Source organism: uncultured Reyranella sp., assembly GCF_945957355.1.
Lineage (GTDB): Bacteria > Pseudomonadota > Alphaproteobacteria > Reyranellales > Reyranellaceae > Reyranella.
Window position 1 is genome coordinate 1 of sequence record NZ_CAMFKM010000017.1, and the last position, 55948, is coordinate 55948.

General features: G+C 66.2%; 54 protein-coding genes and 1 tRNA gene (1 of these 55 cut by a window edge). 29 read left to right on the forward strand and 26 right to left on the reverse strand.

Features of this window, described 5'->3' with window-relative positions; all coding sequences use genetic code 11:
• Window positions 1–391 precede the first annotated feature (391 nt).
• The 8 genes from Q0Q48_RS23040 to Q0Q48_RS23075 all read left to right on the forward strand — a co-directional run bounded on the left by Q0Q48_RS23040 (window position 392) and on the right by Q0Q48_RS23075 (window position 5794).
• Window positions 392–817 (forward strand): DUF1036 domain-containing protein, encoded by a 426-nt coding sequence (locus Q0Q48_RS23040; protein ID WP_295143236.1) that lies wholly within the window; start codon window positions 392–394, stop codon window positions 815–817.
• Between the two features lie 95 nt (window positions 818–912).
• Entirely contained in the window at window positions 913–1413 is a 501-nt protein-coding gene (locus Q0Q48_RS23045) for a hypothetical protein (RefSeq protein WP_295143239.1), read from the forward strand.
• Between the two features lie 60 nt (window positions 1414–1473).
• On the forward strand, window positions 1474–1863 hold the full coding sequence (locus tag Q0Q48_RS23050) for a PRC-barrel domain-containing protein (protein ID WP_295143241.1): 390 nt from the start codon (window positions 1474–1476) through the stop codon (window positions 1861–1863).
• 2 nt (window positions 1864–1865) lie between these two features.
• Window positions 1866–2414, forward strand: coding sequence for an MgtC/SapB family protein (locus Q0Q48_RS23055; protein WP_295143245.1), 549 nt, complete (start codon window positions 1866–1868; stop codon window positions 2412–2414).
• A 12-nt stretch (window positions 2415–2426) separates the two neighbouring features.
• Entirely contained in the window at window positions 2427–3245 is an 819-nt protein-coding gene (locus tag Q0Q48_RS23060) for a hypothetical protein (RefSeq protein WP_295143247.1), read from the forward strand.
• Between the two features lie 8 nt (window positions 3246–3253).
• Window positions 3254–3478 carry a hypothetical protein gene (locus Q0Q48_RS23065; RefSeq protein WP_295143250.1) on the forward strand — a complete coding sequence of 75 codons (225 nt, stop codon included), beginning with the start codon at window positions 3254–3256 and terminating at the stop codon, window positions 3476–3478.
• 61 nt (window positions 3479–3539) lie between these two features.
• Entirely contained in the window at window positions 3540–4583 is a 1044-nt protein-coding gene (locus tag Q0Q48_RS23070) for an AI-2E family transporter (RefSeq protein ID WP_295143253.1), read from the forward strand.
• Between the two features lie 107 nt (window positions 4584–4690).
• Window positions 4691–5794: an META domain-containing protein gene (locus tag Q0Q48_RS23075; RefSeq protein WP_295143257.1), complete on the forward strand. Its 1104-nt coding sequence runs from the start codon at window positions 4691–4693 to the stop codon at window positions 5792–5794.
• Here Q0Q48_RS23075 and Q0Q48_RS23080 read toward each other — a convergent pair.
• Complete coding sequence (locus Q0Q48_RS23080; RefSeq protein WP_295143259.1) at window positions 5791–7191, reverse strand: hypothetical protein; 1401 nt, start codon at window positions 7189–7191, stop codon at window positions 5791–5793. The two genes, Q0Q48_RS23075 and Q0Q48_RS23080, sit on opposite strands and share 4 nt — an antisense overlap.
• A 54-nt stretch (window positions 7192–7245) precedes the next feature.
• The gene (locus Q0Q48_RS23085; RefSeq protein ID WP_295143261.1) at window positions 7246–8052 is read right to left on the reverse strand and encodes a universal stress protein; all 807 of its coding nucleotides are present in this window, start codon (window positions 8050–8052) and stop codon (window positions 7246–7248) included.
• A gap of 186 nt (window positions 8053–8238) precedes the next feature.
• On the opposite strand from Q0Q48_RS23085, the gene Q0Q48_RS23090 reads away from it, so the two are divergent.
• Window positions 8239–8370, forward strand: coding sequence for a Flp family type IVb pilin (locus Q0Q48_RS23090; RefSeq protein WP_295143263.1), 132 nt, complete (start codon window positions 8239–8241; stop codon window positions 8368–8370).
• Between the two features lie 227 nt (window positions 8371–8597).
• On the opposite strand, the gene Q0Q48_RS23095 is transcribed toward Q0Q48_RS23090, so the two are convergent.
• Window positions 8598–9188, reverse strand: a complete 591-nt coding sequence (locus Q0Q48_RS23095) for a cysteine hydrolase family protein (protein WP_295143266.1) — start codon at window positions 9186–9188, stop codon at window positions 8598–8600.
• Between the two features lie 162 nt (window positions 9189–9350).
• On the opposite strand from Q0Q48_RS23095, the gene Q0Q48_RS23100 reads away from it, so the two are divergent.
• From Q0Q48_RS23100 to Q0Q48_RS23120, 5 genes are all read left to right on the forward strand, one after another.
• A complete protein-coding gene (locus tag Q0Q48_RS23100) occupies window positions 9351–10472 on the forward strand; it encodes an FAD-dependent oxidoreductase (RefSeq protein WP_295143269.1) in 1122 nt (373 codons plus the stop codon).
• A gap of 32 nt (window positions 10473–10504) precedes the next feature.
• Window positions 10505–12274, forward strand: coding sequence for an IlvD/Edd family dehydratase (locus Q0Q48_RS23105; protein WP_295143272.1), 1770 nt, complete (start codon window positions 10505–10507; stop codon window positions 12272–12274).
• Window positions 12271–13266, forward strand: coding sequence for a glycosyltransferase (locus Q0Q48_RS23110; RefSeq protein ID WP_295143274.1), 996 nt, complete (start codon window positions 12271–12273; stop codon window positions 13264–13266). The genes Q0Q48_RS23105 and Q0Q48_RS23110 overlap by 4 nt, the downstream gene beginning before the upstream one ends.
• A 76-nt stretch (window positions 13267–13342) precedes the next feature.
• A complete protein-coding gene (locus Q0Q48_RS23115) occupies window positions 13343–14710 on the forward strand; it encodes a tetratricopeptide repeat protein (protein WP_295143278.1) in 1368 nt (455 codons plus the stop codon).
• A gap of 19 nt (window positions 14711–14729) precedes the next feature.
• The gene (locus Q0Q48_RS23120) at window positions 14730–15956 is read left to right on the forward strand and encodes a FecR domain-containing protein (RefSeq protein ID WP_295143281.1); all 1227 of its coding nucleotides are present in this window, start codon (window positions 14730–14732) and stop codon (window positions 15954–15956) included.
• A gap of 10 nt (window positions 15957–15966) precedes the next feature.
• Here the strand turns inward: Q0Q48_RS23120 and mobB are convergent, their stop codons facing one another.
• The 8 genes from mobB to Q0Q48_RS23160 all read right to left on the reverse strand — a co-directional run bounded on the left by mobB (window position 15967) and on the right by Q0Q48_RS23160 (window position 19377).
• Window positions 15967–16455: a molybdopterin-guanine dinucleotide biosynthesis protein B gene (gene mobB / locus Q0Q48_RS23125; RefSeq protein WP_295143283.1), complete on the reverse strand. Its 489-nt coding sequence runs from the start codon at window positions 16453–16455 to the stop codon at window positions 15967–15969.
• Window positions 16452–17252, reverse strand: coding sequence for a formate dehydrogenase accessory sulfurtransferase FdhD (gene fdhD / locus Q0Q48_RS23130; protein ID WP_295143286.1), 801 nt, complete (start codon window positions 17250–17252; stop codon window positions 16452–16454). The genes mobB and fdhD overlap by 4 nt, the downstream gene beginning before the upstream one ends.
• Window positions 17249–17620, reverse strand: a complete 372-nt coding sequence (locus Q0Q48_RS23135; protein WP_295143289.1) for a hypothetical protein — start codon at window positions 17618–17620, stop codon at window positions 17249–17251. The genes fdhD and Q0Q48_RS23135 overlap by 4 nt, the downstream gene beginning before the upstream one ends.
• Window positions 17621–17626: 6 nt before the next feature.
• Window positions 17627–18124, reverse strand: a complete 498-nt coding sequence (locus Q0Q48_RS23140; protein WP_295143291.1) for a hypothetical protein — start codon at window positions 18122–18124, stop codon at window positions 17627–17629.
• Between the two features lie 52 nt (window positions 18125–18176).
• Window positions 18177–18689, reverse strand: coding sequence for a DUF992 domain-containing protein (locus tag Q0Q48_RS23145; RefSeq protein ID WP_295143294.1), 513 nt, complete (start codon window positions 18687–18689; stop codon window positions 18177–18179).
• Window positions 18690–18715: 26 nt separating this feature from the next.
• On the reverse strand, window positions 18716–18877 hold the full coding sequence (locus Q0Q48_RS23150) for a hypothetical protein (protein ID WP_295143297.1): 162 nt from the start codon (window positions 18875–18877) through the stop codon (window positions 18716–18718).
• A 42-nt stretch (window positions 18878–18919) separates the two neighbouring features.
• The gene (locus tag Q0Q48_RS23155) at window positions 18920–19249 is read right to left on the reverse strand and encodes a hypothetical protein (protein ID WP_295143299.1); all 330 of its coding nucleotides are present in this window, start codon (window positions 19247–19249) and stop codon (window positions 18920–18922) included.
• Window positions 19250–19281: 32 nt separating this feature from the next.
• Window positions 19282–19377: transfer RNA gene (locus tag Q0Q48_RS23160), tRNA-Sec, on the reverse strand.
• Between the two features lie 7 nt (window positions 19378–19384).
• Between Q0Q48_RS23160 and Q0Q48_RS23165 the strand changes: the two genes are divergently transcribed.
• Window positions 19385–19804, forward strand: coding sequence for a VOC family protein (locus Q0Q48_RS23165; RefSeq protein ID WP_295143301.1), 420 nt, complete (start codon window positions 19385–19387; stop codon window positions 19802–19804).
• Here Q0Q48_RS23165 and selB read toward each other — a convergent pair.
• From selB to Q0Q48_RS23215, 10 genes are all read right to left on the reverse strand, one after another.
• Entirely contained in the window at window positions 19794–21692 is a 1899-nt protein-coding gene (gene selB / locus Q0Q48_RS23170) for a selenocysteine-specific translation elongation factor (protein ID WP_295143304.1), read from the reverse strand. The genes Q0Q48_RS23165 and selB overlap by 11 nt on opposite strands.
• Window positions 21689–22462, reverse strand: coding sequence for a tetratricopeptide repeat protein (locus tag Q0Q48_RS23175; protein WP_295143307.1), 774 nt, complete (start codon window positions 22460–22462; stop codon window positions 21689–21691). The genes selB and Q0Q48_RS23175 overlap by 4 nt, the downstream gene beginning before the upstream one ends.
• Window positions 22446–23774 carry an L-seryl-tRNA(Sec) selenium transferase gene (gene selA / locus Q0Q48_RS23180; RefSeq protein ID WP_295143484.1) on the reverse strand — a complete coding sequence of 443 codons (1329 nt, stop codon included), beginning with the start codon at window positions 23772–23774 and terminating at the stop codon, window positions 22446–22448. Before selA ends, Q0Q48_RS23175 begins: the two co-directional genes overlap by 17 nt.
• Before the next feature lie 138 nt (window positions 23775–23912).
• On the reverse strand, window positions 23913–24881 hold the full coding sequence (gene fdhE / locus Q0Q48_RS23185) for a formate dehydrogenase accessory protein FdhE (RefSeq protein WP_295143310.1): 969 nt from the start codon (window positions 24879–24881) through the stop codon (window positions 23913–23915).
• A complete protein-coding gene (locus tag Q0Q48_RS23190) occupies window positions 24851–25480 on the reverse strand; it encodes a formate dehydrogenase subunit gamma (protein ID WP_295143313.1) in 630 nt (209 codons plus the stop codon). Before Q0Q48_RS23190 ends, fdhE begins: the two co-directional genes overlap by 31 nt.
• Window positions 25477–26382, reverse strand: coding sequence for a formate dehydrogenase subunit beta (gene fdxH, locus Q0Q48_RS23195; RefSeq protein WP_295143315.1), 906 nt, complete (start codon window positions 26380–26382; stop codon window positions 25477–25479). The genes Q0Q48_RS23190 and fdxH overlap by 4 nt, the downstream gene beginning before the upstream one ends.
• 14 nt (window positions 26383–26396) lie before the next feature.
• Window positions 26397–29489: a formate dehydrogenase-N subunit alpha gene (gene fdnG, locus Q0Q48_RS23200; protein WP_295143318.1), complete on the reverse strand. Its 3093-nt coding sequence runs from the start codon at window positions 29487–29489 to the stop codon at window positions 26397–26399.
• A 170-nt stretch (window positions 29490–29659) separates the two neighbouring features.
• Complete coding sequence (locus Q0Q48_RS23205) at window positions 29660–30901, reverse strand: hypothetical protein (protein WP_295143321.1); 1242 nt, start codon at window positions 30899–30901, stop codon at window positions 29660–29662.
• Between the two features lie 11 nt (window positions 30902–30912).
• Complete coding sequence (locus Q0Q48_RS23210; RefSeq protein WP_295143324.1) at window positions 30913–33210, reverse strand: xanthine dehydrogenase family protein molybdopterin-binding subunit; 2298 nt, start codon at window positions 33208–33210, stop codon at window positions 30913–30915.
• 93 nt (window positions 33211–33303) lie between these two features.
• Window positions 33304–34101 (reverse strand): 5-oxoprolinase subunit PxpA, encoded by a 798-nt coding sequence (locus tag Q0Q48_RS23215; protein ID WP_295143327.1) that lies wholly within the window; start codon window positions 34099–34101, stop codon window positions 33304–33306.
• Between the two features lie 38 nt (window positions 34102–34139).
• Between Q0Q48_RS23215 and pxpB the strand changes: the two genes are divergently transcribed.
• From pxpB to Q0Q48_RS23230, 3 genes are read left to right on the forward strand one after another with little or no spacing between them, the layout of a single operon-like run.
• Window positions 34140–34877: a 5-oxoprolinase subunit PxpB gene (gene pxpB, locus Q0Q48_RS23220; RefSeq protein ID WP_295143330.1), complete on the forward strand. Its 738-nt coding sequence runs from the start codon at window positions 34140–34142 to the stop codon at window positions 34875–34877.
• A complete protein-coding gene (locus tag Q0Q48_RS23225; RefSeq protein ID WP_295143333.1) occupies window positions 34874–35920 on the forward strand; it encodes a biotin-dependent carboxyltransferase family protein in 1047 nt (348 codons plus the stop codon). The genes pxpB and Q0Q48_RS23225 overlap by 4 nt, the downstream gene beginning before the upstream one ends.
• Before the next feature lie 21 nt (window positions 35921–35941).
• Window positions 35942–37492, forward strand: a complete 1551-nt coding sequence (locus Q0Q48_RS23230) for a carboxyl transferase domain-containing protein (RefSeq protein ID WP_295143336.1) — start codon at window positions 35942–35944, stop codon at window positions 37490–37492.
• Here Q0Q48_RS23230 and Q0Q48_RS23235 read toward each other — a convergent pair.
• Together Q0Q48_RS23235 and Q0Q48_RS23240 are read right to left on the reverse strand one after the other, a co-directional pair.
• The gene (locus Q0Q48_RS23235) at window positions 37489–38835 is read right to left on the reverse strand and encodes a hypothetical protein (protein WP_295143339.1); all 1347 of its coding nucleotides are present in this window, start codon (window positions 38833–38835) and stop codon (window positions 37489–37491) included. The two genes, Q0Q48_RS23230 and Q0Q48_RS23235, sit on opposite strands and share 4 nt — an antisense overlap.
• A gap of 11 nt (window positions 38836–38846) precedes the next feature.
• Window positions 38847–40196: a hypothetical protein gene (locus Q0Q48_RS23240; RefSeq protein ID WP_295143340.1), complete on the reverse strand. Its 1350-nt coding sequence runs from the start codon at window positions 40194–40196 to the stop codon at window positions 38847–38849.
• A 105-nt stretch (window positions 40197–40301) separates the two neighbouring features.
• On the opposite strand from Q0Q48_RS23240, the gene Q0Q48_RS23245 reads away from it, so the two are divergent.
• Window positions 40302–41111, forward strand: a complete 810-nt coding sequence (locus tag Q0Q48_RS23245) for a class I SAM-dependent methyltransferase (protein WP_295143343.1) — start codon at window positions 40302–40304, stop codon at window positions 41109–41111.
• On the opposite strand, the gene denD is transcribed toward Q0Q48_RS23245, so the two are convergent.
• Window positions 41108–42112, reverse strand: coding sequence for a D-erythronate dehydrogenase (gene denD, locus Q0Q48_RS23250; protein WP_295143346.1), 1005 nt, complete (start codon window positions 42110–42112; stop codon window positions 41108–41110). The genes Q0Q48_RS23245 and denD overlap by 4 nt on opposite strands.
• Window positions 42113–42189: 77 nt before the next feature.
• Here denD and Q0Q48_RS23255 point away from each other — a divergent pair, with 77 nt between their 5' ends.
• Together Q0Q48_RS23255 and Q0Q48_RS23260 are read left to right on the forward strand one after the other, a co-directional pair.
• On the forward strand, window positions 42190–43992 hold the full coding sequence (locus Q0Q48_RS23255; RefSeq protein WP_295143350.1) for a cation:proton antiporter: 1803 nt from the start codon (window positions 42190–42192) through the stop codon (window positions 43990–43992).
• On the forward strand, window positions 43989–44657 hold the full coding sequence (locus tag Q0Q48_RS23260; protein ID WP_295143353.1) for an endonuclease/exonuclease/phosphatase family protein: 669 nt from the start codon (window positions 43989–43991) through the stop codon (window positions 44655–44657). The genes Q0Q48_RS23255 and Q0Q48_RS23260 overlap by 4 nt, the downstream gene beginning before the upstream one ends.
• Here the strand turns inward: Q0Q48_RS23260 and Q0Q48_RS23265 are convergent.
• The gene (locus tag Q0Q48_RS23265; RefSeq protein WP_295143355.1) at window positions 44648–46057 is read right to left on the reverse strand and encodes a phospholipase D-like domain-containing protein; all 1410 of its coding nucleotides are present in this window, start codon (window positions 46055–46057) and stop codon (window positions 44648–44650) included. The two genes, Q0Q48_RS23260 and Q0Q48_RS23265, sit on opposite strands and share 10 nt — an antisense overlap.
• Window positions 46058–46176: 119 nt before the next feature.
• The gene (locus Q0Q48_RS23270) at window positions 46177–47169 is read right to left on the reverse strand and encodes an MDR family oxidoreductase (RefSeq protein WP_295143358.1); all 993 of its coding nucleotides are present in this window, start codon (window positions 47167–47169) and stop codon (window positions 46177–46179) included.
• 331 nt (window positions 47170–47500) lie between these two features.
• Here Q0Q48_RS23270 and Q0Q48_RS23275 point away from each other — a divergent pair, with 331 nt between their 5' ends.
• The 8 genes from Q0Q48_RS23275 to Q0Q48_RS23310 all read left to right on the forward strand — a co-directional run.
• Complete coding sequence (locus Q0Q48_RS23275) at window positions 47501–48532, forward strand: hypothetical protein (RefSeq protein WP_295143362.1); 1032 nt, start codon at window positions 47501–47503, stop codon at window positions 48530–48532.
• Window positions 48533–48620: 88 nt separating this feature from the next.
• On the forward strand, window positions 48621–49505 hold the full coding sequence (locus Q0Q48_RS23280; RefSeq protein WP_295143365.1) for a folate-binding protein: 885 nt from the start codon (window positions 48621–48623) through the stop codon (window positions 49503–49505).
• Window positions 49506–49549: 44 nt separating this feature from the next.
• Complete coding sequence (locus Q0Q48_RS23285) at window positions 49550–51361, forward strand: gamma-glutamyltransferase family protein (RefSeq protein WP_295143368.1); 1812 nt, start codon at window positions 49550–49552, stop codon at window positions 51359–51361.
• 33 nt (window positions 51362–51394) lie between these two features.
• Window positions 51395–52378, forward strand: coding sequence for an ABC transporter ATP-binding protein (locus Q0Q48_RS23290; RefSeq protein WP_295143371.1), 984 nt, complete (start codon window positions 51395–51397; stop codon window positions 52376–52378).
• Entirely contained in the window at window positions 52375–53454 is a 1080-nt protein-coding gene (locus Q0Q48_RS23295) for an ABC transporter ATP-binding protein (protein ID WP_295143374.1), read from the forward strand. The genes Q0Q48_RS23290 and Q0Q48_RS23295 overlap by 4 nt, the downstream gene beginning before the upstream one ends.
• Window positions 53451–54968, forward strand: a complete 1518-nt coding sequence (locus Q0Q48_RS23300) for an ABC transporter substrate-binding protein (RefSeq protein WP_295143377.1) — start codon at window positions 53451–53453, stop codon at window positions 54966–54968. The genes Q0Q48_RS23295 and Q0Q48_RS23300 overlap by 4 nt, the downstream gene beginning before the upstream one ends.
• Window positions 54969–54977: 9 nt before the next feature.
• Window positions 54978–55919, forward strand: coding sequence for an ABC transporter permease (locus tag Q0Q48_RS23305; RefSeq protein WP_295143379.1), 942 nt, complete (start codon window positions 54978–54980; stop codon window positions 55917–55919).
• Window positions 55920–55924: 5 nt separating this feature from the next.
• Window positions 55925–55948: the start of an ABC transporter permease gene (locus Q0Q48_RS23310; protein WP_295143382.1), read on the forward strand. Its footprint extends 864 nt past the window's final position; only the first 24 of its 888 coding nucleotides appear in the window; it begins with the start codon at window positions 55925–55927; the stop codon falls past the right edge of the window.

The following is a 55948-nucleotide window of genomic DNA, read 5'->3' on the forward strand; positions in this document are numbered from 1 at the left end:
GCGCAGCCACCGGCAGCGCGACAATGGCGGCGGCCGCCAGAAGAGCCTTCTTCATCAGATATCTCCCTTACTTGCACAGCCCGTCACCATGAGGGCGGGCAAAAATTCGTCGTGACAGCGAGGAGAATGTACCCGAGCCTCCCCGGCACACGCCACAAAGGAAGGCACCCCGAACTCATTGTTGCCGCGACTGTGGCCCTCCAGCCACAGTCGCCGCCGTCCATGCCACTCTTTGAGAGTTTCAATGGAAAACCACTAAAAAACCCTCACAATTTCTTCTCACCAAGACACAATATTAGCCTCGGCTCCCCTCCTTCAGAAGCGATGAAGGACTGTCGTTGCATCGCCAATTGCAGCGTCGCAGGATTGATCTTTGGGCAAGGAAGGCGGGATGAAGCTCATATCCCTGATTTTGCTGCTGATCGTCGCCATGGTGGGTAGCGTCGCGGCACAGCAGCGCTCTCCGGCTGGTTTTCGGGCCTGCAATCTGACAGGACGCGAGATCGAGGTCGCGAAGGCCCTCGATACGGGCGTCAGCGACGGCAACGGCCGCATCGTAATTTCCGAAGGATGGTACAAACTTCCGCCCAATGCCTGCACCTTCCTGTGGGCCGGCCCGCTGCAATACGACCACTATCTGGTCTATGCGCAGGACAAATCGACGGGACGCGAGTGGTCGGGAACCGTACCGGTTTGTGTCAGCCCGCAGGCGTTCACCATCCGGGCGAACAATTGCGGAACCGCGTATCAGCGGCGCCTGTTCACCCAAGTCGGGACGCGAGGGCAGAACGGGTGGACTCATAATTTTACGCCGTAGAAAGGGGATACGAACCTCGAAACGTGCAGGTTTGTCGCAAAAAGGACTTGCCGGCGTCAGCAGCGCGTAAGCGCTTGTCCCGTATGGTTGATGCCGTGCTGAAGCTGAACATTCTCCATCTGATCGTCGCCTGCTGCGCTGGCGCCACCATATGGGCATTGCTGCGGGAGGCCCGGGGCCGCTCGCTGCGCCCCAGCCAGCTGTTCGGCGCCATCCCCTCCGCACTGGCCACCGCCCTGCTCTTGCTTGCGATGGGCGCCCCCGAGACCCGCGAGCCAGGCCTCTGGTTGGTGGGGCTCGTCATTGGCATCGTGTTGGGTGCCGCGCGCGGCTCGTTTCTGAAATTCCAGGTCGATCGAATGTATTCCCGCCTGCGGCTGCCCTCCGGCCGCGACGGGCTTTGGGCCGCATGTCTATTGGCCTTCTTCACCCTCGTGACGTTCGCAGCGGCAGCCGGCCCGCGGCTTTCCGCACTCGAAGCCGGAGCGGCAGTCCTGGTCGCAGCCTGCGCGGGTTACCTCGCCGGCCGTTCCACGGCGCTGTGGCGCCGCTCGCTGTCGGCACCTCATCAGACGCTGCACAACATCTTGTCGTAGGAGGGAACGCTCCCCAGGACGCCCCGTTGAGACAGCCCTTCCCTCAACGGAGTTCCTCCCATGCGTACCCTTCTCCTCACGGCCGCGATTGGTGCGGCCACGGCTTTCGCCGCCCCGGCTCTCGTGCTCGCCCAGGGCACCCCGCAGACTGTCCAGCTTGTGAAGGTCGACGTCGTCAAGGTTTCGACCGGCTACCGCGCCAGCAAGGTGCTCGGCTCCGCGGTCGTCAACGAGCCCGGCGACACGGTCGGCAAGATCGACGAGATCATCGTCGGCCCGGACGGCAAGGCGCCCTTCGTCGTACTCTCCGTCGGTGGTTTCCTGGGTGTCGGCGACAAGCTTGTCGCGCTTCCCTACGAGCAGATGAGGACCGACGGCAAGAAGATCGTGCTGCCCGGCGCGACCAAGGACTCCCTGAAGGCGCTGCCTGAGTTCAAGTACTCCTCCTGACGATGGGCGCGCTCGTAGAAGAAATCGCGCACCCGACCTTCCTGTCCTTTCCTGTCATCGCAGCGCGGCTCCTTTTCGCCGCGCTGCTTGGCGCACTCATCGGCTTCGAGCGCGAGTGGCGGGCCCGGCCGGCAGGACTGCGGACCCATATTCTGATCTGCGTGGCTGCAGCGACCTTCGGAATCCTCACCGTGGAGATCTCGCATTCCACCGCCTTCATCGGACGGGATGTTACGGTTGACCCTGTTCGAGCCGTCGAGGCGGTGACAGCGGGCGTGGCCTTTCTGGCCGCGGGCTCGATCCTGTTCACCCGAGGCGAGGTCCAGGGACTCACGACGGGCGCCGGTATGTGGCTAGCCGGCGCAGTGGGCCTCTCGTGCGGGTTCGGCTTGTGGCAGATCGCCGGGCTGGGCACCTTTCTGATCCTGGTCGTCATGGGCCTGCTCCACACGTTCGAGGTGAAGCTGGGAATCGCCGCGGACAAGAAGGATGACGACAGGAAGAGCCGCAAAAGCCGTGACGGGAAGGACGATGCCGACGGGCGGTGCTAAACTTGCCGCTACATGAGCCGCCTGCTCTCTCCCTTCCTTATGGTTCTCGCCGTGGCGGGTGCGCTGCCGGCCGCGGGCCAGACTTCGCGCCCCGTGCCTGAACTCGGCACCGTGCCGACGCCGCGCCAGCTCCCCGCCCTGCCGACGCCCGGCCAGCCTCCGGCGGCCAGCGACGAAGTAAAGGATCCCAGGACCGGCTGTGGCGTGGTGATGATGAACGCCGAGCCCAATATCGGCATCAGCTGGTCCGGCGCCTGCGAGTACGACCTTGCCCAGGGCAAAGGGGTGCTGCAGTGGACGAAGAATGGCGTGCCCACGGACCGCTACGAAGGCGAGATGAAGGACGGGCTCTACGAGGGCCAGGGCAAGCTGACCTATGCCAACAAGGCCCGCTACGAGGGCGAGTTCAAGGCCGGCGAGCGCGACGGCAAGGGCACCTATGTCTTCCCGAGCGGCGCCAGGCTAACCGCGGAGTTCCGCGAGGGCCGGCCGCAGGGGCACGGCATGTACGTCTGGACCAACGGCAACCGCTACATCGGCGACTTCCGCGACAATCAGCGGACAGGCCGCGGCACGATCCTGTTTGCCGACGGTGGCCGTTACGAGGGCGAGTTCGTCAACGGCAAGATGCAGGGACGCGGCGTGCGCGTCTGGGCCAATGGGGCGCGCTACGAAGGTGAATGGCTGGATGACCGGGCCAACGGCTGGGGCACCAAGTCGGGCGGCCCCGGCGGCCAGGTCTTCACCGGCGTCTGGACCAACGGGTGCTTCCGCGAGAACCAGCGCTGGGCAACCGTGGGCGCCACGGCGCAGGCCTGCGGTTTCCAGTAGGAGGCGTCATGTCGGCAAGCCCGAACCTGATCATGATCCAGTTTCTCCAATGGGTGGAGGCGCGGCCGCGCCGCCGCGAGGACGTGCTCGACGCCTGGCAGAGTTCCTGCCCACGTTTCCCGGTATGGGAAGACGCGCGCGCGGACGGACTGGTGCGCCAATGCGGCGGCGACGCCGGCGAACACCGGGTCGAACTCACCGAACGCGGCCGCGCCCTGCTCGGCCGGGAGTGACGGTCCGCATCGCCGCGACACCGCCTGCCCAATCGCCCGCGACAGCGCCTATAATGACGACATGACGTTAGAACGCGCTGCACTTTGGGCGGTGGTCATCGCCGCGACGATCTTCCTGCTCGTCGCCGGACGAGGCCTTCTGCTGCCGTTCGTTCTGGGCATCGTGCTCTGGTACATGGTGGATTCGCTGGCTGACACCTTGGCCCAGCCGCGACTGGGCGGGCTGCGCCTGCCACCACCGCTGCCGATGGTCCTCGCCGTCCTGATGATCGGAGGCCTGTTCTGGATCGTCGGGCGCACGATCGGGCGCAATGTGCAGGCCGTCGTGGAGGCAGTCCCGAGTTATGAGGCCCGTCTCACCCATCTGATCGAGCAGGCCGCGCGTCTGGCTGGTATCGAGCAGGCGCCGACCCTGTCGGAGCTGGTGGCGCGCATCAGCCTTGCCGACACGCTGGGCAGCATTGCGACCGCGGCCGCCTCGGTGGTGAGCGTCGCCGGGCTCATCCTGATCTACACGCTGTTCCTCTTCGTCGAGCAGGTTCATTTCAAGCGCAAGCTGGGCGCCATCTTCCACGGCGACGGCCAGGAGGCGCGTGTACTGTCCGTACTGGCCAGCATCGACCGCGAGATCCGCATCTACATTCGCATCAAGACCACGCTTGCCGCGGCGACCTCGGCGCTCGCCTACCTCGTCATGTCCTCGGTCGGCGTCGACTTCGCGGGCTTCTGGGCCGTCATGGTGTTCTTCTTCTACTACATCCCCACCGTGGGCTCGATCATGGCCATCATTGCGCCGGCGTTGCTCACCCTGATCCAGTTCGACAATCTCACGCCATTCCTGATCGTGCTGCTGGTGTTCGGCTCGATCCAGGTGGTGACGGCCAACGTCATCGAGCCCGCGATCATGGGGCGCTCGCTCAATCTCTCGCCGCTGGTGGTGATCGTCTCCCTGATCGTATGGGGCACGATCTGGGGCGTCGTCGGGATGTTCCTGTGCGTGCCCATCATGGTGGTAGCGCTGATCGTGCTCGCGCAGTTCGAGACGACCCGGCCGGTCGCCGTCCTGCTGTCCGCCGATGGCCGCATTCCGGAGTCGACGCCATGAAGCAACTATTGCTTCCCATCCTGCTGCTCGTCGCGTCGCCGGCTGCCGCGCAGGATCCCTCATCAGACCCGAGACCGTCGCCAATGCCCCCGCCGAGGGGGGAGGTCATGTATTCCTGTCCCGGCGGCATGGACTTCGCCTCTTCCTTCTCGGACGATGGCGACCAGGCGACGCTGCGCATGCCCGGCCAACCCGACATCGAACTGTCGCGCGTGTCCGCCGGTTCCGGCTTTGCCTATACGGATTCCTACTACGAGCTGCGCGGCCGCGGCCGTGAAGTGACGCTCACCGCCGCCGGACGGTCGATGCGATGCCACGCCGCCGGCCAGCCGGGCAATCCGCCACGCACCTACGAGGGCGGCGGTCTCACGGTCACCCTGTTTCCCGACGGAACCTTCCGGCTCCGCGAGAAGCGCGACGGGTCGGACGCCCCCCTGCTCGATCTGGGGGAGTGGGCGCAGGAAGTCGAAGGCGGCGTAAGGCTGGTCCTGCGTGGCGGGGCGGGCAATCGACGGGCCTTCCGCGAGCTTGGGACCGACAGGCTGGTCGCCGACGATGGCAGCGAGCTTGTACGGACGGCCAACCCGGACCCGATCGACGGCCGGTTCCGGCTCTCGGGCATGTATCGCGATGCGCAGGACGGCGGCTTGTTCTCGCCCTGCCTGGTCGGCCGCACCTATGGCGTGGCACCAGGCGGCGCCGAGCCCGAACTCGAGAAGGCGTGGATCGACGCAACGCCGTCTCGTGAAACCAGCCTCTATGCCGAGATCATCGGCGGCTTCGACGGCAACAACTCGGTCACGGTGGATCGCTTTCTCGGTCTGAAGCGCGGCGGCGCCTGTCCGGCGCTGGCGTCCCGCGGGTCGGCGCTGCGCGACACCGAGTGGCGCCTGGTCGAGCTCGACGGCGAACGTCCCGCGTTCGACGACTGGCGGCGGCGACCGCTGATGCGCCTCGACGATCTCGGCAAGTTCACCGCCTCGACCGGCTGCAATACGATGGGCGGCGACTATGTTCTGGCCCCAGCCGGGCTTCGCTTCACGCCGGGACCGATGACGATGATGGCGTGCCCGCCGGCGGAAACGGCGATCGAAAAGCGCTTCCTCGCGGCACTCGATGCGATCAGGACTGCTCAGATCTCCGGCACGACGCTCGATCTCATCGACGGCACGGGCAAGAAACGCATGCGCTTCGAGGCTCGGGGCGGTTAGCGAAACGCCTCGGTGTCGGCCCGAAGCGTCAGGTTGTTGCCGCCATCCATCACAATGTGCAGGAACGTGAAGCCGGAGGGAACGGCTGTGCCGTCGGCGCTGCCCTGGTACTCACGATCGATCTCGTCGAACAGCCGGACGTAGAGCTTCCATTCGACCATGCCGGGCTCGAAAGGCAGGCGAACCGGCTCGTCCCAGTCCAGGGGGCGTACCCCGCCATTCACGACACGGTCAGTGGCAACGTCGCGGACGAGCGTCGCTTCGAAGCGGCCGATCGTGGCGGTGCGCGCCGTCTTCGTCGCGGCCTTGGCGACCACGGCAATGCAGATCTGGCTGGGACGGTCCTCGCGCACGAAGTCGACCGAGCCGCCGTTCATCGTCTCGTCGGGGATGTCATCGATCCAGCCCAGCCGCTCGACGATGACGACACGCCTCTTGCTCTTGTCGAAACGCCATCCTGGCGGAGGGTCGAAGCAACGCCGTACCGTCCGCGTCTCACCCGCGGGTGCGCGGGCCAAAATCTCCGGAGACACCAGCGTGTTCGATTCCGGCACGGCAGACCGCACCTTCTGGTCGAACGCGAACGCTCCCGCTTTCTCCGGGATCGAGGTGAAAAGCAACTGGAACGCCATCGTGCGCGATTCATGGCGCAGGAAAAGCGATCCGGAGATGAACCGGGCATGCTTGGCGTCGGTCGGGAAAGCACTGCGCGGCACGGCGAATTTCAGGCGCTCGGGCGTGACGCGGGCCTCGCCGCGCCATGAGCCGATCGTCAATACCGGCGGCGTCCGATCCCTTGTCAGTCGCAGGCCCAGAATCTCGACCTCGATCACGGGATCGTCGTCAGCCGGAGCGGCGGGAGCCGGCGTGCCGCCCGGCACTGTGCGCCGCGGCGTCAGGAAAATCGGTGTGTAGGAGAGGATGACCGGCGAGAAATCGAAGGACGCCATCCACTCGAGGTCCGCCGGAATGGCGCCGGCCGCCTGCGACACGGCGGCAGCACCGCCCGCGGTGCCGGGGCGATCGATCGCGGTGCGCAATGCGGCGTTCACTGCCTCGAGCCTGGCGAACATCTCCCGCCGCGCGGCCGGTAACCGGTCGAAGGGCTGCTCGCGCTCGGATTCGTAGCGCGAGGCCAGCGCATCGAACAGCAGGCTCGCCGCACGGAACGACGAAAGCATCTCGATGCGCGCCAGGCTGTCGGCACGCGCCTGCAGTTCTGCACGCTCCGCCTGCAGGATGACGAGCTTCTCCGCGATCGTCGGGGCCGGGACGCTGCGTTCCTCGGACAACTGCGCGTACGCCAGCGCGGCGCCCGTGACCAGAACGACCACGAGCAGCAAGGGGACCAGTGCGCGGGTCCAGGGCGATCCGGATGCGGGCGAGTCAACCGTCATGCGGCGGTTTCTAGCATGACCGCCGGCAACGACACCGGCGGCGGATTGTCTGGATCAGTAGGAGAAGAGCACCGGCAGCGGCGATGACAGGATGAGATCGCGCGTCACGCCGCCGAAGATCATCTGGCGCAACCGGCTCTGCGTGTAGGCCCCCTTGACGATCAGGTCGGCCCCCAGCGCCTGCGCCCGGTCGACGATGGTCTGACCGGCGGTCTTTGCACCGGGCTTCACATGCTGACCCGTCACGTTGAGACCGTGGCTCTTGAGCGAATCGGCAATCTCCAGGGCCGTCGGACCGGGTACCATCGCTCCTTCGACGCTCAGCACTTCGATGGTCTCGGCGCCGCTCAGGACCGGCATCGCGAGCGAAATCGCGCGCGCACTCTCGGTCGAACCGTTCCACGCGAACAGGATGCGCTTCCCGACCATGCCGCTGAAACCGGGCGGCACGACGAGGACCGGGCGGCCCGAATCGAACAGCGCCGTCTCGAAGACGCTTTCGGGCATCTTCGGCAGGGCGCCGGGCTGCGGCAGGACGATGAGGTCATAGGCTCGGCCGATCGTGCCGATCGCGGTCGGACCGCTGTCGTCGGCCGAGCGCCATTCGGAGACGAGGCCTTTCGCCCGTTCCTCGAAGGCCTGCCTGACCGCCGCGACCCGCTGACGTTCCTCGGCATCCTCGGCGAGGCCGCCGCCGATCGGCGCGCCCATGCCGGCATCCGCCCAGGCCATGCTCATGACCCCGTAGGAAGGCGGTTCGAGGCCTATCAGGCGCGCCCCGAATGTGCGTGCAATCTTGGCAGCCAGATCGAATGCGGCCGGATCTTCCGACGTCCAGGCCATTGTCAGAATGGACTTCATGACACGCCCCCTCCTTGCTTGACCAACGATAACACGAGGCTCGCCGCAGCGCGCGCCACGACGAACTTGATACAATTCTCACATTGTATCGGTGTGCCGGTCCAATACGTTAAAGGCGATTTTTCAACTTATTGTTCGACAGGGGCTCCCATGAGCCTCCAGCATTTCCCCACTCTGGAGATTCCGATGCTGTCCTTTTTTCGCCGGCTGATGGCGGACGACAAGGCCGCCACAACCATCGAATACACGCTGATCGCCTCCCTGATCGCCGTCGCGGCGATCACCGCCATCAGCACCGTCAGCGGCAAGGGCCTCTAGCAGTCCGTTGAAACTGGCTTCCTGAAGCACCGGCGAGCAACATTCTTTCGCCGACGGTCGCCCCGGCACGGGATTCAGGGGGGTGCGACATTCGTTTCATTTGTTTCGTTTATTTCATTTGTTTCGTTTATTCGCCGGGACTCCGACTGTCTCGACGACCTGCTCGTTCCGGCCGACCCTCAATCGGCGCACAATCCGTGCACCGATCCCGCATCGACGGCGTTGTGTCAGGCGATAAGCCGGGCCGACGGCACGATCCAGGCAAAACGGTCGGAAAGGGCCGCAAGAGTGATCTTGTTGATGGCCTCTGCACCGATCGTGTCGCCGCCCGTGGCGTCGGGCAGGTCGCGCGTCGCCACCGTGTCGGCTGCGATCGTGCTCATGTAGCCCTGGTCCGTCGCCGCACGCACCGTCGCCGAAACGCACATATGGGTCATGAAGCCGCCGACGATCAGGTTCTTGCGGCCAAGCCCGGCAAGCTTGGCGGCCAGGTCCGTTCCCGCAAATGCATTGGGCAGTCCCTTGTCGATGATCGTCTCGCCGTCACGGGGCGTCAGTTCCTTGACGATCTCGTAGCCCGTCGACGCCGGATTGAAGGCCTTGCCCTTGGACTGGTGGCGCACATGGACAACGGGTGCGCCCGCCCGACGGGCCTTCTCCAGCAGCACGGCCAGCGCCTCAACCGCGGGCTGCACCCCGGTCAGCGGCAGCAAGCCATCCGTATATTCCCTCTGTGCATCGATAATCAGCAGGATCCCGTCGGCCATGGTGGCCGGCGTCGGCTGCGCCCCGGCCATCTGCAGCATGGTCATTGCCATGTTCGTTCCTTCGACTATTTCGCGGTTGTGAAAGCCCCGGCGACATCAACGCTCATGCCAACCGGATTTGCAACACCTTCGAGAGGGGGTCTCAATGCCCCACAAAGGGTGTAAACGCGGCACAGAGAGGATGAACGGCATGCCGGGCGGTCAGGGAAACGAATGAAGGCGATCATCGTTGGCGGCGGCATCATGGGCCTTGCGACGGCCTGGGGATTCGCGCGCCGGGGCCACGAGGTCGAGCTGTTCGAGCAGGGTCCGCTGCCCAACCCATTGGCGTCGTCGATGGATGAGCACAGGTTGATCCGCCACCCCTACGGCACCCACGTCGGCTACGCCCGCATGATCGACGATGCATACGCAGCCTGGGACCTCCTGTGGGCCGAGCTCGGGCAAACCCTTTACGAGCCGTCCGGTACCCTGGCGCTGAGCGGCAATGGGGCAGACTGGGCGGAACGGTCGGCTGCCGCCCTCGCCTCGATCGGCAGGCCGATGACCGAGCTGTCGATGTCGGAGCTGCCACGGCGCTTTCCCCTGCTCGACACCAAGGGACTCGAGCGCGCCTTCTGGATCGACACGGGCGGCGTGCTGCTGGCGCAGGACATCGTGGCGGCACTCGCTCGTCACCTCGGCGCGCAGGCCAATGTGACACTGCACGGCGACACGCCCGTCCGCGCGGTGGATCTCGAGCATGGCCGCATCGTCACGAAGGCCGGCGCGACGCACGAGGGCGACGTCGTCGTGGTGGCGGCCGGCGCCTGGGCCCCGCGCCTGCTGCCGGCGCTCGGGACGCGTGTCGTGCCGTCGCGCCAGGTCGTGATCTATTTCGACCTGCCGGAAGACCAGCGCGCGGCCTGGGCCAGGGGACCGATGATCATCGAGAAAACGGGCGACGTCGGCCTCTATCTCGTGCCACCCGTCCGCGGACGCGGCATGAAGGTGGGCGACCACGAGTTCAGCCGCATCGGCGATCCCGCCGCGACGCGCGAGGCGCAGGAAAGCGAGATGCGCGCCCTGCTCGATCGCTGCGGCAGCCTGCTGCGAGGGTTCGACCGCTGGCAGGTGCGGCACCTGAAGGTCTGCTTCTACAGCGTCACCGACGACGAACGCTTCGTCGTGGAGAAGCAGGGCGCGAAAGGCTGGGCGATGTCGCCCTGCTCGGGTCATGGCTTCAAGTTCGGCGCCCTGATGGGACTGGAACTGGCGCGAACCATCGACGAGGGTCGCGACTCCACGGCGCACGCCCGATGGGCGGCCGGTCTGGTCGGCGATGGGCCGACCTGACAAAATGCCGTGAATCTGGGAGAGAAACCGACATGGCATCCGCCAAACGCCGCAGCCCGTCGAAAACCGCACCGAAAACCGCATCGAAAACCGCATCGAAAAAGGAGACAGGACTACGACAGGGCCTCGCCACTTATGGCGATGCCGGCTTCTCGCTGTTCCTGCGCAAGGCCTTCATCAAGGCCGGCGGCTATTCCGACGATGCGCTCGACCGGCCGATCGTGGGCATCACCAACACCTTCTCCGACTACAATCCCTGCCACGGCAACGTGCCGGACCTGATCGAGGCGGTGAAGCGCGGCGTCATGCTGGCCGGTGCGCTGCCGATGGTCTTCCCGACCGTGTCGATCCACGAGAGCTTCTCCCATCCGACCAGCATGTTCCTGCGCAACCTCATGTCGATGGACACCGAGGAGATGATCCGCGCCCAGCCGATGGATTCGGTCGTGCTGATCGGCGGCTGCGACAAGACCCTGCCAGCCCAGCTCATGGCCGCGGCGAGCGCCGACCGGCCGGCCGTCGTGCTGCCCGTGGGCCCGATGCTGGTCGGTCACTTCAAGGGCGAGGTGCTGGGCGCCTGCACGGACTGTCGCCGCCTGTGGGGCCAGTATCGCGCCGGCACCTTCTCCGAGTCCGACATCGAGCAGGTGAGCGAGCGCCTGGCGCCGACCAAGGGCACCTGCATGGTGATGGGCACCGCCAGCACCATGGGCTGCATCGTCGAGGCGCTGGGCATGGGCCTGCCGACCAGCGGCTCGATCCCGGCCACCCATTCCGATCGCCTGCGCATCGCCGAGCAGACCGGCCGGCTCGCGGCCGAGATGGCGGTCAAGCAGGGGCCCAAGCCCAGCGAGATCATGACCAAGGCGGCGTTCCGCAACGCGCTCACCGTGCTGCAGGCGATCGGCGGCTCGACCAATGCGCTGGTGCATCTCACCGCCGTGGCGCGGCGTCTCGGCATCGAGATCGAGCTGGAAGAGTTCGACGAGATCGGCCGCAACGTGCCAGTGCTGGTCGATCTGAAGCCGTCGGGCGACCACTACATGGAGCATTTTCATTGGGCGGGCGGCAATTCGCGCCTGATGAAGGAGATCCGCAGGAACCTCGACGAGAAGTGCCGGACGGTGGCCGGCAAGACGCTGAAGCAGGTGATCGATGCCGCCGAGATGGTGCCAGGCCAGACCGTGATCCGCACACCGGCCAATCCGATCAAGCCCACGGGTGGCATGGCCGTGCTGCGCGGCAATCTCGCGCCGCGCGGCGCCGTCATCAAGCACGCGGCGGCCTCGCCCAGCTTGATGACGCATACAGGCCGCGCCGTTGTGTTCGACTCGCTGGAGGATCTCGCCGCCCGCGGCGACGACCCGAACCTCGACGTGAAGGCCGAGGACATTCTGGTGCTGCGCAATGCCGGACCCAAGGGGGCGCCGGGCATGCCCGAAGCGGGATCGTTCCCCATCCCCATGAAACTGGCACGCGCCGGCGTGAAGGACATGATCCGAATCTCCGATGCGCGCATGAGCGGCACGGCGTTCGGCACCATCGTGCTGCACGTCGCGCCGGAGGCCGCCGTCGGCGGACCGCTCGCACTGGTGAAGACCGGCGACCGGATCACGCTCGACGTGCCGAAGCGCCGGCTTGAACTTCACGTCGATGCAAAGACGCTGGCGGCCCGCAAGAAGGCCTGGAAGGCGCCGCCGGCCCACCCCGGCAGCGGGCGCGGCTACACCGGCCTGTTCTTCAAGACCGTGCTGCAGGCCGACGAAGGTGTCGACTTCGACTTCCTCGGACCGGAAAAGTGATCGAAGCCAAGCTCCCCCGCATCTCGGTCGTCGTCACCTGCTACAATTGCAGTGACTACATCGCCGATGCCATCCGTTCGGTCGCGCACCAGACCCTGCGCGACTTCGACTGCGTCATCGTCGACGACGCCTCGACCGACGATTCGGTCGCCGTCGTCCAGCAGACGCTCGAGGAGCTCGCGGACTCCCGCTTTCGCCACATCCGTCTCGACAGGAATGTCGGGCAGACCGGCGCCACGCGCCGCGGCCTCGCCGAGACGAACGCGATGTTCGTCTGCTTCCTCGATTCCGACGATCTGTGGAACCCGGACTTCCTCGAACGCCATCTCGCCGCCCACCTGAACGAGACCTACGCGGTGGGCTTCACGGCGTGCAACGCGCGCCTGATCAACGGTCACGACGAATTGATCGCCGGCGGCATGTACTGGTTCGGCAAGGACCGGGCGCGCGCCGACCGCGACCAGGCCTTTGTGCCCATCGACGCGAGCCGCGTGCCGACGCTCGACGCATCGCGCGGCACCGCCGGATGGCAAAGCCACACACCCTACCGCCTCTATACGAAGCGGGTGGTCCATTGGGTCTGGGTCAGCACCTCGTCGATGATGTTCCGGCGTTCGCTGATCAATCTCGTCTTCCCCGAGGACGACGAGGCGTTCCGCCTGCACATGGATTTCTACGTGGTCGTCATGGCGCAGATGGTCGCCGGTTCCCTGCTGATCGACGACGCCCTCTACTCCTATCGGCTTCACGGCCGCAACGGTGCGGCGGACAATCCCGTGCTGGGCGGACGTCTCCATCTGTCGAGCCGGAACTGGGGCAACACCTATTCGCAAATGCTTGATCGCATGCTCGGTGCAATGATTCGCGATCAGGAGCGCTTCGTGACGGCACTCGGCGATCGCCAATACCGCCGTATGCTTCTGCGGATGCGTGCCGCCCGCGCCAATGTGTTGGTCGGCTGGTTGCTTACGATCCGGAGTTGGTTGATCTAGCACGCCTCCTGCTTCATCCTGAGGAGAGAAATGTTCCCGGAGCGCACGGGACCTCGGGGAGAGGGAGAAGATCATCGTGAGTAAGTTCGGACGGTACGCGAGCCTCGCCGCTCTGCTGCTGGCCGGCGGCCTCTGCGTTGTCCTGACGGACGCACGTCCAGCCCTGGCGCAGACATCGACCGTTTCGGCGGCGGACGAGGCCGAGTACGACGCGGCCTTCCAGCAGATGCTGCAGAAGCCGTCCGACCTCGATACGCTGTTCAAGTTCGCGATGATCGCGTCCAAGACCGGCGATCTCGAAGGCGCCATCTCGGCACTCGAGCGCATGCTGGTGGTCGATCCCGATCTGCCGCGCGTCCGGCTCGAACTGGGCGTCCTTTATTATCGGCTCGGATCCTTCGAAGTGGCGCGCAGCTACTTCGAGATGACGCTGAAATCTGCCTCGCTGCCACCGGACGTCAAGAGCCGCGCCGAGCAGTTCCTCGCGGAATCGGAAAAACGGCTGACCAAGTCGCGCTTCAGCGGCGAGATCTTCGCCGGCATGCGCTACCAGTCGAACGCAAACCTCGGCCCGCCGACCTCGAGCGTCCGCCTGTTCGGCCAGGCGGCCAACCTGAACCAGTCGGCGCTGGGCACCGCGGACTGGGGTGCCGTCACGTCGGGCTTCCTCCGCCATACCTACGATCTCGGGCAGAACAACCGCGGCCAGCTCGAGACGCAGCTTTCGGGCTATCTCAACCGCCAGTTCCAGATCCAGGCCGCCAACGTCTCCATCCTCGACCTGACCTCGGGGCCGCGCTTCCAGGCGTTCCAGGGTATATTCGAGGACGTCTCGCTGAAGCCGTTCGGCACGGTGGGCTACATCTGGGTCAACGACGTACCCTACTATGGCAGCTTCGGCTCGGGGCTCGAAGTGGGGACGCTGCTGTCGGACAAACTGCGCAACACCACGAACCTCGTCTGGCGGCGGCAGATGTACCAGAACAGCTGGTATCTCCCGACCAACAACCAGTTCACCGGCGTCGAATACACCGCCAACACGACCTTCCAGTATCTGGTCAACGACGCCCTGATGCTCTACGCCAACGGCAACCTGCAGCGCTACCAGACCGACAGCACGCCATGGCAGAACTACATGCTCTACGGCGCGGGGGGCGGCATGACCTTCTCCTTCGCCGATCCGCTGTTCAAGAGCGAGATGCCCTGGAGCATCAGCCTGTTCGCCAACGTGCAGTGGTGGTACTATGACCAGCCTGACGCCGTCGTAGATCCGACCGTTACGCGCCAACAAACCGACACGATCCTGAATATAACCTTGTCCGTTCCCTTCGATCAGCGGACGATGTTCACGTTATCGGGCGGACGGTTCGTGCGGTCGGCGGACCTTCCCAACTATGCTTTCACGAACAACAGTGCGCTCATCGGAGTAACCTGGCGCTTCTAGCGCCGCTCAGGAGATCACAGTGGCCCCCAGACTCTGCGTCTCGAACCTGTCCCTGCTGTCCGCCGCGCTTCTGGCTGCCGGCACCTCCCTCCTGCCGGTCGCGGTCAATGCCAAGGTCGGTGTCACCTCGGCGGCCGAGGGCGATCCGCGGGGCAAGCCGCCCACGGAAGCCGAACGCGTGCTGCGCGTGGGCGTCGACGTGCAGGCCAACGAGTTGATCACGACGCAGGCCAACGACCGCGCCCACCTGATGTTCCTCGACGGCACGTCGCTGTCGGTCGGCCCGAACGCACAGCTCACCATCGACAAGTTCGTCTACGACCCGGCGACCAAGACCGGCGATCTCGCCATCAATGCCTCGAAGGGCGTCTTCCGACTGGTCGGCGGCAAGATCAGCAAGACCAACGCCATCACCGTCACCACCCCGTCGAGCACCATCGGCATCCGCGGCGGCATCAGCATCTTCAACGTCGGCCAGCAGGAGACGATGTCGATCTTCGTCTTCGGCATCAGCATGACGGTCGGCGCCGGCGGCAAGCTGGAGATCGTCACGCGCCCAGGCTTCCAGGTGACGACCTTCTTCGGAGGTCTCCCGGGCCTGGCGAGCGCGGTACCGCCCGGGAGCCTGGGCGCCTTGTTCTCCCAGCTCGAAGGCAGCAGGGGCGGAGGTCAGGGCGGCGCCGATCAGGCCGCCCAGAGCTCCGGCTTCTCTGGCGCCAATTCGGGACAAGGCTCCGGGAATACACTCGGCAACCGCTTCGGCAGCGGTCCGGGGCCGCGGAACGTGAATCCAAGCAACATTACCACCCAGGCCGTTTCCCAATCTGCAGAGATTGCGCCCTCGAACCTGCCGACCAGGGTCATCAGCAACGTCAGCCAGATGACGCAGACGATCACCTACAAAGGCGTGATGGCTGGTCTCGTAAGGAACAACGGCCATTATTCCTTCGGTACGGGCACGTATCAGCAGGTCTGGTCGATGGGCTCCAACAGCGGCACCACCACCGCGAATTTCAACAACAGCAGCTATAGCGGGACCACGACCCGGACCGGCAACTATGGCTTCCAGGCGACCATGCCGACCACGAATCCGAGCACACCGGGCCGCACGATGAACATGAACGGCGCCTTCATCGGACAGGGATATCCGACCTATCAGGCCGGAACCTTCTCGGTGAACGGCCCGAACTATCAGGCCGGCGGCGTTTTTGCCGGTCAGAAGGCGGGACCGGGCCCCGGCCCCTGACGCCCCGGCGTCAGCCGATCCTCGCGGCGATGAAATCGGCAATGGCGGCGATATCGTCGCGCCGGAACCATGGCAGGTTGCCTTCGACCGGCCGGACATCGGCGGCGATCGCCACGATGGCGGAATCTCCCGGCGCCAGGGGCTCCGAGTCCCGCGATGCCCGCACCTCGATCTTGAGGTGTGCTTCGCGCTTGTAGCCTTCGACCAGGATGAGATCCGCGGGCGACAGGCGCGCCAGCACCTCCGAGATCGACGGCTCCGGCGCCTCGCGCATGATGGCGTAACGCCGGCCACCGACGAGGGCGACCTCGCTGGCGCCAGCGGCGCGATGGCGGAAGGAGTCGGTCCCCTCCCGGTCGATGTCGACGTCGTGATGGGCATGCTTGATCGTCGCCACTTTCCAGCCGCGACGCACGAACTCCGCCACGAGACGCTCCGTCAGCGTCGTCTTGCCTGCGTTCTTCCAACCGGTGATGCCGAAAACGCGCGGCGGATTCACGTGGTGATCCGATCGGCGTGCGCATAAACGGTCAAGCGGCCGTCACGCACGAAGGCCACCAGCGCGACCCCCGCCTGCTCGGCCGTCTCGATGGCAAGCGAGGTCGGCGCGGAAACGGCGGCGATGGCCGACGCACCCAGTGCCGCCGCCTTCTGGACCATCTCGTAGGAGCAACGGCTGGTCACGACCACGAAACCGCCGGGCCCGGCACCACCGCTGCGCGCCAGCGCGCCGGCCAGCTTGTCGAGAGCGTTGTGACGGCCGACATCCTCGCGTACGCAAACGAGCATGCCCTCGGGCGTCGCCCAGCCGGCGGCATGCGTGGCGCCGTTCCTCCGGTTGATCTTCTGGTGGTCCGGCAGTCCAGCCATCGCGCGTTCGATCGACAGTCGCGCCACTGGTTGCGGATCGGACACCGCCGCGACGGCGCGCAAGGCGGCGTCCAGGCTGTCGACGCCGCACAGGCCGCAACCGGTGCGGCCGGCGAGGCTGCGCCGCCGTTCCTGCAGGCCCGCCATCCGCTGCGCCGCGATCTCGAGCCTGACCTCGATGCCGCGCCCGGCCGGCTCGACCTCGATGTCGTAGATTTCCGACGGCCGCTCGACGATCCGCTCGGTGAGGGAAAAGCCGCGGGCGAAATCCTCGAGGTCGCACGGCGTCGCCATCATCACGGCATGGCTGATGCCGTTGTAGACCAGCGCCACCGCGACCTCCTCCGCAACGATTTCCTCCAGCGTCTCGCTGCCGCCGGCGGTGAGGCGGCGGGCCGGCCGGCGAACCGAGCCGTCGCGGTTCATGCCGTGGTCTCGTCGATCCGCAGGTGTCTTCCATCGCGATCGAAGAACAGGCCGCGGTTCAAGGTCAGGGGATCGGCCTTCACGTCGGCCTCGACCTCCTTCAGCTTGCGCGCGGCCACCGGGTCGGGCAGCGGGCCGCCCTGATGGCCCAGGCCGACGAAGAAGGCGACGCCGTCCCACGGCGTGCGCGCACCGTCGAGCAGGCCTCGCATCTCCTGCCACGTCATCTCGTCGCCGATCAGATGAGCGTAGCTCGATCGCAACGGCACCGCGTTGGACGATGTGATCCGCACCAGCAGGATGAAGATCGTGAACGGGCCCGTATCGGCGAACTGCGCCGCGAGCCAGTGCTCGAAATCGGTCTTCATCTCAGCCTAGAACTCGACCACGGGCGTGGGCGGCACGTAGCGGTCGAACACCTGCAGGAAGGGCTCACCGCGCTCGGCCTCGTACCAGGCCTCGAAGGCGCGGAAGGCGGCAATCGGATCGGCGATCACCGGCGGATCGGCCGGCTGGCCGTCGTCCGGCACCTGCGGATGCGCCTCGGCATGGAGCGCCTCGGCGATGGGCCGCAGCCAGTCGAGCAGCGGCCGCGCGCCCTCCCCCAGTTCCGTGAGGCCATTCTCGATCCAGCCGATGTCGCGGAACAGCGCTTCGAGCTGGCGCTCCACCGCGAGATCGCGATCCGGTTCCAGCGCCGCCACCCTCGCCATGTCGGACAATGCACTCAGGCGCCGCCAGGCGAAGGTACGCGCGCGCTCGGCTTCCCTGATCTGCGCCTCGACCGAGGCACGCACCTTGCGCTCGGCCGTTTCGGCCGCGGTGCAATCCGCCTGGAGGCGGGCGATCAGGGAGTCTGCGGAGGACGGCATGCCGGAAGTTGACCCGACCGGCGAAGCCGCCGCAAGTCTCTCTGCCTGTCGATTACTTCGCGTACTTGAGTTCGACCTCGGCGACGCCGGCGGCGACGTTGAGGCCCACGCTGCCCTCGACGCTGACGGGCTGCAGGGTGACCTGGCCGTTGCCGCCGCCCACCAGCACGTTGGCGCCGACGCCGCCGCCCACGGTGGCCTGCGCCGTCGCGCCGACATAGCCGCCCGTCAGGGCGCCCGGCGCGATGTTGCCCGGCGCGAAGACGAGCCAGACGATCTGCGATTCCTTGGTGAAGCCGATGTCGACGCCGTAGCGCTTGATCGCGCCCGTGTACTTCTCGCCGACGCCGTCGGTCCGGGCGAAGATGCAGTCGAGGTCCTTCGACGAGCCGAAGACGAAGCCCATGCCGCCCGCGACCTTGCAGGTGAGCGAGCCGACGTTCGCGCCGGACTTGCCCTTCGCCTGCGCCGTGCCAGGGGCAGCCGGGGTCTGTGCCTGGGCGGCCACGCCGAGGCCGGCCACGAGCGCGGCGGCCGCAACAGTCGTCACTATGGATCGAAGCATGTCGACATCCTTTCGGGGGTTGAGAGTCAGTCTTCCTTTTTCGCCCGCTCGATCGCCTCGAGAATCTCGGTGAGGCCGACGGAGTAGACCACTCCCTGCTTGTTCATCTCGTGCCGGATCGTGCGGATGAGGCCGGCCTTCCGGATCATAAGATTGGCCAGCGCGATCTTTGCATCCTCGTTTTTCACGTCGTCCTCTTGGACCTCTCGGCCCATCCTGGTTCTACTGGCCTAGTTGTTCTGGCCGCGGGCCTTCAGGACGTAACCGGTCGCCCGGAAATCCGTATCCTGGCGGATGGCTGCCGTCACGGCCGGGTCCCTGTGCGGGTTGCTACTGGCGATCAGGGCATCCGTCTCAGCCTGGCAGTTCGCGCTGACGGTTCGCCCGGCACTCGACGCGTCCGAGGTATCGACCGCAAAAGGTGCCGCCTGCCTCTGGAGACAGGCATCGCGCGCCTCGTACGTCTTGCCGACCGCTTTCACGGTCCAAGGCTCCGAATATTGCTGGTTCACCGAACAGGCCGCCAGCGACAGCAGGGCGACGGCGATCAATGTACGCATCGGGGGACAAGACTCCAGAAGAACAAACAGAATGGCGGAAGAGAGTGGGAGTCGAACCCACTAAGAACCGGCTAACGGCCCTCTCTGGCTTTGAAGGCCAGCCGCCCCACCGGGAGCGCTTCCCCTCCGGGGCGGATGATTCACCAGAACCGGTGCCGTGTCACCTGTCATACTGGGATGAAATTCTCCAAGGGATTCAAGACCATGACCATCGAATTGAAGTACGTCATCGCGAATGTTTCCGACCTGCCGGCAGCCGTCGCCTTCTGGCGCGACACCGTCGGTCTGAGGCTCAAGTTCGAGACCCCGGAATGGGCTGAATTCGACACCGGCACGACCCGACTGGCCCTTCAGCCAGCATCGCCGGCAAATCCGGCGGGGACATGGCAACCCGGCCTGCGTGTTTCCGATCTTGCCGCCAAACGCGCCGACCTCTCCGCACGAGGCGTGAATGTCGGCGGCGCGCCGCATGAGGAGCACGGCTTCCTGCTGTCGCTGTTCAGCGGCCCCGACGGCGCGCCGGTCAGCCTCAGCGGCCCCGCCCCTAAGCCGTAGGCGGCGGGCCGTACTGGCCCGCCTTCTGCGGCACTGCGCGGCGCAGGTCGCCGCGGCGGATCGTGATGCCGTGGCGGTCGAAAAATTCCAGGATCTGGATCGCCAGCTTGCGGCCATTGTCCAGCTCGTCGCGGAACTCGGCCGCGCTGAACTCGTGGTCGAAGGCATTGGCGATGCCGATCATTTCCGCCACCACCGGGCGCAGGAAGAAATGATCCGGCGCCACCTCGACGACCCTGCCCAGCTTGGAGAGCCGCTGCAGCAACCGGCGCGTGTCGGCCTCCGGCGCATTGTAGGCCTGCGCGAAGTCGCGGACGCGCGGCGGCTTGAAACGGTCGCGCGTCAGGTCGGCGGAGATCTTCTGCCACAGGGCTTCGTCGCGCGAGCCGAGCTTCAGCGAATGACCGGGCAGGCGCAGGAAGGCGCCGTCGACAACGACGGTCTTGGCGCGAATCTCCTGGTCGAGCAGGGCCTTGAAGACCGGCGCCGGCCAGCGGCGTTTCAAGGTCACGCGCAGGCGCTCTGCCTGCAGGCCCGGCGCGTCGGCCCTCGTCTCGTGGAAGGTCTTGAGCGTGTCGACGACGTCCTTGCGCGACGCCTCGAGCGTCTCGGCCAGAAAGCCGAAGCCTTCGAGTTTCTGCCCGCCCGCTGCCTCGAGAAGCTTCTCGACCTCGGCCGGCCTCAGGTTGCGCGACAGGCCGAAGCGGCCGAGATCCACGAAGCCGCTCTCCAGACGCAGCAGTCGTGACATGACCGCGCTGTCCGCCTCGGCAAGCGCCGCCAGCTCGTGCAAGCGTCGTTCGGCGCGCCGGTTGCGCGGCGGCCCGAACGGATCGATCACCGCCGCACCCGCCATCGTGCGCGTCGCGGACGGATCGCGAAGGATGACCCGGTCACCGGCGAGCGCGCCGACCTTCTCGTCGAGAACGATCTGGGCGAGCGCCGTGTCACCCGGCGCCAGCCTCTCGCCTTCGAGCAGCGCCACGCGGCCCATCACGTGCGCCGATCCGAGATGAACGTGGACCGGCGACCAGTGCTTCAGCGCCTGGGCTTCCGAGGCGAGCAGGCTCAGCCGGACGTCGATGCGGTCGGTCGGCGCATGGAGCTCAGGGCTGACGACCCATTCGCCGCGCCTGATCGCATCTTTCGAAAGCTTCGGCCCCGCGAGGTTGAGCGCGCACCGCTCGCCAGCGCGCCCGATCTCGGCGGGCCGGTTCTGGGCATGCAGAGAGCGAACGCGCGCCTCGATACCGGACGGCGTCAGCAACAGGCGGTCGTCGACCTTGATCTCGCCGGCATGGACCGTACCGGTAACGACGACGCCGGCACCGGACAGCACGAAGCAGCGATCCACCGCCAGCCGCGCGAAACCCGCCGCTCCCTTGCCGCTCTCGCCGAGCGCCAGGAGCTTTTCCTTCAGCTCGTCCAGCCCCTGCCCGGTCACCGCCGACACCGGCACGATCTCCGCGCCGCGCAGGGAGGTGGTGGAAAGCAAGGTCTCGATCTCGGCCATCCGCTCCAGGAGCTGGTCGTCGTTGGCGAGGTCGGACTTGGTGAGGCCCACGATGCCGCGATCGAGGCCCAGCAGATCGAGGATCTGGAGGTGCTCGACGGTCTGCGGCTTGATCCCTTCGGTAGCCGACACGACGAGCAGCGCCGCATCGATGCCCGTGGCGCCGGCCAGCATGTTGTGCACGAAACGCTCGTGGCCGGGCACGTCGACGAAGCCGAGCTGGCGGCCGTCGCCGAGGTCGCTGTAGGCGTAGCCCAGGTCGATCGTGATGCCGCGCGCCTTCTCTTCCTTGAGGCGATCGGCATCGACGCCGGTCAACGCCTTCACCAGCGCAGTCTTGCCGTGATCGATATGGCCCGCGGTCCCGACGATCATGACAAAGGCTCCCCGGCGCGGCGCTCGGCCTCGGCGCGCTGCGACGGCTTGGCGTGAGCCTGGGCCTCCTTGAGGAAGCCGGCCGCCAGTTCGCCGGCGCCGTTCGCCTCGGCCCGCCTCAACCAGTGGAGCGCCTCCACCACATCGCGTTCGACGCCCTTGCCGGCGAGATAAGCCGCCCCCAGCATCGCCTGCGCCTCGGGATGGCCAAGTCGCGCCGCACGCGCCCACCAATCGACGGCAGCCGCCACGTCGCGTTCGACGCCCAGCGCGTTGTGATGGATGTCGCCGAGGCGCGCCATTGCCGCACCACTGCCGTGAGCGGCTGCCTTCTCCGCCCAAAGACGCGCGCCGGCGTAATCCTGCGGGCAGCCGCCGCCCACGAGCTTCATCCACGACAACATGTCCTGTGCTTCGGGATCACCCTGCTGGGCGGCTTTCTCATAGAGCCGCGCGGCCTCGGCATGATCCTGCGGCACGCCCCACCCTTCGTAGTGACAGAGGGCGAGATTGCGCTGGCCGCCGGCATCGCCCTGCGCGGCGGCGCGCCGCAGCCAGTCGACCGCCTTTGCATGATCCAGTTCGACACCGCGGCCCTGCAGGAAAGCCGCACCCATGTTGCTCTGCGCCCTCGCCAACCCCTCGTGCGCAAGCGGCGCCCACAGGTCCAGCGCGAGTCCGTAGTCGCCGGCACGCCAGGCAGACAGAGCCTCCGCCATGCGCTGCTCCGCCGGCGGCGTACGATCGAGCAGCCTAGCGAGCCACGACATCGAGCTTGTCCAGTTGCGCGATGAAAGCCGCCTCGTCGTCGAGCGTGCGCAGATCGAAGTGGAGCGTGCCGTCGCCGATCCGGCCGATCACCGGGATCGGCAAGGCACGGAACATGTCGGCAATCCGGTCGAGCCCCTTGGCCTGGATCGCAATCGCGAAGGATGGCAGCAGATCGACGGGGAGCGCGCCCGAACCGATCTGTCCCCGCACCTCCACCACGCCCACCTGCGCCCCGCCGCCCAATGCCGCCTGCACCGCGGGCAGCAGCCGTTCCGCCACCGCTCGAATCTCTGCGGCCGGGCGCGCCAGCGCCCGCAGGGTCGGCAGGCGCCGGGCGAGCCGGTCCGGATCGGCATAGAGACGCAGCGTCGCTTCGAGCGCCGCAAGTCGCACCTTGTCGAGACGCAGCGCCCTCTTCATCGGGTTGTGCGCGATACGGTGTACGAGTGTCTTGCGGCCAACGACGAGGCCGGCCTGCGGCCCCCCCAGAAGCTTGTCGCCGGAGAAGGTGACGACATCGACACCGGACGCAACGGCTTCGCGCGCCGTCGGCTCGTGCGGCAGGCCCCAGGTCTCGAGATCGGCCAGGGTGCCGCTGCCGAGATCCTCGATCAGCGCCACGCCCTTTTCGCGCGCGAGCGGCACGAGTTCCGCCGCCGCAACGGATTTGGTGAAGCCCTGTATTGCGTAGTTGGACGGATGGACCTTCATGATCGCGGCCGTGTCGGGACCGATCGCCGCCGCATAGTCCCTGAGATGGGTGCGGTTCGTCGTGCCGACCTCGACCAGCCGGCAGCCGGCGCGCGCCATGATGTCGGGAATACGGAAGGCGCCCCCGATCTCGATCAACTCGCCGCGCGACACGATGACCTCGCGGCCGGCCGCGAGTTCGCTCAGCACCAGCAGCACGGCGGCGGCGTTGTTGTTGACGGCCGTGGCGGCCTCGGCGCCGGTCAGGCGACAGAGCCACGGCGCGATGTGATCGTCGCGCTCGCCGCGCGCGCCGCCATCCAGATCGTATTCGAGCGTCGTCGGCGAGCGCATCGCCTCGACCGCTGCGGCAATCGCCTCCTCGGCCAGAACGGCGCGGCCGAGATTGGTATGCAGCACGGTACCGGTGAGGTTGAACACGCGCCGCTGCGACGGCTGCAGGAAGGCGCCCAGCCTCGCCGCGCACCACGCGACGCAGGCCGCTTCGGTTGCGACCTCGGCGGTGCCCCGCTTGGTCTCGACCCACGCCCTCAGCGCTTCGATGACCAAAGGTCGACCGGCGCGCTCGATCAGCGGCGCCAGCGTGGGCCACGAGGCCATGCGATCGATCGACAGGGGACGGATTTCGGAGGCGCCATCGGCGCGGTCGGCACGCGACACGGGTGTATTCCTACCAGAGAGTAGTCGGACGTTCTGTCCGCCGACAACCAACATGGCTCAGGCCCAACGGCCGATCAATCAATTCTCCGGCGGCTCCATCATGCCCAGCACGAACGGATTGGGCACGCGCGAGAAGCCCTCCTCGCCCACCAGCACGTCGAGGCCGAGCGAGGCCAGATCGTCGGCCAGCGGTTCGAGGGCACGGGCCTTCTCGAGATAGAAGACCTTCGAATAGCCTTGGCAGCTCTCGCAGCATTCGGCGCGGAGATAGGCGGTGCCCGCCAGATTGCGGAACGAAATCTTGTCGGTACTGCCGCAGTGCACGCAGCGCACGCGCGTATAGCGCCACGACGTGGCGCACAGCGAACAATGGAGGTGCCGGTGGCCGAACTTGGTGCCGCCGGGCGAGACCAGGCCCGCTACGGGCGGCGAGCCGCAGGTCGGACATTCGCCGCTTTCGGCCTCGCTGGCCAGGTCGTCGGCATCGAGCAACGCCGCCATCCGTGTCCAGGCAACCTGCAGGGCCGCCGTCACGAAGACGGCCTGGGCAGCTTCCCCGACTGCAACATCTCCGCCGAGAAAGCGGTCGGCCAGCGATTCCAGTGAAGCCTGGTCCGCCTGCAGAAGCGTCTCCCGTGCCGCTCGTGCCGAGTCCGGCAGGACGTCGAGGTCGATCGTCTCCAGGATGCGGGTCAGCGCGACGCGCCAGCTTTCGTCACGGGACCAGATCGAGGGGTCGAGCGGCGCGCGCTGGACGAGCCGCGCCTTCATGATCTCGGCCGTACCGGGCAACGAGCCCGGTGGCAATCCCTCCAGTGCCTCGTGCTGCGCCGTCACCAGCGCCGCGATGAGGCGTAGGAAACCCTCGAGTTCGTGACCAGGCGCCAGCGCATTCAGGCGCGCCGCACGCAGCCGGAAAACCGTGGACAGGTCGGGCAGCCGAATGCGCGCGCCCTCGGCAGCGGCGCCGAGGATGTTTTCGCCGTAGGCAGACGCGGGATTTTCGGGGCCGGAACTCAGGACTTGCCGACTTCCTGGCGGAACCACTTGCGATGATGCTTCCACGCCCAGCCGCCGCTGACGGAGCCCCGGGTCATGGCGCTCAGCGTGCCCTTGACCCAGATGGCGGCATAGACGTGCACGATCCAGATCAGGATGGCGCCGATGGCGCACAGCGCGTGGATCACCGCCGAGAGGCGCTTCTGGTCGATCGTCGTGTAGGACGCGAAGTAGGTGTCCCACAGCACGAAGCCGCTGCCGAGCAGCAGGAGGATCAGGATCGACTGGCCCCAGAAGACCAGCTTCTGGCCGGCATTGTACTTGCCGATCTCGGGCAGTCCGTCCTCCTTGTCGTTGATCACCGACCCGAGGTTCTTCATCCAGACCGTGTCGTCACGGTTCCAGAAATTGAGCGTGAAGAAGCGGAGGAACAGGCCGAGGAAGCTGATGGCCAGGACGACGCCGATCCACGGATGGATGATGCGGGTCATCTGCCCGCCGCCGAACAGATAGGTGAGGAAGAAAAGCGAGGGGTGGAACAACGCCAGGCCACTCAGCGCCAGCAGGATCAGTGACAGCGCCGTGATCCAGTGATTGATGCGGGCGGCCGTCGTGTAGCGACTTACCGGCTTGGCATGCGCACTCATACCTTCTCACTCCCGGCCAGTTCGGCCGCCTTCTCCTCGTCATGTTCGGAGACCTTGTTCGGCCCCCTGGTGACGTAGTGCATGAGGCCGAAGGCGCCGGCGAAGGCGATGGCCGCCAGCGACAGCGGCTTCATCACGCCCTTCCAGATGCCGACCAGCGGACTGATGTGCGGATTGTCGGGCAGGCCGGCATAGAGCGACGGCTTGTCGGCGTGCTGCAGCACGTACATGACATGCGTGCCGTTCACGCCCGGCGGATTGTAGAGCCCGGCGTTCTGGTAGCCACGCGACTTCAGGTCGGTGATGCGCTTGCCCGCATGGGCGATCATGTCTTCCTTGGTGCCGAAGTAGATCGCCTGGGTCGGGCAGGACTTGGCGCAAGCCGGTGCCTGGCCGACCACCACCCGGTCGGAACAGAGCGTGCACTTGTAGGCCTTGCTCGTGACCTGCGAGATGCGCGGGATGTTGAAGGGACAGCCCTTCACGCAGTAGCCGCAGCCGATGCAATTGTCCGAGATGAAGTCGACGATGCCATTGGTGTACTGGACGATGGCACCCGGCGCCGGGCAGGCCTTCAGGCAGCCCGGATCGTCGCAGTGCATGCAGCCATCCTTGCGGATCAGCCATTCCAGATCGTCGCCATGCTCGTATTCCGTGTAGCGCATCACGGTCCACGAGGCCGTCGTGAGATCGGTCGGATTGTTGTAGGTGCCGTCGGTATAGCCGATCGGCTGGTCGAGCTGGTTCCATTCCAGGCACGCGGTCTGGCAGGCCTTGCAGCCGATGCACTTGCTGACGTCGATCAGCTTGGCGACCGGGACCGCGGCTTTCGCGCCGGCGGCCGGCGGCGGGACGCTGGAGGCGGACCGGCGGCGGAGGTCGAGGGCTTGCATCACTGACATCTCACCCTCCCCGATCAGGCCACGGCCGGCTGCGAAGCCGGCGGAGTGGTTTTCTTCACGTCCACCAGGAACGCCTTGAATTCGGGCGTATTGGTGCTGGCGTCGCCGACCGGCGGCGTCAGTGTGTTGAGCGGGTAAGACTTGCGGGCAAGGCCGACGAACCCGAAGTGGATCGGCAGGCCGATCACGTCACAGGGCTTGCCGTCGACCATGATCGGCCGGAAGCGTTTGGAGACGGAGGCCTTGGCCTTGATCATGCCGCGCTGGCTCGACACCTCGACCCAGTCGCCATTCTTGATGCCCTTCGCCTTGGCCAGCCGCTCGCCCATTTCGACGAACATTTCCGGCTGGACGACGGCATTGTCGTGCACGTTCTTGGTCCAGTAGTGGAAGTGCTCGGCGAGGCGATAGGAGGTCGCCACGATCGGGAACTTGTCGGGCGTGCCGAACGACTTCGCGTCGGCCGCGAACACCCGCACCACCGGATTGGTGGTGACCTTCGGATGCAGCGGATTGACGATGTAGGCGTCCATCGGCTCGTAGTGCTCGGGGAACGGCCCGTCCCCCATGGCGGTGCGGCTGAACAGCCTCGCCGTGCCCTCCTGGTTCATGATGAACGGACCGACCGCCTTGTCCGGCGCGACGGTCGGGGCGTAATCCGGCACGTCGCCACCGACCCAGCGTGAACCGTTCCAGGTGATGTACTTCTTGCGCTCGCTCCACGCCTTGCCGGCAGGATCGGCGGAGGCGCGATTGTAGAGGATGCGCCGGTTGGCCGGCCACGAGAAGCCCCAGTTGGGATGGATGCCGAGACCCGTGGGATCGCTGGCATCGCGCCGCATCGCCATGTTCCCAGCCTCGGTATAGACGCCGGTATAGATCCAGCAGCCACCCGAAGTCTTGCCATCGTCGCGCATCACCGCGAAGCTTGGCAACAGCTGCCCGGCTTTCAGCATCACCTTGGTGGGATCGGCCGGGTCCGGCAGATCCTCGAGGGCATAGCCGTTGAGCTCCTTCAGGAGTTCGACCGGTTCGGGATGGGCCGGCTTGGCATAGGCCCAGCTGGTATTGACGATGGCATCGGGGAAAGCACCGCCGTCCTTCTTGTAGAGAGCCCTGAGGCGGCTGTGCAGGTCGGCAATGACCTCGATGTCGCCCCGCGACTCGCCCGGCCCATCCACCGCCTTCCAGTGCCACTGAATGAGGCGGCTCGAATTGGTGTAGCTGCCCTCGTCCTCTGCATAGGCCGTGGCCGGAAGCTGGAACACCTCGGTCTGGATCGCCTTCGGATCGGCGTCGTTGAACTCGCCGTGGTTCTCCCAGAACCGCGCGGTTTCCGTCTGCAGCGGATCGATCACGACCAGCCACTTGAGCTTGCTCAGCCCGCGATGGATCTTGTGCTTGTTCGGGGCCGCCATCATGACGTTGAGGCCCTGGCAGAACAGGCCGTTCATCTGCCCGCCGGCCATCATGTCGATGATCTTCAACACGTCGTAAGCCGTGTCGAACTTCGGCAGATAGTCGTAGGCCCAGTCGTTGTCCTTCGTGGCAGCGTCTCCGAACAGGGCCTTCTGCTGGCTGACGAAGAACTTCCCGTAGTTCTGCCAGAAGCTGGTCTGACCCGGTCGGATAGGCTTGAAAGCTCGCGCCTTCATGTAGTCGGCGAAGGTGGCCTCCTTCTCCGACGGCAGCACCAGGTAGCCCGGCGTCGAAGTCGACAGCAGGGCAAGGTCGGTGATGCCCTGCACGTTGGAATGGCCACGCAGGGCGTTCACGCCGCCGCCGGGGACGCCCATGTTGCCCAGCAGGAGCTGGATCATCGCCATGCTGCGGATGTTCTGGGCGCCGGTCGTGTGCTGGGTCCATCCCAGCGCATACAGCGACGTCATCGAGCGCTCGCCGTTGGCCGTCGTCGCGATCAGCTCGCAGACCTTCAGGAACTTGTCCTTGGGCGTACCGCAGATGCGTTCGACCATCTCGGGCGTGTAGCGCTCGACATGAGCCTTCAGAAGGTTGAGGGCGCAACGTGGATTCTGGAGGGTCTCGTCTACCTTCGCCATGCCCTGTTCGTCGAATTCGTAGTCCCAGGTCGAGCGATCGACGTAGTTTTTCTTCGCCGCGTCATAGCCCGTGAACAGCCCGTCCTCGAACTTGAAGCCTTCCTTCACGATGTACGACGCGTTCGTGTAGGCCTTGACGTATTCCTGGTGGATCTTGCCGTTGCCCAGCAGGTACCGCATGACGCCGGACAGGAAGGCGATGTCGGTCCCCGGCCGGATCGGCGCATAGAGATCCGAGACTGCGGCCGAACGCGTGAATCGCGGATCGACCACGATCAGCTTGGCGCCGTTGTTGGCCTTGGCCTCGGTCACCCACTTGAAGCCGCAGGGATGGGCCTCGGCGGCATTGCCGCCCATGATCAGGACGACATCGGCGTTCTTGATGTCGTTCCACGAGTTCGTCATCGCACCGCGGCCGAAGGTCGGGGCCAAACTGGCCACCGTCGGACCGTGTCAAATTCGTGCTTGATTCTCCAAGGCCAGAATGCCCATCGAGCGCATGGCCTTGTAGGTCAGGTAGCCTGCTTCGTTGCTGCACGAGGAGCCCGCGAGGAAGCCGGCACTGGTCCAGCGGTTGACCGTGACGCCGTCGCGGTTCTTCACCACGAAATTCCTGTCGCGATCCTCCTTGGCAAGCTTGGCGATGCGCTCCATCGCGAAGTCCCAGGTCACGCGCTCGAACTTGTCGGAGCCCGGCTTGCGATGCATCGGGTACTGGAGGCGGTTCGGGCTGTTCGCGAACCCGAGTGACGCCGCCCCGCGCGCGCAGAGCGTGCCGCGGTTGATGGGATTGTCGGAGTCGCCCTCGATGTGGACGACCTTGGCCTTGCCGTCCTTGGTTCCGTCGGCCGACGAGTAGATGAGCACGCCACAGGCGACTGCGCAGTAGGGGCAGGTATTGCGGGTCTCGGTCGCCTTTTCGAGGCGGAAGGGCCGCACGCCGGCGGCAAGACCTTCGCCTGCGCCCATGAAACCCAAGGCACCCACGGAAGAGGCGGCGAGGCCGGCAGCGCTCACCTTCATGAATTGCCGACGCGTGACGGCCATGTTCAGCTCCATCCCAAGAGACGCACGCGAGGCAGTTGACCGCCTCTTTTCCTCATTGCGTCCCGTATAGTGAAACTCGGCAGCGGCCGTGAATCAACAAGTATTTAGGGTATAACCAAAACTTGAGGGCCTACCCTCGCGTGCAGGCGCCGAGAGGAGCTCCACTCCCCTCAGGGCTTGCGCTGGAACCCCCAGGTCTGCGCCAGGATCTCGCCCATCCGGGCTGCAATGATCCGGTTGCCGAGGCTCTCGTTGGCGGCATCCCGGGCGTAGTGGATGTGATCGGCGTAGATCGTCGCCTTCTCCCCGGCAAAGATCTGAGTGAGGTCATAGACGGGGGCGCCGCCGTCGCGCAGGGTCATGAGCCCCGCGACGATGTTCTTGTAGATGTCGCGATAGGAGAGGTCGCCCACGACGCGCTTCTCCTCCTCGGTGAGTTCCTTGCCGATCGCCGGCGCCGGCTGGATGAAGTAGGCCGACTTCACGTTGTTGTCGCGCGCGACCGCGAACGTGGCCCTCACGTACTTCTTGTAGAGCTCCAGCTGGACGTCGAAGGCGAGCTTATGGTTCCGCTGAATGTCCTCCGGCAGGTGGAAGATGCTGTTCAGCGTCGTCTTCTTCGTCGACTTGAAGATGTCCTTGCCCTTGGCGGCCTGTTCGATCCCCCGCACCACCATGTAGGCGGCGTGCGAATGGCCGAGGACCGGATTCAGCGCCAGAGTGCCCGCAATGCGGCCCATCACCCAGCCGATCGCCGCGTCGCCGAAATTCTCGTCGGCCACGAAGGGATTGACGTCGAGGAAGTTGCTGAGGGGGCGCTCCAGCCGTTCGCTGAAGCCCGGCCAGAAGAAATAGTGCTCGTTGAATCCGCCGAGGACGGCGACCGCATCGACCGACGTGGCATAGAGAGCGAAGAGAATGAACGGCTGCGGCTCCTTCCAGGCGCCGTCGCCGCCGTTCAGGACCAGGAACGGCTTGCCGTTCGGGCTGATGTACTTCTTGTTGAGTTCTTCCTCGAGATAGCGCGGGGCGGGCGGCGCCGCATTCTGCCCGAGCTGCGACGCCACGGAGCCGCCGGTCAGCATCACGACATATCGGTCGGTGGGCTTGAGGACCGGATAATCCGGCCCGAATAGACCGACATTGTTGACCCACGGCATGCCGCAGGGCGGGTTGGCGTGGTGCACGAAGCCGACATAGGGATGCGGAAAGAGTGTGTCGACGTAGCGGCACGCCGTCCCCTTGGTCGCGTCGCGCACATAGGTGTTCTGCGTGCGCTCGAACAGCTCCGTCGCCGGCGTATAGCGGCCGTCTTCAAGATACATCCAGGCGATCGCCGTGACTTCCAGAGCGGCGAGCGAGAGGACAACTCCGAAAAAGATGGAAATCCAGCCGAAGATGCGCTGCTTCATCTCCCCGCCCGTTACTTCCTCGTTTCCTGGATGGCGTGCCAGACGCGCTGCGGAGTCGCCGGCATCTGGATGTTGCGCACGCCGAGCGGCCACAGCGCGTCCATGATCGCGTTCATGACCGTGGGCGTCGAGCCGACCGTACCGGACTCGCCGACGCCCTTGGCGCCGATCGGATTGCTCTTGGCCGGCACCGTATCGTCGAGCTGGTTGTTGAAGGTCGGAAAGGTGCCGGCGCGCGGCATCGCGTAGTCCATGAAGGAGCCGGTCAGGAGCTGGCCGCTCTCGCGATCGTAGACGTTCTCCTCCAGCAGCGCCTGCCCGATGCCCTGGGCGCAGCCGCCGTGGATCTGCCCGAATACGATCGGACGGTGCAGCGGCTTGCCGACGTCGTCGACCGTCGTGTAGCGCTTGAGCTCGACCATACCGGTATCGGGGTCGATCTCGACCTCGCCGACGTGGGCGCCGTTGGGCCAGGCGATGCCGTCGACCGTGTTCACGTTCTCGATGAAGATGCGCTTGTCGGGCTGCTTCGCCGCCAGCTCGCCGAGGCCGATGCCGCGGTCGGTGCCGGTGATGGTGAACCGGCCGGCCGAATAGACGATGTCGGCGGTGGCCGCCTCCAGCGCGTCGGCTGCCAGTTCCTTGCCCTTGTCGACCAGCTTCTCGCTGCCGGTCAGCACGGCCGAGCCGCCGATATAGGCCGAACGGGAGCCCATCGAGCCCACGCCGCCGACGCGGTCTGAATCGCCCATCGCGATCTCGATCTGAGAGGGGTCGATGCCGAGCAGCTCGGAGGCGAGCTGGGTGAAGCTGGTCTGCAGCCCCTGCCCCATGCCCTGCGTGCCCATCCAGATCACGACCTTGCCGTCCTCCTTGACCTCGTAGTGCGCCATCTCGTTCATCACGTTGGCCGAGGTCCATTCGACGTAGGAGGCGAGGCCGCGGCCGTACAGCTTGCCGCGCTTCTCGGCTTCCGCCTTGCGCGCTGCGAAGCCGTCCCAGTCGGCTGCCTCGAGTGTCTTCGTCAGGAAGAGGTTGAAGTCGCCGGAATCGTACTTCTCCCCCATCGCGGTCGTGTAGGGCATCTGCGACGGCTTGACGAAGTTGCGCCGCCGGAGCTCCGCCGGATCCATGCCGATCTGGCGCGCCGCCGTGTCCATCATGCGCTCGAGGTTGAAGATGCACTCCGGGCGGCCGGCGCCGCGATAGGCACCGATCGTGGCGGTGTTGGTGATGACGCAGGTGATCCTGAGGTCGATCAGCGGGACATCGTAGGTACCGGTCGTCACCTTCGGGCCGACGAACAGAGGGATAACCACGCCGCCACGCGACGGGTAGGCGCCGATATTGGCGAAGGCTTCCATGCGCAGCGCCAGGATCCTGCCGTCCTTGTCGAAGGCCATCGACGCCTTGTGGAACTGGTCGCGCCCCGCGGTCGTGGCGGCAAATTCCTCGCCACGCTCGGCGCGCCAGCGCACCGGGCGCTTCAGCACCTTGGCGGCCCAAACGGCCACGGCCTCGTCCGGCTGGATGCCGACCTTCATGCCGAATCCGCCGCCGATGTCGCGCACGACCACGCGCACCTTGTCCTTCGGCATCTTCAGGATGACGTCGCACAGCGTGTCGCGCGTCACGGACGGGTTCTGGCTGCCGATATGGACGATCAGCCGGTCGTTCTCCCATTCCGCCATGACCGCGCGCGGCTCCATGGCGTTCACGATCAGCCGCTGGTGCACGATGTCGAGGGACACGACGTGGGCGGCGCTCTTGAAGACCTCCTCGGCCTTGGCATGGTCGCCGAACTTGTTGTAGCCCGCGACGTTGCCGGGTGCCCCCTGCCAGACCTGCGGCGCGCCGGGCTTAAGCGCATCCTCGATCTCCGTGACCGCCGGCAGCTGCTCGTACTCGATGTCGACCAGTTCGACCGCGTCCTGAGCCTGCTCGCGCGTATCGGCCACGATCGCAACGACCGCCTCACCGACATAGCGCACCACCTCGTGGGCCAGCGACCGGCGCGGGGTCATCTCGGGCTTGGTGCCGTCGGCAGCCGGGAACATCGCCGGGAAGGCGAAATTGCCGACGCCGTCCTTTTCCATGTCGGCCCAGGTGTAGACCGCGACCACGCCCGGCGCCGCTTTGGCCGCTTCCGTGTCGATCTTCAGGATTTTTGCATGGGCATGCGGAGAACGGACGAGGACCACATGCGCCTGGTTCGGACGCGAGAGGTTGTCGGTGAAGCCGCCCGTGCCGGTCAGAAGCCGGTCATCCTCGACACGCTTGATGTACTGAGCCTTGCCAAAAACCGCCATACGCCACTCCCGCCGCGAAACCCATCCTGGATCGGCCGGACTATAGCGGCGAAGCGGCGGCCCACAAGTCAGCGCGACGGATCGCCCCGCGGATCAGGGGCGCAGGCTGGGCATCTCGGGCAGCGGCACGATGCGGATTCCAGCCGCCTCCAGCCCCTGGCGAACCGCCGTGGCCACCGTCACGGCCGTGGGGCCGTCGCCGTGCACGCAGATCGAATCGACCTGGCAGGGGATGCGCTTGCCCGAGGTCGAATAGATCGCCTGCTCGTCGACCATGCGCCGGACGTGCTCGACCGCCTTGGCCGGATCTTTGATCATCGAATTGGCTTCCTTGCGCGGCGTCAGCAGGCCGGCATCGGTGTAGGTCCGGTCGGCGAACACCTCCTCGGCGACCCTGAGCCCGTGCTTGCGGGCAGCCTTGCCCTGCTCGGTATTGGCCTGGGCGAGGAAAATCAGGTCGCGATCGACCGCCTTGGTGGCACGGGCGATCGCCTCGGACATTTCCGGGCTCTCGGCCGACATGTTCGCCATCATGCCGTGCGGCTTCATGTGGGTCACCTTCGCGCCATGGAGGGCCGCGATCGCCTGCAGCGCGCCGATCTGGTAGGCGATGTTGGCCTCCAGTTCCTTGATCGTGAGGTTGATGACGCGGCGGCCGAATCCCTGCAGGTCGGCGAAGCCCGGATGGGCGCCGATCGACACGCCGTTTTGCGTGCAGAGCTTCACGGTGTCCATCATCACCACGGGATCGCTGGCATGGAAGCCGCACGCGACGTTGGCCGACGCGACGATCTTCAGGACCTCGGTGTCGTTGCCCATGACCCAGGGCCCAAAGCTCTCGCCGAGGTCCGAGTTGATGTTGACGTGCCCTGCATTGGTCGCGGCGGCCATGGGAGACTCCCTCAATCTGAAGCGCTATTCTAGCAGATGTGAGCGTTCGATACCTATCCTGCGGCGACACCGCCTTCACCGTCGAGTTCGGCAACGAGATTTCCCCCGGGATCAATGGCCGGGTCATGGCGCTCCACGCGGCGATCAACCTGGCCCGCGAGGCCGGGGAGATTTCCGGCGTGGTCGAGACCGTGCCCACCATGCGGTCGCTGATGGTGACCTACGATCCGCTCGCGACCACGCGCGCCGATCTTCAGCCCAAGGTCGACGCGCTGAGGGCCCGCGGTCTGCCGGTGGACGCCGTGAGCCGCCATGTCACCGTCCCGTGCTGCTACGACGATCCGGAGTTCGCGCCCGACCTGGCCGAAGTCGCCGAGCGTGCGAAGAAGACGCCGGAACAGGTGATCGCGGCCCACCTCGCCTCGCCTTTCAAGGTCTACGTCCTGGGCTTCATGCCGGGCCTCGCCTACGTGGCGGGCCTCGATCCGTCGCTTTTCCTGCCCCGCCGCAGCCAGCCGCGCGTACGGGTACCACGCTCCTCCGTCGCCATCGCAATGGACATGACGACGATCTATCCGTTCGAAAGCCCGGGCGGCTGGCACCTGATCGGCCGCACGCCGCTCTGGATGTTCGACAAGCGCCGCGAGCAGCCGGTGTTCCTGTCGCCGGGCGATTCGCTCGCCTTCGAGCGCATCGACCGCAAGCGCTTCGACCGCATTGCTGGCGAGGTCGAGGCCGGCACGTTCGATTGGTCGAGTCTGGTGAAGAGCCAATGAGCGCCGGATTGAAGGTCGTCCGCGCGGGCCTGTTCGACACGCTGCAGGATTTCGGCCGCACCGGCTTCATGGCGCTGGGCATGCCGACCGCCGGCGCGATGGACCGCGTCGGCCTCAGCCTCGCCAACGCGCTGGCGGGCAATCCGGCGAATACCGCCGGGCTCGAGATCGGCGTCATGGGCCCCGACCTGCTGGTCGAAGCCGACAGTGTGCGGGTCGCGGTGGTGGGGCCGCTCTCGCCCGCGCTGATCGAGGGACCGGACGCGGCGCCCAGGCCGCTCGACTCCGACCGCAGCCATCTCCTGAAGCGCGGGCAGATCCTGCGCGTCGGCATGATCGACGGATCGAGCACGGCCTATCTCGCCGTGGCCGGCGGCTTCGACCTGCCGGCCTTCATGGGCAGCCTTTCGACCTATTCGAGAGCCGGCATCGGCGGCTTCGACGGCCGAAAGCTCGCGGCCGGCGACCTGCTTCCGCTCGCGAAGTCGAGCGCACCGGCGGGCAACGAACGCCGGCTCGCTCAGCCTTTCGACTATGGCAGCGGGCCGCTGCGCGTGGTGTGGGGACCGCAGGACGATTATTTCAGCGACGAAGGTCGCCGCACCTTCATCGGGTCCGAGTATCGCGTTTCCAAGGAAGCCGATCGCATGGGCATCCGCTTCGAGGGACCGACGATCGGCCACGCGAAAAGCGTCGACCAGGGCGGCGCCGACATCATCTCCGACGGCATCGCGCCCGGCGCCATCCAGGTGCCCGGCGCCGGCCTGCCGATCGTACTGCTGGCCGACCGGCAGACGGTCGGCGGCTATCCGAAGATCGCCACCGTCGCGTCGGTCGACCTGCCGCGCCTTGGACGTCTGCTGCCTGGCCAGACCGTGCGCTTCGCGGCCATCACCGTCGAGGAAGCCGAGGCCCTGCGGCGCGACCAGGAGGCGAGGCTGCAGCGCGCCATCGCCGGCTTCGTCGTGGCGCGGCCGCCGGGCGGTATCGATCTCGTGCGGCTCTACGAAGAGAACCTGATAGACGGTATCGTCTACGAATAAGAAACACGAGGAAGCGTCGAGATGAGCTGGCAACCGGAAATGGACGAGCTGCGCCGCCGTCAGGAAATGACGAAGCGCATGGGCGGCGCCGACAAGGTCAAGCGCCAGCACGATGGCGGCCGCCTCACGGTCCGCGAGCGCATCGACCGGTTGCTCGACGAGGGGTCCTTCCGCGAGATCGGCAGCGTCGCGGGCAAGGCGGAATATGACGGCCGAAACGACCTGGTCGATCTCACGCCGGCGAACGTCGTGATGGGCCGCGGCAAGATCGACGGACGGCATGTCGCCGTCACCGGCGACGACTTCACGGTGCGCGGCGGCTCGGCTGACGCCACGATCAAGGAGAAGTCCAACTACGTCGAGCGCTACGCCAACCAGTACCGCATTCCGGTCGTGCGTCTGATCGAGGGGTCGGGCGGCGGCGGATCCGTGAAGACGATCGAGACGACCGGCCGCGCCAACGTACCGGGAGTCGCCGGCTGGGAATGGACCGTGCGCAACATGGGCGCCGTGCCCACCGTGGGCCTCGGCCTCGGTTCCGTCGCGGGCCTCGGCGCCGCGCGGCTCGCGGCAACCCACTATTCGGTGATGGTGAAGGAAGTCTCCGCGATGTTCGTCGCCGGCCCGCCGGTGGTGAATCGCCTCAGCCCCAAGCAGTACGACAAGCAGGAACTGGGCGGCTGGGAGATCCAGCTGCGGGCCGGCGCGATCGACGAAGCCGTCGACAGCGAGGACGAGGCCTTCGCCGCGGCACGGCGCTTCCTCTCCTACCTGCCCTCCTCGGTGTACGAGGCGCCACCGCGCGGCCCCGTGACCGACGATCCGGCGCGGCGCGAGGAATCGCTTTTCAACGCCATCCCGCGCGAGACCCGCAAGGTGTATCGCATCCGGCCGATCGTCGAGAAGGTGGTCGACCAGGGCAGCTTCTTCGAGATGGGACGGCTCTACGGCCGCTCGGTCGTGACGGGCTTCGCGCGCGTCGATGGCTGGCCGGTGGCGGTGATGGCCAGCGACCCGATGTTCTATGGCGGCGGCTGGACGTCCGATACCTGCCAGAAGGTGACGCGCTTCCTCGACCTGGCCGAAACCTTCCACCTGCCCGTCGTCTATTTCTGCGACTGTCCCGGCTTCCTGATCGGCCTCGAGGCCGAGAAGACCGGCGTCATCCGCCAGGGCGTGCGCGCCATGTCGTCGATGTTCCAGACCACCGTCCCATGGTGCACCTTCATCATCCGCAACGCCTTCGGCGTGGCGGGCGCTGCGCACCAGAACGGCTCGCGGATGAACTGGCGCTACGCCTGGCCGTCGGGCCGCTGGGGCTCTCTGCCGCTGGAGGGCGGCATCGAGGCCGCCTATCGCGCCGACATCGAGGAGGCCGCCGATCCCAAGGCCAAGATGGCGGAGATCGAGGACCGGCTGAACAAGCTGCGGTCGCCGTTCCGCAGCGCCGAGAGCTTCTGGATCGAGGAGATCATCGATCCGCGCGATACGCGCAGGATCCTCTGCGAGTTCGTCGACCTCGCCGCACCGGTACGCGGCAGCGGTCCCGCCAGCATGTGGATGCGGCCCTAGCCGCGCCAGCCGTAGCCCTTGAGCTTCGGGAGCATGCCGCAGGCGGGCTCGAAGGGTGGGTTGCTGAGATAGTCCTGATGGGAAACGATGTAGGACTTTCCGGGCGCGCGGCTGACCACGGCGCTCAGCGCTGGATACGACCAGTCCTGGAAGAACAGCTTGGTCGGCCAGTCGTGCAATGGCAGCGTCTCGGCCCTCACCACGCCGGTGCGCTGGTCCACGACGAGGCGCAACTGTTCGATGTGGCCGTTCCACAACCGGGTCAATGCGATGTCGGGAATCGCTCCCGCCACGGCGAGCGCCCCGAACAGCAGCACCATGCGGCGGGCTACCTCGGGCTGCCGCACGACGGCAAGGATCGCCGGCGGATTGCGATACGCCACCTGGAGCCACATGCCGACCAGAAGGGCCGCCAGAAGTATGCCGGCCGCCTGGCGCGCGACATAATGAGAGGGTGGGTAGAGTATCGACGGCGCATGCACGATCCGCCACCACGGCGACAGGGCAAGCAGCACCGCGATGACCCCCATCACCACGATCGGTCCCCGTCCCTGCAGCCAGGCCGGCCGGCGCACGCCGGCCACAAGACAGATCAGGAAGCCCGCAAGCGGGATGGCGAACTGCATGTTCCGCCAGAAATCGACACTGGTGGAGCGCACTTTCATGAAGTGCGGATGGTCCCAGTAGTCGACGATCGTCACGGCCGAAACGACCGCCGCGCCGAGGAAGGCAAGCGCCGCCAGGCAGCACAGAAGCGTCGTGACGGAGTCGCGACCACCGCGCCGGACCGACCAGAGAATCACCGCCGCCAGCAGCGGTCCGAGATAGATGGTGGCCTCGTAGGAGCGCAGGCAGAGCAGACCGAAGGCCAGCAGGAGCGCGGCGTCCCGGCGGCCCGAACCGTCGGTCGTGAGCGCCACCGCCATGGCGGCCGTGATGCAGGCGAAGGCCACATTGTACTCGCCGACGATGAAGAACGAGGTCGGCAGGTAAACCGCTGCGACGATCGCCAGCACCACCGCCAGCAGCACGGGATCGCGGCTCACACGGACGAGGGCGAAATGATAGAAGGCGGTCGGCAGCGCGAACAAGGCCGCCGAATAGACCATGGCCAGTATCCTCGTGTTGCGGACACCCGCCTCGGCCAGCAGCAGCACCGGCGCCTGTGTCAGCCAATCGACGTGGGCGCGGGCGGCATAGAAATCGTGGAAATGCCCGTGGTCGAGCAGGTTCACCAGGAACGACGCGCCATCCCAGAACAGGCCACGGCAGGTCAACGTGTTGTGCAAGGCGAGCGCCCAGAGGAGCACCGCGACACTCCGGGCGACGGCGACCGGCGACATCGTGGGCACGATCAGTCGCGCCACATGTAGTGCCCCAGCGGATAGGGTTCGGCCGGCGGGAACGGTTGCCAATTATTGAAATCGCGCGGCGGCGCGATGATGCCGTCGCCCGGCTTGGCGCGCAAAGCCAGGCTCTGGCTGGGAAGGATCCACGACTCGACCAGCGTCTCGAGGGGACGCCGGGAAAGGGGCGTGGATTCGAAGGCGATCACGCCGGTGTTGCTGCGCACGATCGTGCGTACCGTATCGAGATAGCGGCACCATTCGAGCGTGAGATAGATGTTGGACGGCAATACCGCGAGCACGATCAGGCAGGCGAAGGCGAGCATCCGGCTCGATATCTCGGTTCGCCGCAAGGCGACGAACGAGGCGACCCGGGCGCCGATCGGCGACGTATAGAGCCACATCAGAATGACGATGGTGGCGATGACGAGCCCGGCCAGGCTGCGGGCCGTGTATTGCGACTTGGCGTGCGGCCGCACCAGCGAGTCGGTCAGCACCAGCAACGGAGACAGTGCAAGCAGGATCAGGAAGATGCCGGCCAGGATGTACGGCTTGCGCCCGGCGAGGTCCCGCGGACGCAAGAGCGCCCAGCCGGAGATCACCAGTGCCGCGCCCATCGCCAGGTCGAACTGGACGTTCTGCCAGGCGTCCAGCACCGTCGCCGCAGTCCGGCTGAGATGGTCCTCCGAAAAAGGGTGGATCACGGAGTCCGCCGCCACCCACATGCCGCCCAGGAACGGCAGGATGGCGGCCAGGTAAAGAAAGGTGGCGACAACGGGTCGCGGCCGGTTCCGGTAGACCGTCCAGGCGATCATCACGGCCAGCAGCGGTCCCAGATAGATCATCACCTCGTAGGTCCGGACGGCCAGCAGCCCGACAGCAACCAGAAAGGCACCGTCGGCCACGTTCAGTTCCTTCGCCGTCACCAGCCGTACCGCCACCACGATGCCGATGGCATAGGCGGTGTTGTATTCCCCGACGATGAAGAAGGACGTCGTCATGAAGACGACGCCGATCGCCGCGAGGACCGCGGCCAGCAGGACGGGATCGTCCTTCACTCGCATCAGGGCGAGATGATAGAGCGCGGTCGGAAGGGCGAAGAGGCCCAGCGACAAGAGCTGGGCCAGCAAATGGAGGTCGGTGACACCGAGGAACACGGCCGTGAGGATCGGCGCCTGACCGAGGACCATCGCGTAGAGGCGAGGGTCGTAGAAGTCGAAGAAGAACTCGCGCCGGGCCACCTGCACGAGGAATGCAGATCCGTCGACGAACAGCCCCCGGCACTCCCAGCTGTACCAGAGCGCCAGAATCCAGAGCAGGCCGACGGTGGCCCTGTATGCGACTGCAGTTGTTGGCATTTCCCCGCGAGCGGGCCTACAGGAGCCGTGCCGGGGGTGCAAGCCTTCACGGCTTGCAGCGTCGAAGGGGCGCTGTTAGCAAGGCGCGGCAAACAAGGATGGCGGATGCTCAGTTGGGAGAAAATCGACGCGATTCCGGGCTGGTTCATGTTCCAGTCCTATTGCGTCTGGCGTGCCCTGCTCGATCAGCAGGCCGGTGCTTCCGGCGATCTGTTCGAAATCGGCGTGTGGCGGGGACGGTCGGCGTCGGTCCTGGCGTCCTACCGGAAGGGTAACGAGAAGCTCTATCTCTGCGATCTCAGGCTGGATGAAGCCGCCGTCAACCGGTCGATCGAGTCGGTTGGCGCCAAGCCCACGAACATCGTGCCGCTGTCGGGCCCGTCGGCCGACCTGCCTTCCAAGCTCGACCTGCAGGCGATGCACCAGTCGGTGCGCTGGTTCCACATCGACGGCGAGCATACCGGCACGGCGGTCTATCGCGAGCTCGAGTTCGCGAACCGGATCGTCAACACCGAGGGCATCGTCGTGATCGACGATTTCTTCTCGCCGCGCTACCCGGCCAATACGACCGAGGTCATCCGCTATCTCGAGAAGAACCCGTTCCACTTCCGCCTTCTCGCCGTCGGCTTCAACAAGGGCTATCTCTGCCGCCCCGAGAGCCTGCCGCGCTACATGGATTTCATGGCCTCGGGCATGTCGCGCGCGCTTCAGGGTTACGGCGCCAAGACGACGATCTTCAAGACGACCGGTCCATGGGATACCGATGCGGTCGGCATCACCGACTTCGTCGAGGATGCCGGGCCCATCGCGGGCCCCGACAACGAACCGCAACGCTGGCACATGATGCGGACGCGCCATGTCTGGGGGCCGATGCGGCACCTCCAGAATGGCTGGCGGATGCTGCGCGGCGGCTAGGCCGCGGGTCTCGCGATCTTCATCTGCTCGTCGATATCGTCGGCGATGAAGTTCCGCACCACCTCGTCGAGATCCTTGTCGGTCTCGAAGCCGAGGCGTCGCGCCCGGGCCGAGTCGATGCCCTGGGGCCAGCCGTCGCAGATCTTCTGGATCGCCGGATCATGCTGCCAGACGACCTTGCCCACCTTGCGGTTGCCGGCATGCCGGCCGACCGCCTGCTCCAGTTCCTTGGCCGTCACGTTGATGCCGTTCAGCAGCAGTGTCCGTCCGGGGCCGAAGGCGTCCACGGGCAGATCGTGCAGGCGCATGAACGCATCGACCGTCTTGCGCGGGCTCAGCACCACCATGATCGTCTCGGGCGTGACCGGGCAGACGACGTCGATACCGGTCAGCGGTTCGCGCAGCACCGAGCTGGCCCAGGTCGAGGCAGCCTTGTTGGGCAGGCCGGTGCGCACGCAGATCGTCGGCAATCTCACCGAAGTGCCGCGCAGAAAACCCTTGCGCGTGTAGTCGCGCACCAGGAACTCCCCGATCGATTTCTGGGCACCGTAGGAAGTCTGGGGCGTGAGCGGCGTGTCGTCGGTAACCGCCGGCGGGAGGTCGCCGCCGAAGGCGGCCAGCGAGCTGGTGAACACGACGCGCGGATTGGTACCGAGTGCCCGGCAAGCCTCGAGGACGTTGCGCGTGCCTTCGAGATTGACCCGATAGCCCAGATCGAAATCGGCTTCGGCGCCTGCGCTGACCACGGCAGCGAAATGGAACACGGTCGACGCGCCCTGCACGATCGATTGCACGGTCGCAAAATTGGAGATGTCGCCGGCCAGTGTCCTGACCCTGGGATCGTCGAGCCCCGGCCCCTCCGCTTTCGCGACATCGAACAGCAGCAGCTCGCTCACCTTCTGGGGCTGGCCCGAGGCGCCCGAGATCTCGCCCTGCTGCAGGATGCGCCGGGCGAGTTTCTTGCCGAGGAAACCTGCGCCGCCGGTGATCACCACCTTCATGTTGTTTCCGTCCCGAATTCGTTGTGTGACGACGAAAGTGTGCACAGATCGCCGCTCGCAGTCTATGTTTGCCGGAGATGGCAGGCCCCAGCGACATTTACATATTCAAAGACGCCCTCATCGTCCTCGGGACAGCGGCCGTCGTCGCGCCCGTCGTGCATCGCCTCAAGATCAGCCCGGTCCTCGGTTTCCTGGTCGTTGGCGCCGCGCTGGGCCCGCACGGGCTTGGCCGCCTCGCCGACTATTCCCGTGCCATCGACTGGTTGACCGTCACTGGCGAGAAGCAGATCGCCTTCATCGCCGATCTCGGCATCGTCTTCCTGCTATTCTTCATCGGCCTCGAACTCTCGATGCGCCGCCTGATCACCATGCGCCGCCTGGTCTTCGGACTGGGCGGCTTGCAGGTCGTTCTTTCGGCGGCCGTCATCAGTCTGGTCGCGCTCTGGCTCGGCCAGGCAGCGGCCGCAGCGCTCATCATCGGCAGCTGCCTCGCGCTATCCTCGACCGCCATCGTGATGGAATTGCTGTCCGGACAGCGCCGCATGATGTCCACCACCGGCCGCACCAGCTTCGCCATCCTGCTGGCGCAGGACCTTGCGGTCGTTCCGCTGCTGTTCCTGGTGAGTGCGCTCGGCGGGCATTCGGAAGGCTCGGTTGTCCAAGGCGTCATCGTCGCCCTCGTCGAGGCCATTCTGGCCATCGCGGTGATCGCGATAGTCGGCCGCCTCGTGCTGAAGCCGCTGTTCCGGCTGGCCGCCAGCACCGACAATCCGGAATTCTTCATGGCGGCAACCCTGCTGATCGCTGTCGGTTCGGGTGTGATCGCGTCCCTTGCGGGCCTCTCGATGGCGCTTGGCGCCTTCATCGCGGGACTACTGCTTGCGGAGACGGAATATCGGCGCGCCGTCGAGGCCATGATCGACCCGTTCCGCGGGCTGCTGCTCGGAGTCTTCTTCTTCTCGGTCGGCATGCATATCGACCTGAGCTTCATCTGGCGGGAACCGGTGCTGGTGATCGGCGGCTTCATGGCCATGATGGCCGCCAAGACGGCCCTGCTGGTCCCCCTCTGCCGCCTGTTCGGCATACCGTGGGCCGCCAGCGTCGAGACCGGCCTGCTCCTGGCGCCGGGCGGCGAGTTCGCCTTCATCGGCATCGGGCTCGCCGCGCAGTTCAACCTGGTCGATCCCGGGGTGGCGGCGGGCGTCCTCGCGGTGGTGTCGCTCACCATGGGCACACTTCCCTTCGTGTCGCTGTTCGCGCGTCGAGCCGCCCAGCGCGTTGCCAAGCAGGTGACGGGCGATGCGCCCGCGACACAGCTGCCTCCGTCCGACCACGCCAAGCGCGTGATCGTGGTCGGCCACGGTCGCGTAGGTCAGCTCGTCTGCGACCTGCTCGACAAGCACGAGATTTCCTACATCGCCGCCGACCGCGACGCCGCCCGCGTCGAGCGCTGGCGCAAGCTCGGGCGCCCCGTCTATTTCGGCGACGCCTCGAACTCGCTGTTTCTGCAGCGCTGCGGCATCGACGAGGCGACAGGCGTCATCGTCACCATCGACACGGCGGCGGTCGACGACGTCGTGCGTGCCGTGCGCGCACGGCGGCCCGACGTGATGATCGTAGCGCGGGCCCATGACGCCCAGCATGCGCTGCATCTCTACACGCTGGCGGTCACAGACACCGTGCCGGAGACCATCGAGGCGAGCCTGCAGCTGGCCGAATCCGCACTCGTCGGCCTGGGCGTCCCCATGGGCCTCGTCATTGCCTCGATCCACGAGCGGCGCGAGCAGGTGCGCAACGAACTGCAGGCCGCCGCCGGCGGCACCGGATCGATGACGGCGCAAATCCGACGCGCCAGGCGCGAGAAGGGCGTCAAGCCGTGAAGGTCATCAGCTGGAACCTGCTGCGCCTCACCGGCGCTGCCGTCGAGGATGTGGCGACGCTGATCGACAGCCAGAAGCCCGACATCCTTCTCATGCAGGAAGCGACCCGGCATATCGAGGCGCTGCCCGGCCTGGTCGGCGGCCATTTCTACAGGCTGTCGTGGCTCGGGCGGATTCACGGGCTGGCGGTCTGGAGCCCGACCCATTTTCCACGCCCCGTGGCCCTCTCCCTGCCGGCGTCGCGACTGCCTGGGCGGCTGCCGCGCCGGCGGGCCCAGATCATCCAGATGGGCGACATCACCTTCGCCAACGTTCATCTTTCGCACGGCCAGCTTCTCAACCGCCGGCAGCTTGCCCGCGTCGCCGCGGCACTGCAGGGAAAGCCGTCGGCGATCATCGGCGACTACAATGCCGTCGGGCCGATCTTCCTGCCCGGGTTCACCGACGTCGGCCCGCGCGAGCCGACACATCTCTCGGGCAACGTCATGCCCGTTCGCCTCGACCGCTGCCTGGCCCATGGGCTCGTCTGCCGGGCGTCCGCGGCACTTGATTTCGGCCCGTCAGACCATCGGCCCATCAGGCTCGAATTGCACCTCGAGGGGCCTCACGCCGAGCTCGCTCCATCGCCGGCCCGCAAGGACAGGCTGCGCCGCTTCTACAGGTAGGGCTGCAGCAGCCGCGCCGCGCTGTTGCGCAGGCGGATCGGCAACGAGACGCCATCGATATCGGCCACCGTCATTCGGCGCTTCGGGGTCGTCGCCGCGACGATCTGGCGCGCGAAGGCCGCGTCGTGCAGTTCGACGTTCAGCTCGAAGTTCAGACGGAAGCTGCGCGTATCCCAGTTGGCACTGCCAATGAACGACCAGGAATCGTCGATCGTCATGAGCTTGGAATGATCGAACGGCGCCGGCAGCAGCCAGATGCGGCAGCCCGCCTGGATCAGCGGCTGGAGCGGCACCTGCCGGGCCCAGTCGAGGATCACATGATTGGAGTTCTCCGGCAGCAGGATGTCGACGTTGATGCCGCGCATCGCGGCCAGACCCAGCGCCATGGTGAGCGGTTCGCCCGGCAGGAAGTACGGAGTCACCACGCGGATCGATTCGCGCGCGCAGGAAATGGCATGCAAGGCGACGAACTCGATCTGCTCCATGTCCTCGTCGGGACCGGAGGGCACGACGCGCGCCATTACCGTCCCGACCGGCTCGAGCGTGGGAAACCAGCCATCATCGAGTTGCTCGCCCGTCGTGAACTGCCAGTCGTCGGCGAAGGCATCGGTGAGCTGCTCGACGACCGGACCTTCGATGCGGAAATGCGTGTCGCGCACGGGATGGGCGGGGTTTTCGGCGGTGACGTTTTCCGCTCCGATATTGAGCCCGCCCGTGAAGGCCACCCGGCCGTCGATGACCAGCAGCTTGCGGTGATTGCGCAGGTTCACGAAGGGCGTGCGCCAGGGAAAATAGGAATGCAGGAAACGCGCGATCGGAACACCTGCCTGCCGCAGCCGGTTGTAGGTGCCCGACCAGAAGTAGCCGCCGCCGACCCCGTCGATCAGGACGCGTACTTTCACGCCGCGCCGCTGGGCCTCGATCAGGGCCTCGTGGAACTTCTCGCCGGCCGAGTCGGCGCGGAAAATATAGCTGCAGAGGCCGACAGTCGTCCTGGCACGGCCGATTTCCTCGAGCATCCGCGGGTAGGCCTCGTCGCCACTGTGCAGCATCTCGACGATGTTGCCCGGCTTCGACGGCAGGCCCGTCAGCCGCCCGACCGCGTATTCCAGCGGCGTCAGCGAATCCCGCGCGACTGTCGCCGTGGAGGTGGCTGCTGCAAGAGGTGTGTGTTGTCTCTTGAGCCTCAGGGCACGCCGCTTCACGCGATTGATGCCCATGATGGCGTAGAGCAGCCCCCCCAGGAAGGGCGAGAGCCAGGCGATGCCGATCCACGAAACCGCGGCGCCGACGCTACGCTTGTAGAGCAGAACGTGGACCGTGACGGCTACCGCAATGGCGACGTGGCCTACCGCGGCGGCCGTTCCGACCAACGCCGCTACATTGTCATCGAGAGTCACTTCGCCCGTTCCCCCGGTTCCTGCAACGCGGCTGGTCGAGGGACTGTTCTAGCGACGACCCAGGCCGAACGCCATGCGCCTGGCGCCCGCTTCAGGCGGGCGGAATTGACGTGGCACCATCATCTGTTCACGTCGACGACAATGCGACCGCGGACCTCCCCCTTGAGGATCCTGGGGGCCAGAGCCATCAGATCGTCGAGGCCCGCCTCGCTCACGGTGCTCTCGAGCTTGTCGAGCGGCAGGTCGTCCCCGAGACGGCGCCACGCTTCCTCGCGGGGCGCCTTCGGCAGCATCACGGAGTCGATGCCGTAGACGGTTATACCGCGCAGGATGAACGGCAGGATCGAACCCGGGAACGACGGTCCGGCTGCGAGACCGCAGACCGCCGCCGCACCGCCATACTTCACCTGCGCCAGCGCCCGGGCAAACATCACGCCGGACACGGTATCGACGACGCCGGCGAAGCGCTCGCCGAGCAGCGGCCGGTCGGGCGCTTCGGTCAGTTCCTTGCGGTCCATGATCGTCGTGGCACCGAGCGACTTGAGGTATTCGCCTTCCTGTGGCCGGCCGGTTGCCGCCACCACCGCGTAGCCGAGTTTCGCCAGGATCGCGACGGCTACCGAGCCGACCCCGCCGGCTGCTCCCGTGACCAGGATCTCGCCCTTTGCCGGATCAATGCCGTGCTTCTCGAGGGCCATTACGCAGAGCATCGATGTGTAGCCCGCCGTGCCGATCGCCATCGCATGCCGGGTCGAGAGGGAAGCCGGCAACTTGACGAGCCAGTCACCTTTCACGCGCGCCCTGGTGGCGTAGCCGCCCCAATGAAGCTCTCCCACGCGATAGCCATTCAACACGACCTTGTCGCCCGCCTTGAACGCGGCATTCCCGGAGCTTTCGACCGTGCCGGCAAAGTCAATGCCACCGACATGGGGCCAGGTTTTGACCAATCCACCACCGGTGGTGAGCACCAGACCGTCCTTGTAGTTCAGGGTCGAATAATCGATCGCCACGACGACGTCGCCCGCCGGCAGCTTGTCCTCGGGCAGCGTTTCGATGGCGCCGCTGACCTTTCGGTCGGCACCCTGAGTCAAGACAAGCGCGCGGAAAGTCATGGAAACTCCCTATCAAATCGAAGCAGCTCTGTAGCAAGACCGCCAAGGCTCAAACAGTCTCGCCGGGGGGCCCGTTTCGCTGTCCGCATTGCAGCCAACCGCCGGCGTCAGGCCGAGAACAGGGCGCTCCAAGGGCAACAGCGAATACCCACTGCAAAAATAATGTTCATCTCTTCAGCAGACGAAACCCTTACGAATGCGTGCATCGAAACTTGCGTCGCTACTAGGACGTCATGCAAAAAAAGGCGAACAAGAACGCTTCAATACTGGTAAAGTTAATTGTCGTACAAATTACGGGGAGATTAGGGGCGCTACCTGCGTACCGGTTTGCATGTTTGGAACTTATCGCCTCCCCGTCCTGTCGACCGTGCCGCGCTCGGGCACCTGGTTCCTGCGCTATCTTTTCTCATTCGTATGCCATCTCGAACAAGGTGGCCGCCTCGACGATCTCTTGACGGGCGAAGTCATCGGCAATCCCCATGGGGCGACCTTCGACTTCACTCGCTTCAGAGGCGGGCCGCTGTTCCGAGTGGCCGGGACCTTGCCGGACGAACATATGTTCATCGGTCATACGGTGTGCCCCGGCTTCCACGACGTGGTTTCGGCAAAGCATTGGTGGCGGCGCACTTCGTTCCACGTGCCCGGCTACGATTGCTTCCACGAGGAGACGAGCTATCGGCACACGCCCGTGGATCTGGCGAACTACGCCTATGCTCCGGTCAGGGTGACGGCCATGGACCGCGCGGCGAGCAAGGGGCGCGGAGCCCCTATCGCCCTCGTCTACCGTAACCCGGTCGATCAGGCTTTCTCTTATTTCCGCTACTGCCAGGCACATGTCAGTCCGGCATACCATTTGCTTCGGGGTCGCCCGGTCGCCGATATGTCCTTCCGGGAATACCTGCTCGACGCGGCGCTGGTCTCGTACGCTCGCCAGTTCATCTCCTATCAGTTCCAGGCTGAGCGGTATCCCGGCCTGGTGAAGCTGATCCCCTACGAAAACCTGATCGACCGGCCGGTCGAAACGGCAACGCACCTGCTCGACCATTTCTGCGGTACACACCGAGACTGGCCGATGTTGCCTGCCGCGGTACGGCTGGTGCGGAAGGAACATATGCGCGCCATCGAGGGCAAGCTCGGCAATTCGCTCGACGGCACCCGCAACGGCCAGGACAGCCACATGCGCCCGTCGGAGGACGCCGGGCGTGACGGGCTGGCGGACCCTGCGCTTCGCGACGAGACAATTGCCCGGTTGAGCGATCTCGGCGTGGATTGCAGCCTCTTCAGTTGGCCGAGCCATCGCGCCGCAACTGCGCGGCAGGACTTTCTGGAAGACGTTCGACGGCGAGAGCACGCATATCGCTGACAGGTTTCGCTCCGGCCGGGATTATCCACATTGCGTCTGTGGCCATGAGATGCTTGCCAAGCATCGAAGCGGCCCCCAACTCTACGGCATGCCGTCCTTTTTCAGCCTCCAGCCCCATCGCAGTGTGATCTCCGTCGCGGGAGCTGACCGCGTCGAGTTCCTGCAGGGTCTGATCTCCAACGACACGAGGAAGGTGGCTCCGGACCACGCGATCTGGGCGGCGCTGCTCACGCCGCAGGGGAGATTCCTCAACGACATGTTCGTGGCCGATGCCGGCGGCGACACGTTCTTCGTTGAGACCGAACGCGAGCGGGCGCCGACGCTCGCGAAGAAACTCAAGATGTACACGCTGCGCTCCAAGGTCGACGTCGAGGATCTGGGAGCCACGCTCGAAGTCGCAGTGGCATTCGGCGACGACACGTCGAGCGCATTCGGCATCGAGGGAGCTGTCTCATTCGCCGATCCCCGACTGTCGAGGCTTGGCGTCCGCGTCATCGCTCCAGCCGGACAGGCCGCGGCGCTCCTGTCGGCCCGCGGCTTCACCGAAGCGTCCCTGGCCGCCTACGACGCGCTGCGCCTGCCGCTTGGCGTGCCCGACGGAAGCCGCGATCTTCAGGTCGAGAAGGCGCTGCTGCTCGAGAACGGCTTCGACGAGCTGAACGGCGTGGATTGGAAAAAGGGCTGCTACATGGGCCAGGAGCTGACGGCGCGCACCAAGTACCGCGCCCTGATCAGGAAGCGCCTTTTTCCCGTGAAGCTCGAGGGTCCGCTGCCGGAACCCGGGACGCCGGTCCATCGCGACGGCGAGGAAGTCGGCGAGGTGCGCTCCGGCACGGGGGATCGCGCTTTGGCGATGCTGCGGCTCGACGCGGCGCGCGCTGACGGTACCGCGCTGATGGCAGGTGCGACGCGCATCGTGCCGGAAATCCCTGACTGGATGCACCTTCCCGATCCGGGTGCCTCTAGCGGCTAGGGCCCACGGGCTTTAAGGTCTCTCCGCGCCGCCTGCCCGAGGAGATGACCGTGAAGCGTATCAATCCCAATCCCTTCACCACGCGGCCCGAGATCGTCGGCACGTTCGGCGTCGTCACCTCAACGCACTGGATCGCGACCGCCGTCGGCATGGGCATCCTCGAACGGGGCGGCAATGCCTTCGACGCCGCCGTCGCCACCGCCTTCACCCTGCAGGTCGTCGAGCCGCATCTCTGCGGTCCCGGCGGCGATGCGCCGCTGATCCTGCACGATGTGCGCCGCGGCAAGACCGAGGTCGTGTGCGGCCAGGGGCCGATGCCGGCGGGCGCCACCATCGCTCATTACAAGGGGCTGGGCCTCGACCTCATCCCCGGCACCGGCCTCCTGCCGGCCTGCATCCCAGGCACGTTCGATGCCTATATGCTGATCCTGCGTGACTACGGAACGATGCGCTTGGCCGACGTGCTGGCGCCCGCCATCGGCTACTGGCTGAACGGCCATCCCCTCGTCGAACGCGCGAGCGCGACCATCGCCACCGTCGCCGAACAGTTCCGTACCCATTGGAAAACGTCGGCCGCCGTGTTCCTGCCGGGCGGCGATGTTCCGAAGCCCGAGACCCTCTTCCGCAACGTCACCCTGGGCAATACGTATGCCCGCATCCTGAAGGAAGCCGAAGCGGGCGGCGGTGGACGCGAAGCCGAGATCGAGCGCGCGCGAAGGACCTGGAACCAGGGCTTCGTTGCCGAGGCGATCGACAAATTCTGCCGCACTGAAGACGTCATGGATGTCTCCGGCAAACCCAACCGGGGCGTGCTGACCGGCCAGGACATGGCGGGATGGCAGGCGACGGTCGAGGCGCCGCTCACCTACGACTACGGTCGGTACACGGTTTGCAAGGCGCACACCTGGACGCAGGGCCCGGTAGTCCTGCAGCAACTTGCGCTACTCAAAGGCTTCGACCTCGACGGCATGGATCCGACCAGTCCCGACTTCATCCACCTGCAGGTCGAATGCCTGAAGCTGGCCTATGCCGATCGCGAGGCCTTCTACGGCGATCCGGCCTTCGTCGACGTGCCGATGCAGACCCTGCTGTCGGACGCCTACAACGCCGATCGCCGCGCGCTGGTCGATCCGGCCTCCGCCTCGATGGAGCAGCGTCCCGGCAAGGTCGACGGCTATGGCGGCATGGTGAAACTGCGCCGCGCCGACGGGGTGAGGCTCGGCGTTGCGTCGAGCGGCGCGGGCGAACCCACGGTGGGTCGCGTCGGCCAGACCAACGGCGATACCGTGCATTTCGACATCATCGACAAGGACGGCAACATGATCTCGGCCACCCCCTCGGGCGGCTGGCTGCAGAGCTCGCCGGTCATTCCCGAGATCGGCTTTCCGCTTGGCACGCGCGGCCAGATGTTCTGGCTGGAGGAAGGGCTTCCGGGTTCGCTGGCGCCGGGTAAGCGGCCGCGCAGCACGCTCACGCCCACCCTCGCCCACCGCGACGACAAGCCGTACATGGTCTGGGGTTCCCCTGGCGGCGACCAGCAGGACCAGTGGGTCACGCAGCATTTCCTGCGCCACGTCCATTGCGGCATGAACCTGCAGGAGGCGATCGATGCGCCGGCCTGGCACAGCGAGCACTTCCCCTCCTCCTTCTGGCCGCGCACCGCGCGTCCCGGCGTGCTGGTGCTGGAAGGCCGCATTCCCAAGGACACCGTCGCCGAGTTGAAGAAACGCGGCCACGAGGTCGAGGTGAACGACGAATGGTCCGAAGGCCGCCTCACCGCCGCGACGCGCGACGATCCGTGGCGCAAGGCGGCCGCCAATCCGCGCGGCATGCAGGGCTATGCGGCGGGCCGATGAACGAGCCTCGACGGTCCTGGCGCCCTCCTGCCGATGAGTGACGCGCTCCTCGAACTGCGCGGACTGAGGGTGGACTTCGCCACCGACGATGGCGTGGTCCACGCCGTCGACGGCATCGATCTGGCTCTGGGCCGGGGCCGGACCCTCGGTCTGGTGGGCGAGTCGGGCTGCGGCAAGAGCGTCACGTCGCTCGCGATCATGGGTCTGTTGCCGCCGGAGAATTCGAAGGTCGGGGGCCAGGTCGTGTTCGAGGGACGCGATCTGCTGACCCTCGATGCGCATCTGATCCGCGACCTGCGCGGCGCGCGGCTCGCGATGATCTTCCAGGAGCCGATGACCTCGCTCAATCCCTCCTACACGATCGGCGACCAGATCATCGAGGCGATCCAGCGGCATCAGGACCTCGACAAGGCGGCCGCCCGCGCACGCGCCATCGAGGTGCTGAAGCTGGTGCGCATTCCTTCGCCCGAGAAGCGCATCGACGACTATCCGCACAAGCTTTCCGGCGGCATGCGCCAGCGCGCCATGATCGCCATGGCGCTGGCCTGCGGCCCGCAGCTCCTGATCGCCGACGAGCCGACGACGGCGCTCGACGTCACGATCCAGGCGCAGATCCTCGACCTGATGCGCGGCCTGCGCCGCGATACCGGGACCGCGATCATCCTGATCACCCACGATCTCGGCGTAGTGGCGGAAATGGCCGACGACGTGGCCGTGATGTACGCGGGCCAGATCGTCGAACGCGCGGCCGTGCGCGATCTCTTCGCGCGACCGGAGCATCCCTATACGGTCGGACTGCTGGGCTCGATCCCGCGCCTCGACGAGAAGCGCGAGCGGCTTCCCTCGATCGAGGGCCGCGTTCCCGACATGACCAGGCCGCCTCCCGGCTGCCGGTTCGCCGCCCGCTGCCCGTTCGTCGAACCCGAGTGCATCGCCGCTCCGCCCGCGCTCGTGGAAGTCGCACCGGGACACCTCTCGCGCTGCCGTCGCGCCCCACTCTCACGGGTCCTGACATGACCGGCGCCCTGCTCGAGGTCCGCGGACTTCAGAAGCACTTCCCGGTGAAGACCGGCGCCTTCGGACTCGTGTCCGGTCATGTCCGCGCCGTCGATGGCGTCGACTTCCATGTCGACGCGGGCGAGACGCTGGCGATCGTGGGTGAATCGGGCTGCGGCAAGTCGACGGTTGGCCGCCTGGTGCTGCGGCTGCTCGAACCGACGGGCGGCAGCGTTCGCTTCGAGGGCGAAGATCTTCTCCGACTGACAGACGCGCGCATGCGGGCGCAGCGGCGGCACATGCAGGTGATCTTCCAGGACCCCTATGCCTCGCTCAATCCACGCATGACCGTGGGAGCGATGCTGGGCGAGCCGTTGATGCTGCATGGGCTCGCCACGTCGGAGTCGGCGCGCCGCGCGCGGGTTGGAGAGCTGCTGGAACTGGTCGGGCTCAGGCCCGAGCACGCCCGCCGCTACCCGCACGAATTCTCCGGCGGCCAGCGCCAGCGGCTGGCGATCGCCCGTGCGCTGGCCGTCGAGCCCAAGCTCATCGTGGCCGACGAGCCGGTTTCGGCACTCGACGTCTCGATCCAGGCGCAAGTCGTCAATCTCATGCGCTCACTGCAGGCGCGCTTCGGCCTGGCCTACGTCTTCATCAGCCACGATCTGGCGGTCGTGAAGCATATCGCGGACCGCATCGCCGTCATGTATCTCGGCAAGATCGTCGAAACCGCGACGACGGACGAGCTCTTCCGCAGCCCGCGCCACCCCTACACACGCGCGCTGCTCTCGGCCGTCCCGCAGCCGGATCCGACCGTGATGCGCGAGCGCGCGCTCCTCGAAGGTGACATTCCGAGCGCGATGGATCCGCCGCCGGGCTGCCGCTTCCATACGCGCTGCATCTTTGCCCGCGAGTCCTGCAGGATCGATGTGCCGGAACTCGCCGATGACGGCGCAGGTCACGCCACCGCCTGTCCGTGGTGGCCCGACCTTCCTCCCGCGCCCCCGCTCGCCGAGGGAACGGGCAACAACGAAGACCGCATGCGACTGGCCCGCCTGCAGGCGGCGTTCGTCACCACTCAAACGGAGGCAACATGAAGAAGACCTTTCATCGCCTGACGCTGGCCGCCACATTCATGGGCCTCGCTTTGTCGGGCGCAGCCGCCCAGACCAACCTGCGCGTCGGTCTCGCCGAGGATCCGGACGTGCTCGATCCGACCCTGGCCCGCACCTATGTCGGTCGCATCGTCTTCTCCTCGATCTGCGACAAGCTCTTCGACATCGACGAAAAGCTGGCGATCGTGCCGCAGCTCGCGCTCGGCCACGAGACCTCGGCCGATGGCAAGACGGTTACGATCAAGCTGCGGCCCGGCGTGAAGTTCCATGACGGCGAGCCGTTCGACGCCGCCGCCGCGAAGTACAGCCTGGAACGCCACCTCAACATGAAGGGCTCGTTCCGCAGGCCCGAACTGGCCTCCGTCACTTCCATCGAGGTCGTCGATCAGACGACCGTCAAACTCAACCTCAAGGAGCCCTTCTCGCCCCTGCTGGCGCAGCTCACCGACCGCGCGGGCATGATGGTCTCGCCCAAGGCCGCGGAAGCGGCCGGCGACAAGTTCGGGCTGAAGCCGGTCTGCGCCGGTCCATACAAGTTCGTCGAGAGGGTCCAGCAGGATCGCATCGTGGTCGAGAAGTTCGCCGACTACTGGAACAAGGACCAGGTCTTCATCGACAAGATCACCTATTTGCCGATCACCGACTCGACCGTACGCCTGGCCAACCTGCGCTCCGGCAGCCTCGACATGATCGAGCGCGTGCTGGCCACCGACATCAAGACAGTGCGCGACAGTCCGAAGCTCAAGCTCGTGACGGCAGTCGAGCTCGGCTACCAGGGGCTCACCATCAACCTGTCCAACGGCCCGAAGGCCGACACGCCGCTCGCGAAGGACGCCCGGGTCCGCCAGGCCTTCGAGCTGTCGATCGATCGCGAGGCGCTGAACCAGGTCGTCTTCAACGGCGAGTTCGTGGTCGGCAACCAGTGGATCAACCCGACGAACCCCTACTACCAGCAGGCATTCCCGGTGCCGAAGCGTGACGTCGCCAGGGCGAAGGCACTGCTGAAGGAGGCCGGTGTCACGGGCCGCATGTCGCTCGACTTCATGGTGCCCAACAATCCCGAGACCCGGCAGGTCGCCGAGGTGCTGCAGTCGATGGTCGCGGAGACCGGGTTCGACCTCAAGATCCGCGTCACCGAGTTTGCGACCTCGCTGAAGCAGTCCGAGAGCGGTGACTACCAGCTCTATCTCATTGGATGGTCGGGCCGCAGCGACCCCGACGGAAACTCCTACATCTTCCACGTCTGCGGCCAGCCGCAGAACAATTCCGGCTATTGCGACAAGGAGGTCGACGCCTGGCACAACGAGGCGCGCATCAAGAGCGACCCGGCGGAACGCAAGAAGATCTACGAGAAGATCACCGCCAAGTACCTGCCCGAGGGCTCGATCAAGTACCTGTACCATCGCCGCGTGCTGGTGGCCCTCTCCGATAAGGTCGACGGCTACAAGCAGATGCCCGACGGGCTGATCCGCGTCGTCGGCGTCAAGCTGAAGTAAGATCGACCCTTGTTGACCTTCCTCTCCCAGCGCCTGCTGCAGATCATCCCGACGCTCATCCTGGTGTCGATGCTGATCTTCGGCCTGCAGCAGCTCCTGCCGGGTGACCCGGCGCTGATCATGGCGGGAGAGGAACGCGACCCGAAGGTGCTCGAGGAAATCCGCGAGCAGTATCGCCTGAACGAGCCGATCCCGGTCCAGTACTTCTACTGGATGAAGGGCGTACTCTCCGGGAACCTGGGTGAGTCGATGCGGCTCAAGAGTTCGGTATCGTCGCTGGTCGCCGAGAAGCTGCCGGTGACCCTGCAGCTCGCCGCCATGGCGCTGATCGTGGCGCTGGGCATCGGCATTCCGGCCGGCATCATATCGGCGGTGAAGAAGGACACCGCCTGGGACTATGGCGCCAACATTTTTGCCTTGTGGGGTCTCAGCACGCCCAATTTCTGGCTGGGCATCCTGATGATCTTCCTGTTCTCGGTGACGCTTGGCTGGCTGCCGGCCTCGGGCTACGTCCGGCTGGGGGAGGATTGGCGCGCCAGCCTTGCCACCACCGTCATGCCGGCCTTCGTGCTGGGCAACGCCATCGCCGCCGTTCTGATGCGTCACACGCGCAGCGCCATGCTGCAGGCGATGGGCGCGGATTACGTGCGGACCGCTCGCGCCAAAGGCCTTTACGAGAGGCGCGTGGTGCTGAAGCACGCGTTGCGCAATGCCATGACCCCGGTGATCACCCTGGGCGCCCTCGAGTTCGGCACGCTGCTGTCGGGCGCCGTGCTGACCGAGCAGATATTCACCATTCCCGGCTTCGGCAAACTGATCGTCGATTCGGTCTTCAACCGCGACTATGCGGTCGTCCAGGGCGTCGTACTGGTGACGGCCACGACCTACATCGTCCTGAACCTGCTGGCCGACGTGGCCTACGTGCTCGTCAATCCACGGCTGCGGGGGTGACCTCGATGACCGCCGCAGCCGTCGCCCCG

What these genes read in the sequence shown, in the direction of transcription:
- Q0Q48_RS23040 (WP_295143236.1), top strand. Translation starts at nt 392, where the DNA reads ATGAAGCTCATATCCCTGATTTTGCTGCTGATCGTCGCCATGGTGGGT.
- Q0Q48_RS23050 (WP_295143241.1), top strand. Translation starts at nt 1,474, where the DNA reads ATGCGTACCCTTCTCCTCACGGCCGCGATTGGTGCGGCCACGGCTTTC.
- Q0Q48_RS23055 (WP_295143245.1), top strand. Translation starts at nt 1,866, where the DNA reads ATGGGCGCGCTCGTAGAAGAAATCGCGCACCCGACCTTCCTGTCCTTT.
- Q0Q48_RS23060 (WP_295143247.1), top strand. Translation starts at nt 2,427, where the DNA reads ATGAGCCGCCTGCTCTCTCCCTTCCTTATGGTTCTCGCCGTGGCGGGT.
- Q0Q48_RS23065 (WP_295143250.1), top strand. Translation starts at nt 3,254, where the DNA reads ATGTCGGCAAGCCCGAACCTGATCATGATCCAGTTTCTCCAATGGGTG.
- Q0Q48_RS23070 (WP_295143253.1), top strand. Translation starts at nt 3,540, where the DNA reads ATGACGTTAGAACGCGCTGCACTTTGGGCGGTGGTCATCGCCGCGACG.
- Q0Q48_RS23075 (WP_295143257.1), top strand. Translation starts at nt 4,691, where the DNA reads ATGTATTCCTGTCCCGGCGGCATGGACTTCGCCTCTTCCTTCTCGGAC.
- Q0Q48_RS23080 (WP_295143259.1), bottom strand. Translation starts at nt 7,191, where the DNA reads ATGACGGTTGACTCGCCCGCATCCGGATCGCCCTGGACCCGCGCACTG.
- Q0Q48_RS23085 (WP_295143261.1), bottom strand. Translation starts at nt 8,052, where the DNA reads ATGAAGTCCATTCTGACAATGGCCTGGACGTCGGAAGATCCGGCCGCA.
- Q0Q48_RS23090 (WP_295143263.1), top strand. Translation starts at nt 8,239, where the DNA reads ATGCTGTCCTTTTTTCGCCGGCTGATGGCGGACGACAAGGCCGCCACA.
- Q0Q48_RS23095 (WP_295143266.1), bottom strand. Translation starts at nt 9,188, where the DNA reads ATGGCAATGACCATGCTGCAGATGGCCGGGGCGCAGCCGACGCCGGCC.
- Q0Q48_RS23100 (WP_295143269.1), top strand. Translation starts at nt 9,351, where the DNA reads ATGAAGGCGATCATCGTTGGCGGCGGCATCATGGGCCTTGCGACGGCC.
- Q0Q48_RS23105 (WP_295143272.1), top strand. Translation starts at nt 10,505, where the DNA reads ATGGCATCCGCCAAACGCCGCAGCCCGTCGAAAACCGCACCGAAAACC.
- fdhD (WP_295143286.1), bottom strand. Translation starts at nt 17,252, where the DNA reads ATGAACCGCGACGGCTCGGTTCGCCGGCCGGCCCGCCGCCTCACCGCC.
- Q0Q48_RS23135 (WP_295143289.1), bottom strand. Translation starts at nt 17,620, where the DNA reads ATGAAGACCGATTTCGAGCACTGGCTCGCGGCGCAGTTCGCCGATACG.
- Q0Q48_RS23140 (WP_295143291.1), bottom strand. Translation starts at nt 18,124, where the DNA reads ATGCCGTCCTCCGCAGACTCCCTGATCGCCCGCCTCCAGGCGGATTGC.
- Q0Q48_RS23145 (WP_295143294.1), bottom strand. Translation starts at nt 18,689, where the DNA reads ATGCTTCGATCCATAGTGACGACTGTTGCGGCCGCCGCGCTCGTGGCC.
- Q0Q48_RS23155 (WP_295143299.1), bottom strand. Translation starts at nt 19,249, where the DNA reads ATGCGTACATTGATCGCCGTCGCCCTGCTGTCGCTGGCGGCCTGTTCG.
- Q0Q48_RS23165 (WP_295143301.1), top strand. Translation starts at nt 19,385, where the DNA reads ATGATTCACCAGAACCGGTGCCGTGTCACCTGTCATACTGGGATGAAA.
- selB (WP_295143304.1), bottom strand. Translation starts at nt 21,692, where the DNA reads ATGATCGTCGGGACCGCGGGCCATATCGATCACGGCAAGACTGCGCTG.
- Q0Q48_RS23175 (WP_295143307.1), bottom strand. Translation starts at nt 22,462, where the DNA reads ATGTCGTGGCTCGCTAGGCTGCTCGATCGTACGCCGCCGGCGGAGCAG.
- selA (WP_295143484.1), bottom strand. Translation starts at nt 23,774, where the DNA reads ATGGCCTCGTGGCCCACGCTGGCGCCGCTGATCGAGCGCGCCGGTCGA.
- Q0Q48_RS23190 (WP_295143313.1), bottom strand. Translation starts at nt 25,480, where the DNA reads ATGAGTGCGCATGCCAAGCCGGTAAGTCGCTACACGACGGCCGCCCGC.
- fdxH (WP_295143315.1), bottom strand. Translation starts at nt 26,382, where the DNA reads ATGTCAGTGATGCAAGCCCTCGACCTCCGCCGCCGGTCCGCCTCCAGC.
- Q0Q48_RS23205 (WP_295143321.1), bottom strand. Translation starts at nt 30,901, where the DNA reads ATGAAGCAGCGCATCTTCGGCTGGATTTCCATCTTTTTCGGAGTTGTC.
- Q0Q48_RS23210 (WP_295143324.1), bottom strand. Translation starts at nt 33,210, where the DNA reads ATGGCGGTTTTTGGCAAGGCTCAGTACATCAAGCGTGTCGAGGATGAC.
- Q0Q48_RS23215 (WP_295143327.1), bottom strand. Translation starts at nt 34,101, where the DNA reads ATGGCCGCCGCGACCAATGCAGGGCACGTCAACATCAACTCGGACCTC.
- Q0Q48_RS23225 (WP_295143333.1), top strand. Translation starts at nt 34,874, where the DNA reads ATGAGCGCCGGATTGAAGGTCGTCCGCGCGGGCCTGTTCGACACGCTG.
- Q0Q48_RS23230 (WP_295143336.1), top strand. Translation starts at nt 35,942, where the DNA reads ATGAGCTGGCAACCGGAAATGGACGAGCTGCGCCGCCGTCAGGAAATG.
- Q0Q48_RS23235 (WP_295143339.1), bottom strand. Translation starts at nt 38,835, where the DNA reads ATGTCGCCGGTCGCCGTCGCCCGGAGTGTCGCGGTGCTCCTCTGGGCG.
- Q0Q48_RS23240 (WP_295143340.1), bottom strand. Translation starts at nt 40,196, where the DNA reads ATGCCAACAACTGCAGTCGCATACAGGGCCACCGTCGGCCTGCTCTGG.
- Q0Q48_RS23245 (WP_295143343.1), top strand. Translation starts at nt 40,302, where the DNA reads ATGCTCAGTTGGGAGAAAATCGACGCGATTCCGGGCTGGTTCATGTTC.
- denD (WP_295143346.1), bottom strand. Translation starts at nt 42,112, where the DNA reads ATGAAGGTGGTGATCACCGGCGGCGCAGGTTTCCTCGGCAAGAAACTC.
- Q0Q48_RS23255 (WP_295143350.1), top strand. Translation starts at nt 42,190, where the DNA reads ATGGCAGGCCCCAGCGACATTTACATATTCAAAGACGCCCTCATCGTC.
- Q0Q48_RS23270 (WP_295143358.1), bottom strand. Translation starts at nt 47,169, where the DNA reads ATGACTTTCCGCGCGCTTGTCTTGACTCAGGGTGCCGACCGAAAGGTC.
- Q0Q48_RS23275 (WP_295143362.1), top strand. Translation starts at nt 47,501, where the DNA reads ATGTTTGGAACTTATCGCCTCCCCGTCCTGTCGACCGTGCCGCGCTCG.
- Q0Q48_RS23280 (WP_295143365.1), top strand. Translation starts at nt 48,621, where the DNA reads ATGCCGTCCTTTTTCAGCCTCCAGCCCCATCGCAGTGTGATCTCCGTC.
- Q0Q48_RS23285 (WP_295143368.1), top strand. Translation starts at nt 49,550, where the DNA reads ATGACCGTGAAGCGTATCAATCCCAATCCCTTCACCACGCGGCCCGAG.
- Q0Q48_RS23290 (WP_295143371.1), top strand. Translation starts at nt 51,395, where the DNA reads ATGAGTGACGCGCTCCTCGAACTGCGCGGACTGAGGGTGGACTTCGCC.
- Q0Q48_RS23295 (WP_295143374.1), top strand. Translation starts at nt 52,375, where the DNA reads ATGACCGGCGCCCTGCTCGAGGTCCGCGGACTTCAGAAGCACTTCCCG.
- Q0Q48_RS23300 (WP_295143377.1), top strand. Translation starts at nt 53,451, where the DNA reads ATGAAGAAGACCTTTCATCGCCTGACGCTGGCCGCCACATTCATGGGC.